Raw genomic sequence first — 57671 nt, forward strand, 5'->3', positions numbered from 1 at the left:
ACTTCGACAGTGATCCCGTCTTTTTCAGATTCCATGTGGACAACATCTTCAAAAAGCGATGTCTTTGTCCGATCAAGGTACTGTACGTAAGCTTTCAAACCACCTTCGTAGAGGAATACAGTTTCCTTTGGTTCGGCATGGCGATCATCACGTAGTGTTATACGCACACCTGAATTCAAGAATGCCAATTCACGCAGGCGATGTTCCAAGGTGCTGAAATCAAATTCAACCATGGTAAAGGTTTCAGGTGACGGCAAGAAGGTTACACGCGATCCCTTGCGACCATTCGCTGGCCCCTTTTCGACAAGACGTCCGTCAGCTTCCCCGTGGGTAAAGGAAATATAGTGTTCAATATCATTACGATAAATATGAAGCTCCAACTTAACAGACAAAGCGTTCACAACTGAAACACCTACGCCGTGAAGACCACCGGAAACCTTATAGGAATTCTGGTCAAATTTACCCCCGGCATGAAGCTGGGTCATAATAACCTCAGCAGCTGAAACACCTTCTTCGGGGTGAATATCAACGGGAATGCCACGGCCGTTATCGTGAACGGTCACAGAACCATCGCCGTTCAGAATAACGCCAACCGTGTCACAATGCCCGGCAAGTGCCTCATCAATCGCGTTATCAACAACCTCGTAAACCATATGGTGAAGACCTGAGCCATCATCAGTATCACCGATATACATACCGGGACGTTTCCGAACCGCTTCGAGGCCACGTAGAACCTTGATAGAGTCAGCGCCATAATCGCCGTTCTGGCCGCCATTTTCCTGGTCTAGCATATCGCCGTTTTCGGTCATTTTCACCACTTTCTTCCAAGTTTGACGTGCACGAGACTATTCCCCCGTGTGGGCCAGGAACACGGCCCCGTCCTTAATCGTTAAATATTGCGCATTTTCACCCATGTCTGAAAAGACATTAGCATCAGTGCCAGTCATCCAGGCCTGACAACGCAAGTGTAGTATTTCATCAAAAAGGCTCTTGCGTCGTTTTTCATCCAGATGCGCAACAACCTCGTCCAGCAACATTAAGGGCGCTGCCCCCCGTTCCAGCATCACCAATCGCGCATGAGCCAGAACAATAGATAACAAAAGCGCCTTTTGCTCGCCCGTTGAACACAAAGCAGCCGGCATATCCTTTTCCTGATGATGAACCAGCAGATCGCTTCGATGGGGTCCCCATGAAGCGCCACCAGTAATAGCATCTTTCGATCTGCTTTCACCCAAACAGGATCTCAAATCTTCCTCGACAAGCAAAGCTGGCTTTTCATCCAACCAACCTTCAACCGTCCCCTCCAAAGCCAAGCCGGCGATTGGAAAATCACCAACAGTTTGCGCACAGGCATCAATCAGCTTTTCGGTCATTTCACGCCGTGCGACAGCAATCGCAACACCATGCCTTGCCATGCGGTCTTCTAGTGTGGACAGCCAGGCTTCATCCGTGTTTCCAGCTTTGAGAAGACGAGAACGCTCTCTCAAAGCATGATCATAAGCACTTGTGTTCCCTGCATGCGCAGGATCAAAACCAAGAACCAATCGATCCAGAAACTTTCGACGCCCTGCGGCACCATCCCTGAGCAACCCGTCCATTTGCGGGGTTAACCAAATCGTCGAAAAAACCTCGGCCAAGGCTTGCTGGCTTTTGCAGGTTTCACCATCAACACGAACGATCCGACGCTCTCGAGAGGTACCGTTCATGTTTAACGGGTCACGCCCGGTTCCGACATCGCGCGGCCCGTCTTCGGTCATCACTTCAGCGGCAACCGCCCAGGCTTCCGGCTTTTCAGGTGCCGATCTTCGTGCAATTTCTGGCAGCGACGCACTTCGCAACCCACGCCCGGGGTTCATTAGCGAAATAGCCTCTAGCAAATTGGTTTTACCGACACCATTCGCCCCGGTAAGAATCACAGGACGCGCATCAACTGTGACTTCCGCACGCTCGTAATTACGAAATTGGGTTAGAACAACCCGACGCAGCCAAAGATTCTCTGACAAGGTTTCGTCAGTCACAAATGATGTTCCATTCTGGGCAGCAGCCTGCATACGACTGTTTTATCCAGATCCGGCTAAACACGCATCGGCATCAACACATAAAGTGCAGATGTATCAGCAGAATCCCGAACAATCGTTGGGGAAGCAGCATCAGCCATTAAAAATTCGGCAGAATCACCTTCGATTTGTTGGGCAATATCCAAAAGATATCTGGAATTAAAACCAATATCGAGGGATGTGCCTTCGTAGTTCACTTCCAAAACTTCAACCGCACTACCATTTTCGGCTGATGTAGCAGAAAGCGTCAAAGCAGATCCATCCAACGTGATTTTAACCGCGCGGCTTTTTTCAGTAGAAATGGTGGAAACACGATCAACAGCGGCAGAAAAGGTTTTACAATCCAGAACCAAGCTCTTGTCATTACCACTTGGGATAACACGCTGGTAATCAGGGAATGTACCATCAATCAACTTGGAACTCAGAACAGTTGAATCAAAACGGAACATGATTTTTGTTTCGGACAGAGAAACCTCAATCGGATCATTTGTTTCATCAATAAGCTTGCGAAGCTCATTCACCGTTTTACGCGGAACAATGACGCCGGGAAGGTTTTCCGCACCTTGTGGCAATGGCATTTCAAACCGGGCAAGACGGTGGCCATCAGTAGCAACAGCACGCAAGACAGGAATACCTTCGGCCTCTGTCGCATGAACGTATATGCCGTTCAGATAATATCTGGTTTCTTCTGTTGAAATCGCAAAGCGGGTTCTATCAATCAGGTTCTTAAGCTCACCAGCCTGAATACCAAAAACCTGAGGCAAATCAGCAACGCCGGCAGCGGGAAAATCTTCGCGCGGCAATGTCTGAAGTGTGAAGGTAGAACGACCAGCCTTTAGAGTCATCTGGGCTGTTTCAGCATTCGCGGTAAGTTCGACTTCGGAGCCGTCAGGAAGCTTTCTGACGATATCATAGAATGTATGTGCAGGAGCCGTCGTCACACCCGCATCAACAATTGTAGCCTCAACCTGATCAACAATAGTCAGATCCATGTCCGTTGCCGTTAGGGATAGCTTTCCGTCTTTTGCTTCCATCAGAACGTTGGAGAGAATTGGAATAGTATTCCTGCGTTCAACGACACTTTGAACATGTGCCAGGGATTTCAACAATGCAGAGCGTTCGATTGTCAACTTCATGATGCTATGACTCAGTCCGTATCTTTCATCAGTACCAGTTCAAACCCCTCCTGGGTAACACCACAGAACAAGGTCACGATTTAGCATCCCATCATTGACAGTCCTAGGACTTTCTAGGTGGGACTCGGGCGGAAAGTATAGCGGGTTAGTTCACAGAAGGAAAACAATTATAACATCTTATCGACTTATGAGGTGAATTTCCAAAATCCTGGAATCATATCAAGGAATCACATCAAAGAGATATATAGAAATTGAGGATGAATATACATCGCTCACAACACAGTCAGGCACAAAAAAATCAGAAACCCGTCAATTTTCCAACATCCGGCTAAGAAGCTCGATATCCTCTGCAAACTCCAGATCCGTGGCCTTCAATTCCTCAACCTTTTTCACCGCATGCATAACAGTTGTATGATCACGCCCCCCAAACTTGCGTCCAATTTCAGGTAACGATCGTGATGTCAGCTGCTTTGAAAGGTACATGGCAATCTGGCGTGGTCGGGCAACAGCCCTGGCACGGCGTGCAGAGTGCATATCAGAAACACGTACATTAAAATGTTCCGCAACTTTCTTTTGAATTTCCTCAATTGTCACCCGACGATCATTCGCCCGCAGAAGATCATGGAGAACTTCCTGTGTGGTTTCCAAGGTGACCGAACGCCCAACTAACGTTGCATGGGCAACAATACGGTTTAAAGCACCTTCCAGCTCACGGATGTTGGACGTTATCTTGTGGGCAAGGAATTCAATAACCTTTTGCGGGATTTCAACATCCAATTGCTCTGCTTTGGATTCCAAAATCCCCAACCTCAGTTCGTACGTCGTTGGGTGAATATCAGCAACAAGCCCCCACCCCAGACGAGATTTCATCCGTTCCTCGACACCCTCCAGATCAGAAGGACTTTTATCCGCCGAGATAATAACCTGTCGATTTTGATCAACCAGCGCATTGAAGGTATGAAAAAACTCTTCCTGTGTGGCCTCTCGGCCGCCGATGAACTGAACATCATCAATCATCAAGACATCAACTGAGCGGAACTGTTCTTTGAAAGACATCGTATCTTTTGTCCGCAAAGCACGCACAAATTGATACATGAACTTTTCAGCAGAAAGATAAATAACCTTTTTCTCAGGATGCGCCTTGCGAATTTGATGTGCGATAGCATGCATCAAATGCGTCTTACCAAGACCGACACCACCGTAAAGGAAAAGAGGATTAAAAGGCACGGCCTCAGCATCAGCGACCCGCTGAGCCGCGGCATAGGCAAGCTCGTTCGGCTTTCCGACGACAAAATTTTCAAAGGTAAATCGAGGGTCCAAAGATCCTGTGATTTGCTGAACATCACTTTCTTGCACAGCCTCGACAGGCAAATCAGTCGCCACAGGCAGCACAGGCACATCTCTTTCCTGTGCACGCAAAACTTCAGGCTCGTCCTTAACGTCAACTAGTGCAGGCTTAGGAACGGGACGAGACGGAGACAAAACAACAATCTCAACGTCTATGGGAGTTCCGATTTCTTCAAGCCAAAGAGCCTGAATACGATCCTGGTAATTGCTTGCAACCCAATCACGCATAAACCGCGTCGGCACAGCCATACGAATAAAGGATTCATCACCAGACAACAATGACAGAGGTTTTAACCAGCTACGATACGCAGCCTCACCAACCTCAGTGCGCAGCTTACCCAGCACACGATCCCATTGCTCCTGAAAAGATAAAACCACCTCACTCTGAGCCATATGCCTCCCCGCCCACACATACTAACAAATAAAAATCACACATTACCCGCCGCCATTAAGTCCAAATATGTCCAAAGCAACAAATGAACTCAAAAATCCCATGTAAAGACAAAATAAAACCAATCCCAAAATCAATAAAATTTTAGGTTTTACTTACACTCTAAATATCAAGGACGGAATAATCTCAACTCGCAGAAATATTATGCTGAGTAAACCATATTTTAATTATGAATTTCCCTTCCCGAGAGGATGTAATGTACTCGGCAATGGCATCTCATGCAACACGATCAGATCAAGAACATGACATTTTTTCGACAAAAATTCAGCCCTTGGGTATTGCCAAAAAGATGACCCACTAAATCTAGTATGAAAAAGTTTCCAAGCAATAAAATTACAATTCTGATTCCAGCAAATTCTGGAGAATCCATGCGACTCCGCATAAAAAAAGTCGCACTCAAAAGAGCACGACTTTTTACCAACCCATCCTATAAATGGGTAGGATAACTTAACCCAGAGCTTTGATGCGTCCGTTCAAACGGGACAGCTTACGAGCTACTGTGTTTTTGCGCAGGATGCCGGCACGAACGCCACGATGCATTTCAGGCTGAGCAGCTTTGAAAGCTTCCTGAGCAGCAGCTTTATCGCCTTCGCCAATCGCAGCTTCAACACTCTTAACAAAAGTGCGAATGCGGCCGAGACGTGATGCGTTCAGTTCATAACGACGTGCGTTACGACGGATCCGGGTTTTCGCAGAAAGATGATTAGCCATCGATAGGCGCCTATTCTTCAGTAATAATGAATCTCGAAAGTTGCGGCGTTATAACGGTGCCTTGTGTGTTCGTCAAGCGTGATGAGTCAGTTTTATGAACATACAAGAAAGTCCTAAACCGCTTTTACATCTTTGTTTACCTGTTGGCCGCCCAATTTTAAACGCCCCAACCAACAGGCAAACATAGCAAAGCCAGCTTTATCAGCGGTGTTTCCACTCAGGTTTACGCTTTTCAACAAAAGCTGTCATTCCTTCGCGTCTGTCTTCCAAAGCAAAGGTTGAATGGAAAACACGACGTTCAAAACGGAGTCCCTCAGAAAGGCTAACTTCATAAGCTCTATCCACGGATTCTTTGGCAATCATGGTTACAGGCAAAGAGAATCCTGCAATCTTTTTCGCAGCCGCCAGCGCTTCTTCCATTAAATCAGCAGCGGGAACAACACGGCTGACCAATCCGCTGCGCTCTGCTTCCTCTGCATCCATCATCCGGCCCGTCAGGCACATATCCATTGCCTTTGCCTTGCCAATCAAATGTGTCAGACGCTGCGTCCCACCAGCACCAGGGATGGTGCCAATGGTAATTTCAGGCTGTCCAAACTTTGCCGTATCCGCAGCAATGATAAAATCGCACATCATGGCAACTTCACAGCCGCCCCCGAGTGCGTAGCCAGCAACAGCTGCAATTACCGGCTTTCTCGTTTTGGCCAGAACTTCCCAGTCATCGGTGATAAAATCTTCCCGATAGGCCGTTTGAAAATCCTTACCCACCATTTCCTTAATATCAGCGCCAGCAGCAAAAGCTTTTTCAGATCCGGTAACGACCATACAGCCGATCGAATCATCCGCTTCAAATTCTGAAACAGCCTTACCCAATTCATCAATCAGGCCAACACACAAAGCATTCAGAGCTTCCGGGCGATCAAGTTTGATAAGACCAACACGGTCATGTTTTTCCACAGCGATATATTCATATGTCATTTTAGATCAGCTCCTGGTTTCAGACTTGCCCGACCTTCTATCAGTAAAGGGCAATATCGTATGTTCTGGATCGTATGTTCTGGATCATCAATTCTAGATCGTTTTTTCGGGCAAAGAGTGCCGTATGTTTATTGCGAGGGCGCGAGAATAATTCGCAGAATCGATCTGCTGTTTTCCACACCTTCAAGGATCTCAATCTTCAAAACCTCACCTTCGCGGACAAACAGGCCTTCGCCGATGACTTCCCACCCTAATTGCGGCAATGCTCGTCCATAGAACTCTCTCACATCTTCTTGTGACAAATGGCCCGAGGCAAAAGCCTCAACAATACGGCCTTCGGGTTTATCAAAAACAACCCCCAGCTCTTCCATTTCTTCCATTCCCGGAACAATTGGTACGCCACCGCTACCAGCGAAAAACCCACCTTCTGAAGCCAGAACAGGGGTTAATATCATTAGGGCAGCACCCACCAAGAGTGTGCTTAGGGTTTTGACTAAAGTCGGAAATATTCGTTTCATTAAATCAATCATCACTATCGCATCCCTAGCACTGACAAGCAGGACAATAAAAAGTAGAGCGCCCGTTTTGCTGGATACGTTCTATCAGAAATTGTGCAGTATCTTTACCATCGCATTTTCGACAAGACTCACCTTCGCGCCCATAAACGGACCAGGAATGCTGAAAATATCCCAACTCACCCGAGGCTTGAACATAATCGCGCAAGCTGGACCCCCCAGCCTCAATCGCTTTATTCAAGACATCACGAATGGTTACCACCAAAAGATCGGCCTCTGCCATTGTCAGGCTTTGCGCCTGTCTTTCCGGCGAAATTCCAGCTAAATGCAGTGCTTCACAGGCATAGATGTTTCCTATTCCCGCTACAACACGCTGATCCAAAATCGTGGCTTTGATATTGGTTTTCTTGTTTTTGATTCGCGTATAGAAATCTGGTCCGTTAAATGTATTCCCCAAGGGTTCCGGCCCTAAATCCTTAAAGGCTTTATGGCTTTCCAGATCATTAACATGGACAAGATCCATCATGCCAAAACGCCGGGGATCACAATATCTGATTTCATCACCGCCATCTGTTTCAAAGATAATATGATCATGAGCCCCAAGTGGTGGTCGTTTTTCATCTTGCAGAATTGTCACGCGGCCAGACATCCCGAGATGAAAAAACAAAACCATGTCATCATCAAGATGCGCAAGTACATACTTTGCCCGACGCTTTAACTGCTCAACCTTACGGCCCGTTAATCTCATTGCCATATTCTCTGGCAAGGGAAAGCGGAGATCTTTGCGCCTTTGTGTGACTTTTTTAAGAATACTCCCTTCAAGACTGGGGCGTAGGCCACGCATAACAGTCTCAACCTCGGGCAGTTCTGGCATATCCTTGTTTTCCTTTGCGTTCGACAAGCAGCAGTACTATATCATTCAAGCAGAAACACTAAAGTGCTTTACACAAGCCACAGCAATATAACTGCTCCAGAGCTTCGCAGTTGGAACTTTCTAATGGCAAATACAACAAACAAACAAACTTCGGCAGGCGTTACGACTGACACAACCCATTTCGGGTTCGAAGAAGTATCCGTTAACGACAAGAAGAATCGAGTCCGCGGTGTATTCGAGAGTGTCGCAAGTAAATACGACATTATGAACGACCTCATGAGCGGGGGCATTCACAGGCTGTGGAAAGCGTCTTTAATCGATTGGGTCAACCCTCAGCCCGGTGAAGCCCATCTGGATGTTGCTGGTGGAACAGGTGATATTGCGATGCGCATCATTGATCGCGTAGGACGGGACAAGGCCGGCCCCGTGACGGTTTGCGATCTGACACCAGACATGATGCTTGTCGGCAGAGATCGCACCATTGACCAAGGTATTCTGAAAGGACTGAGCTGGACCTGTGGCAATGCAGAGAATCTCCCCTTTCCTAGTCGGAGCATGGATTCCTATACCATTGCCTTTGGCCTCAGAAACGTGACTCATATTGACCGCGCATTGGCCGAGGCGAAACGCGTTCTAAAGCCCGGCGGGCGATTCTTCTGCCTTGAATTCAGCCAGGTTGTTCTGCCAATTCTAGACCAGATTTATGACCAGTATTCTTTTAAGATCCTGCCAAACATGGGGCAACTGGTCACAAATGATCGCGAATCATATCAATATCTAGCGGAATCCATACGCCGTTTCCCACCCCAGGATGACTTGATTTCCATGATGAACTCCGCTGGTTTCGAGCATTGCAGCTACAGAAATCACACTGGGGGAGTTGCCGCGATACATTGCGGATGGCGTATCTAATATTTCAATGAAGCACATTTGATGTTCAAAAACATAGCTACTCTTTTACGTCTATTCCAAATTGCCCGCGTCTTTGCACGCCATGATGCCTTGGCTGTTCTAGAAGAAAGACGCCTTGTACCCGGTAAACTTGCTGCCGTTGCTGTGTGGATTGCCCGTAAAGCATCAAAAAAGAATACTGAACTTCGGCCAGGACAAAAGCTAGCCGCTGCGTTAACAGAACTTGGCCCCAGCCACATCAAACTTGGCCAGTTTCTATCAACTCGCGCAGATATACTTGGCGAGCAGTTTACCGAAGATCTGGCTCACCTACAGGATCAGCTCCCTGCTTTTGATGGCAAGCGTGCGGTTGCTATTATCGAAAAAGAGCTTCAGGGAAAGATTGATGATTTTTTCCTTTCTTTCAACGAAACTCCGGTTTCCGCAGCATCCATTGCCCAAGTACATTTTGCAGAGACACTAGATGGCACCCCCGTCGCCGTTAAGGTTTTACGGCCTGGTGTCGAAGAAGATTTCAAAAAAGACCTTTCTCTTTTTTATAGCCTTGCCGGATTGTTGGAAAAAGCGCGGCCAAGCCTAAAACGTTTCAAAATCACAGAAGTCGTCGAGACATTTCACGAGACTGTACGCCTTGAAATGGACCTGCGCATGGAGGCTGCAGCAGCTTGCGAGCTCAGCGATAACTTTACGGGCGATTATACCTATGACACGCCAGAAGTAGATTGGGACAGAACAGCCCGTCGCGTTCTGACAATGAGCAGAATTGAAGGGATTCCTCTTGACGATCGTCAGGCTCTACTTGATGCGGGACACGATCTGGAAGAGGTTCTGACAACGGCGGCCGCCATATTCTTTAATCAGGTATTCCGTGATGGTTTCTTTCACGGTGACCAACATCCCGGAAATATGTTCGTTGGTGACGACGGCCGAATCGTAGCCGTTGATTTCGGCATCATGGGCAGAATAGATAAATCAACACGCCATTTTCTTGCCGACATGCTTATTGCCCTGTTGAAACAAGACTATTTAGCACTGGCAAAAGCACATGTTGCTGCCGGTATGATTCCGCCAGATCAAAAGATAGAAACCTTTGCCCAGGCCCTTCGATCGGTTTGCCAGCCAATTATGGGAAAAGACCTCAGTGATTTTTCCTTTGCTAAATTGCTCGGTCAAATGCTTCATCTGGCAGAATCCTTTGATATGACAATCCAACCTCACCTGTTACTCCTGCAAAAAAATATGGTAATGGCCGAAGGAGTTAGCCGAGGACTGGAAGAGAATCTGAACTTGTGGGCAATTTCTCAACCCCTCGTCGAAGAATGGATCATTGAAAACCGCGGTCCGGAAGCAATAATCAAAGACGGTGTCACAAATCTGTCCGACAGCCTTAAAGCCCTCCCGAAATTGATTCATAATCTAGAGGCTGCTTCGGATGCATTCTCTCAGCAGGGCCTTAGGCTTCACAACAAAACTATTCAAGACTTTCACAATGAAAGTAGTGGTACTGCCAAATGGGCTTTCATCATTGCAATAGCCAGTTTCACATTTTCCATTGGATTTGCTGTAAATTTTATATTTTTCAATAGTTAACAATTATTAACATCTCCTGTTGACAAGTGAGCGATTTAGCCAAAAAATTAAGAGGTTAATTTACGCAATTTTACAGTGAAATAGTACGTTTAATAATGATAACTGGCAAAAGCATTCTACTGGTGGTTACTGGTGGTATTGCAGCATATAAATCTCTGGAGTTGATTCGGCGCCTTAAAGAGCGTGACGTCTCTGTGCGTGCAATCCTTACAAAATCCGGATCAGAGTTTGTAACGCCACTCTCGGTTTCGGCCCTGACAGGCGAAAAGACCTTTGTTGATCTCTTTTCACTTACTGATGAAACTGAAATCGGGCATATTCAGCTTTCACGCCAATCCGATCTTGTCGTTGTCGTTCCTGCCAGTGCTGATTTCATGGCAAAGATGGCCCAGGGACGTGCAGATGATCTTGCCTCTACGGTTTTGCTTGCGACGGATAAAGATACACTTATTGCACCCGCGATGAATGTACGCATGTGGGAACACCCCGCAACACAAGCCAATCTGGAAACCTTGGTCCGTCGTGGTGTCAAGGTTATCGGCCCGGGCGAAGGCGCCATGGCATGTGGGGAGTTTGGCCCAGGACGTATGTCTGAACCCGCTGAAATCCTAAGTGCTATTGAAGATTATTTTTCCACCCCCGACGAAAAACCACTGGCTGGGGTAAAAACCCTTGTCACAGCGGGTCCAACACACGAGGCGCTTGATCCAGTCAGGTACATTGCCAATCATTCGTCCGGCAAGCAGGGCTATGCCATTGCCAAAGCCATGCAACAACTTGGTGCTGACGTCACATTGGTATCTGGCCCAACAAAACTATCGCCCCCACAGGGGGTGAATTTCATTTCCATCACAAGTGCCGAAGAAATGCTTGCTGCCTGTCAAAATGCGATGCCATCTGACATTGCCATTTGTGCCGCAGCTGTCGCGGACTGGCGTGTCGCAGAACCAAGCAAACAAAAAATCAAAAAGAAAAACAACACAGAAGCACCGACACTTAGTTTTATTCAGAACCCTGATATTCTCGCGACACTGTCTCAATCTGGTCCAAATCGCCCCGGACTTGTCATTGGCTTTGCCGCTGAGACAGAGCATGTCACGGAAAACGCTGTTTCAAAACGAGAGCGAAAGGGATGTGACTGGATTTTGGCAAATGATGTATCGCCGGCCACAGGCACTTTCGGTGGGGACGAAAACACACTGTTTTTAATCGATAAAAACGGCGTGAATCCATGGCATAAAATGACAAAAGACGCAGCAGCAAAAAAGCTGTCCAAGCGCATTGCAGACCACTTAACCCTTAATGCTTGATCACAAGCATACACGTCAGGAAGAAATTGTATGAACGTAGAGATTTCGATCGTTCAGCTCTCACACGGAGAAGGCCTCCCCCTTCCCTCTTATGCCACCCCACAGTCAGCTGGGATGGATCTTCTTGCTGCTGTTGATAAGGTAATAGAATTGGCACCAGGCGATCGCACACTGGTTCCAACGGGCCTTAAAATTGCTCTGCCTGATGGGTATGAGGCTCAAATAAGACCAAAATCAGGCTTAGCACTAAAACACGGAATAACCCTGGTAAACACGCCAGGGACCATAGATGCCGACTATCGCGGAGAAATCGGTGTTATTATGATTAACCTTGGCAAAGAAACCTTCACTATCGAAAGAGGCAAAAAAATCGCCCAGATGGTGGTGGCCCCCTATATTCAGGCTAGTTGGACCCCGGTGACTTCACTTGAAAAAACTTCACGTGGAGAAGGCGGTTTTGGGTCAACAGGCGTCTTTGCTCAGGAATAAAAGGGACTGGGACACAAAAAATGCTTCGGCTATCAAAAAAGCTACTCTTTGCAATAGAAGCGGTGGTAGATATCGCTTACCACGCGGGCTCTGCGCCTGTACGATCAACCGAAATATCGCGTCGAGAAGGCATTCCAAGACGCTATCTTGAACAAGTGCTCCAACAGCTGGTGCACAATGGCGTTTTAGCCGGGCAACGGGGTCCTCGGGGTGGGTACCGCTTGGCAAAAGAGAGACGACGTATAACCGTTGGCGAGATTATCCGTGTGGTCCGCGATCTAGAGGGTGCATCAGATCCTGCCAGTGATAACGAAGGTTCCGATATTGGCATCAATGTCGTTCGACCTATCTGGGTTGACATGCAAAGGGAAATAATGGAGCGTTTCGACAAAATAACCATTGAGCAACTTTGCGACGAAGCAAGAAAACAAAACATTCCCAGCGAGGCCACAGCCGCAATGCCTGATTTCAGTATCTAATCAGGCGGTCTCTTGGGGTCGTATAGCGAGAAACCATGAAGACCAAAAACAACACCTTATCTTCCTCTTTCCGGGGCAAAATATACGATTCTATCCTTGATACGATCGGTGCGACACCACTTGTGCGCCTGCAAAAGCTCGCCGATGCACATGGGTCCGGCGCAGAGATCCTTGGGAAGTGCGAGTTCTTTAACCCTCTAGCATCGATCAAGGATCGCATTGGCTTTGCGATGATTGAAGCGTTGGAAGAATCGGGTGAACTCGATAAAGATACTGTCATTATCGAGCCAACCAGTGGCAACACAGGTATTGCGCTTGCTTTTGTGTGCGCAGCAAAAGGCTATAGGCTAATCCTGACGATGCCTAAAACAATGTCTGCCGAACGACGTAAGATGCTGCGTTATCTAGGGGCAGAACTGGTTCTGACAGATGGCGCACTGGGCATTAGCGGCGCAGTTGCCCGTGCAGAAGCATTGGTCAAAGAATTGCCAAAAGCCGTGATGCCGCAACAGTTTATGAACAAGGCAAATCCGGCAATCCACAGAATCACAACAGCCGAAGAAATCTGGCACGACACCGCGGGTCAGGTTGATATGGTTGTTTGCGGTGTGGGCACAGGTGGTACCCTGACAGGTGTTGGGGCCGTTCTCAAAGAACTAAACCCCGAAATCAAAATGGTCGCTGTCGAACCCGAAGACAGCCCGGTCCTTTCTGGCGGGCAACCCGGCCCCCATAAAATTCAGGGTATCGGCGCAGGTTTCATCCCAAGCATTCTGGACACAGGACTGATTGATGAAATCATTCGGATCGGAAATGACACTGCTTTCAGAACGGCCCGTGAAGCAGCGGCACTCGAAGGGTTACCCATAGGGATTTCTTCCGGTGCAGCTTTGGCTGCTACGCTGGAAATTGGCGGAAGACCCGAAATGGCAGGAAAAAAGATTGTTACTATTCTGCCTTCCTTTGCCGAACGCTATCTGAGTACAGATCTTTTTGAAAACGGTTGATATTCAAAGAATAAAACCAGACAACACCGACCAAAACACACGTAGCGAAAACGGGATCAAAAAACGTGAATGAACAATTGGAAGACGAGCTAACCGATGATCAGATTGATCGTTATGCCCGACATCTTGTCCTTCCAGAAGTGGGCGAAGAAGGTCAGATAAAACTTCTTCGTTCCAAAGTTCTCGTGATTGGTGCCGGGGGGCTTGGCTCTCCTCTCTTACTATATCTTGCCGCCGCAGGTATTGGAACAATTGGGGTTGTCGATGATGATGTTGTTGATCTGTCGAACCTCCAGCGCCAAATTTTACACGATACCAATCATATTAATCACCCCAAGGTTCAATCTGCCAAGACCCGTTTGAGCGCGATCAATCCGGATATAAATATCCAAACCCATCACTTCCGTCTGGATTCAGAAAACATTGATGATCTGGTCAGCCAGTATGATTTGGTGGCGGATGGCTGTGATAATTTCAATACCCGTTATCTGGTCAATGACGCCTGCTATCGGCAAAAAGTCCCGCTGGTCTCTGCCGCGATCATGCGATTTGATGGTCAGCTAACAACCTTCCGCGCTTTTGAAGAAGGGGACAAGCCCTGCTACCGCTGCCTTTTTGGTAACGAACAGGTGGCGGAAAAAGACAGTTGTGCCGATGTTGGTGTTCTCGGTGCACTGGCTGGTACAATGGGCAGCTTGCAATCCGTCGAAGTTATCAAAGAGTTGCTGGGAATTGGCGAGAGTATGAGCAACAGCTTGTTACTTTATGATTCTCTGAGCACATCTTTCCACAAGATGAAAACCAAGCGCGATCCAGCCTGCACGCTATGTGGGTCAAAATAGGATTCGTTACAAAAGCTTTTCGATCGGGTAGCCGGAAAAATGCTTGGATGTATTGAGGACAACATGGCTGCTGATGTTCATCACACCCGGCGTATCAGTTGCGTCCAGTAGATAATCGTTTATTTCATTGTATCGTCCCATATCCGGGGCTACGATGCGTAAACAAAAATCAAAAGATCCACTGACCATATAACATTCGACCACTTCCGGGATCTTTTGCACATAGTCCTGAAAGGCCTTGAATTGATCCCGGCTATGATCCTTCAGGGTCACAGTCGCAATCACCATGACAGATCTACAAACCCGTTCCAGATCGATCATCCCGAAATAGGGGCCGATAAAGCCACGCTCTTCCAGTTTTCGGACTCTATTCAAGCAAGAGCTTGGCGATAAATTCACCCTGTCCGACAAATCCTGATTGGTTATACGCGCTTCTTGTTGAAGAATCGAAAGAATCTTTTGGTCTATCCGGTCTAACTGCTGACTAAACGACATATACAGGCCTTATTTTTACAAGATCAGATACTACAGAGTGCAATTTCCTCTTTAACAACAGAAAACCTAACTCGGCAAAAATCCTTATTTTCTCTATATATCAGAAGAAAGCATTAATCAAAAATTTAACAACAGCTGTAAATACCTGTTGCAAACAAGCAAACAAAATATAATTCGGTATAGATCACTTAAACCGCAGTATCTGCAGTTAAATAGACTGACTTCGATAAGACCTTCGGCAGATTCTGCGATAAGCTTATTTAACTGAGCGAAACAAAGGCGACAGAAAATCCGCCACCAATAAAATCGCCAAACAATGCGTAATACACAGGTAATACAAATACACAGGTAATACACTGGGACGCCTGATTAAATATCAGGCTTAGATCCACCAAAGGAGCATATAATGTCTAACGTTCTTCCTGGCCGCGAAGCCATGATGACCACCTATAACCCGCCTAACATCGCTTTTGAAAGAGGTGAAGGCACCTGGCTTTACGCAGAAGACGGCAAAAAATATCTCGACTTTTACAGCGGGATTGCTGTTTGCGCCTTTGGCCACGCGCACCCTCATCTAGTTGCTGCGTTGAAAGATCAGGCTGATAAATTCTGGCACTGCTCCAACATGTTCCGGGTCACAGAGTCAGAAAAGCTGGCAAAACGCCTGACCGATAACTCTTTTGCGTCAAAGGTTTTCTTTAGCAATTCAGGTGCAGAAGCCAATGAATGCGGTCTGAAAGTTTTACGTAAATATCAAGAAGCCAAAGGCCGTCCAGAGCGTAAACGTATTATTGGTATGACCAGCGCCTTTCACGGTCGCACACTCGGCACGATTGCCGCCGCCGGAAATCCAGCACACACTGCGGGCTTTCTGATGGAAGATGAAGGGTATGATCAGGTTCCTTTTGGTGATCTAGAAGCTCTGGAAGCAGCAATTACAAACGAAACTGCTGGCGTGATTTTTGAGCCTGTTCAGGGTGAAGGTGGTATTCGTCCGGGCACGGCTGAGTACCTTCGGGGTATTCGCGCCCTGTGCGACAAACACGATATCCTGATGATGGTTGACGAAGTCCAGTGTGGCATGGGTCGTACCGGCAAACTCTTTGCCTATGAGTGGTCAGGGATCGAGCCTGATGTCATGTCCCTTGCCAAAGGCATTGGTGGCGGTTTCCCACTTGGTGCCTGTCTGGCAAATGACAAAGCTGCAGAAGCAATGATTTTTGGTACACACGGCAGCACCTATGGCGGTAACCCACTTGCAGGTGCAGTTGGAAATGCTGTTATGGATCTGTTGATGGAAGACGGCTTCCTTGCTTCAGTTACCGAGAAATCAAACAAGGTTCGCGCCCAGCTAGAAGAGCTTATCGCAAAGCACCCCAAAGCGCTGGTTTCCGTTCACGGCCTTGGTCTGATGATCGGTCTAAAATGCGCTATTCCAAACGGCGATGTACTCGTTGAGCTTAGAAACGAAGGCATGCTGTGTGCGAAATCCGGAGATAACCAGATTCGCTTCCTGCCCCCGCTCAACGTCTCTGACGACGAGCTGGATACCGCGATCGAGATCCTTGATCGTGTTTGCACGAAACTGACAGCCTAAGGAAAACGGTCGATGACTTACGCTCCTTTGCTCGAATGGATCGATACGCAACAGGACAACATGCTTTCGGAAGTTTTGGCACTGAGTGAAATCAATTCCGGAAGTGCAAATATTCCGGGGATTGAAAAGGTCATCGACCGCCTCTCTGACTTTGCATCGTCACTCGGTGCAGAAGAAGAGCGCCTTGAGTTACCCCCCCGAACAGATGTTCTTGATAACGGCGAGGTCGTCGAGAGCGAAAGTGGTCCGCTGCTTCGTCTCACAAAATGGCCAAACGCCAATCGCCGTATTCTTCTGGTAGGTCACAGCGATACCGTCTATCCCAAAGATCATAGTTTCCAGCACTGTACCAAGCTTGATGAAAACACCATCAATGGTCCCGGTGTTGCCGATATGAAGGGTGGTATTGTTGTTATGCTCACAGCCTTGCAGGCTCTTGAGCGCAGTCCCTATGCAGGGAACATCGGCTGGCAGGTTATTATTAATCCGGATGAGGAGATTGGTTCTTTTGCGTCGGCACAGCATCTGGATCAAGCTGCCAGAGCCGCCGATGTCGGGATGATCTTTGAACCTGCCCTGGCCGATGGCACATTGGCTGGCGCGCGCAAAGGCAGTGGAAACTTTACACTCGTGGCCCACGGACGTGCTGCGCATGCCGGACGGGAACACCACCTTGGCAGAAATGCTATCGCAGCCCTCGCCCGGGTAATTTCACTTCTGGATGGCCTGAACGGCCAGATGGATGGCGTCACCATTAATGTTGCCAAGCTGACGGGTGGCGGCCCCAACAACGTGGTTCCCGACTTTGCTCTGTGCCGCTTTAACATTCGCGTCCCTAGCCCGGAAGGACAGAGTTGGGCCGAAAAGCAACTGCAACAAATCATTGATGACGTCAGTCAGGCCGATGGAATTTCACTTGAATTGCACGGTTCCTTCGGACGGCAACCAAAAGTCATGGACAAGGCCCACCAGCAACTCTTTTCCCTGCTGAAAAGCTGCGGAGATGATCTGGGCCTTTCAACAGAAGCAAAAGCAACAGGCGGATGCTGCGATGGCAATAACCTCGCCGCGGCTGGCCTTGCAAATATAGATACCCTCGGCGTTCGTGGCGGGGCAATTCACAGTACTGATGAATTCCTGCTGATCGACAGCCTGAGTGAACGCGCCAAACTCTCTGCTCTTCTGCTTTTTAAATTGGCAGCAGGCGAAGCAAGTTGGCCCGACCGTACAACCACAGCCTGATTCGGCTGACAGATCCGGGGAAAACGTCCCAATGTTAATTATCAGACCAGCTAGACAAAGTGATCTCGGCGATCTTATGGATTTGTCCCACGCTGTGGGAACCGGCATGACATCCATGCCAGCCAACGAAGGTTCCTGGCTTGAAAAGCTGACCCGTTCCGAGGCGAGTTTCAAGTCCCCCGCAATGGGACCACAAGGTGAAATTTACTTTATGGTTCTTGAGGATACCGAGACAAAAAAAGCTGTTGGTACCACGGCACTCTACGCTGGGGTCGGACTAAAATATCCTTTTTATTCCTATAAGATATCGACCTTGGTCAGTGCCTCATCCGAGCTGGAAACCACCCGTAAGATGAAGGTTATGCACTTGGTCAATGACTACACGGGTGCAACCGAAATCGGATCGCTTTATCTTTCCAAAGAATATCGCCAACCCGGTATCGGCCAGTTTCTGTCCAGATGCCGTTATCTAACTCTGGCAGATTTCCCGGACCGCTTCGGTGACATGGTGATGGCCGAAATGCGCGGATGGCAAGACAAAAACGGAGACTCCCCTTTCTGGGCCCATCTCGGCGAAAAGTTCTTTGGCATTGCTTTTGAGAATGCGGATAAAATTTCATCGGTCAAAGGAACCCAAATCATTTCAGATTTGATGCCCAAGTATCCGATCTATATCGACCTGCTGCCGGAAGAAGCACAGGAAGTTATTGGCAAGCCGCACGAATCATCCAGTCCCGCGTTACGACTACTTGAAAAAGAAGGGTTTAACTTCAACGGCTATGTCGATGTTTTTGACGGTGGCCCCTCTGTGGAGGTTCCAACCAGAAACATCAAAACGCTGCAATCAAGTCGCGTTGCCAAGCTTAACGGCACAACAGATCAAACTGCCGCAGAAGATCAATCAAACCTCTATATGATCAGTAACGCCAACATTGATGCCTACCGCATGTGTCTCCAGCCAGCAGAGCTGGACGGCGCGCAATCTATCAAACTGACACAAGAAACCATCGACGCACTCCGCCTTAAAGACGGCGATGAAATACGTTATGTGAAATTCCGGGAGAACAAGTCATGAGCCTAGCACAAAAACTTTATATCAATGGCGAATGGCGCGATGGCAAAGGCAGTGTCCTCTCGTCGACCAATCCCGCAAACAACGAAGTCATCTGGCAAGCGGCTTCTGCAACGGCAGAGGATGTAAACAATGCCATTATTGCGGCCCGATCCGCACTGCGTGGATGGGCGCTTGCCTCACTCGACAGTCGTGTTGAGATCATCACAAAATATCGCGACCTTCTGAAAGAACGTCAGGAAGATATCGCTGTTGCAATCGCAATGGAAACGGGGAAACCACTTTGGGAAACCCGAACAGAAGCAGCTGCAATGATTGGCAAGGTTGCTCTATCCCTCGACGCTTTTGAAAAACGTACGGGCGATCATGAAAACCAGATGGGTGACGGCCTGAAGGCTACTTTACGGCACAAACCCCACGGCGTTGTTGCTGTATTCGGCCCCTACAACTTCCCCGGTCACCTTCCTAACGGGCACATCGTCCCGTCTTTGATTGCGGGAAACACCATCGTTTTCAAACCCAGCGACCTGACGCCAATGGTTGCCGAAGTTATGATGCAGGCATGGCATGACGCCGGGCTTCCTGCCGGTGTTCTCAATCTGGTACAAGGTGCCAAGGAAACAGGTATCGCCCTTGCCGAACATGATGGCATAGATGGCCTCTTTTTCACCGGTAGTTCAGCAACAGGAGAACTTCTCCACCGCCAATACGCGGGCAAAACTGGTAAAATTCTGGCACTGGAAATGGGGGGCAACAACCCGCTGGTTGTTATGGAAGCAAGCGATCACAAAGCCGCGGCCTATCACACCATTCAGTCAGCCTATGTTACCTCTGGTCAGCGCTGCACCTGTTCCCGCCGATTGATTGTGCCAACAGGGGCAGAAGGCGATCAGTTTATCGAAACTCTGTCTTCGCAGATTGATGGCATCAAAGTTGGACAGGATGATCAGGAAAACCCACCCTTTATGGGATCCTTGATTTCCAATGCCGCAGCAGACGGTATTCTTGCCGCACAGGAAAGTCTGGAGAAGCTTGGCGGCAAAGTCATCAAGCGCCTGGAACGACTTTATGACGGCAAGCCATTTTTAACTCCGGGCCTGATCGATGTTACAACCATCAAGGATCTTCCTGACGAAGAGTATTTTGGCCCATTGCTGCAAATCATCCGCGTTGCTGATTTTGACGAAGCTATTGCCGTTGCCAACAATACCCGCTTTGGGCTTTCAGCGGGTATTTTAACGGATAACAAAGATCTTTGGGAAAAGTTCTGGGTTGAAAGCCGCGCCGGGATTGTGAACTGGAATCGTCCCCTAACAGGCGCCAGCGGATCAGCACCATTCGGCGGTGTTGGTGCCAGTGGAAACCATCGCCCAAGTGCGTTCTATGCTGCTGATTATGCCGCCTATCCTGTTGCTTCCCTTGAGGCTGATACCCTTAACGTACCTGCACAGCTAACACCCGGCATTACCCTAGAGGATAGAGGATAAGCCGATGACCTATTACGAGGTTAATTTTGACGGTCTTGTGGGTCCGACACACAACTTTGCAGGTCTTTCCTATGGAAACATAGCATCCGACAAATCAGCCAAAGGGACCTCAAGCCCCAAAGGGGCCGCCTTGCAAGGGCTGGAGAAAATGAAAGCCTTGGCAGATATGGGCATGAAACAAGGGGTTTTACCCCCGCAGGAGCGTCCTCACCTGCCAACCCTGCGCGGCTTGGGTTACAGCGGAAACGAGCGTGATATCATCAAGAAAGCGGCAGAGGACAACCCGGCCCTCTTTGCCGGGACCTGTTCAGCCTCTTCAATGTGGGTTGCCAATGCCGGAACGGTATCCCCGCGTCCGGACACTAGGGATGGTAAAACACATTTCACCCCGGCCAATTTGATTTCCATGTTCCATCGCTCTATCGAGCACCCGACAACTGGCCGGACCCTGCAAACCATCTTCGCCGACGACAGCCGTTTTGCCCATCATCCGGCCTTGCATGGTAGCCACCACTTTGGGGACGAAGGCGCTGCGAACCATACCCGTTTTTGCAACGACTATGGTGACCCCGGTGTCGAGTTTTTTGTCTATGGTGTCGAAGCTCTGCGTAAAGGCGCACCCGGTCCAAAGAAATTCCCCGCCCGGCAAACCCTGGAAGCCTGTCAGGCTGTGGCCCGCCTTCACGGTCTGTCCGAAGATCGGGTCGTCTATGCGCAGCAAAACCCCGATGTGATTGATCAGGGTGTTTTCCACAACGATGTAATTTCGGTCGGCAACGGACGTGTTCTGTTCCACCACGAAAAAGCCTTCCTCAATACAGATACTGTCAAGGAAGAGCTGAACCGAAAGCTGCCAAACGGCGACATGATTTTTGTCGAAGTGCCCGACAATCAAGTCTCTGTCGAAGATGCTGTGCAAAGTTATCTCTTCAACAGCCAGCTGATTTCCCCTTCGGGCAGCGGCAGTAACGCCATGACCTTGATCGCACCTTTCGAGTGTCAGGAAAACCCACGGGTAAAGAAATACCTTGATGACCTTGTCCAGCAAGGCGGGGCCATCAGCAATGTTGAATTTTTCAACCTGCGCCAATCCATGAAAAATGGTGGTGGTCCGGCATGTCTTAGACTGCGTGTTGTCCTCAGTGATGATGATTTAAAAAATCTGGGCGCACGTGTCCTGCTTGATGATGCGCTCTACGAAGACCTGAAGGCATGGGTTTCCAGACACTACCGTGATGAACTCGCCCCCGATGACATCAGGGATCCAGCACTTCTGTTCGAAGTGCGTACAGCACTTGAAGAACTGACCGACATTTTAAATCTTGGAAAACTTTACGATTTCCAGCGGGCTTAAGTCGGATTCCCGTCCTGGCTTAAGCTTCTTTTATCCCGAGTGATCACCGTATCACTCGGGATCTTTTTAACGCTTCGCGCCATGTATATTTTCAAGGTAAGGCGATTCCAAAGTAGGATGATCCTAATCATGGCCTGTTTTGTAGAGATCAGATCGCGTCGGAGGCATGCCTGAAAGCCCTTTGGTTCTTTTGGTCGCAACGGTCTGGAAAATATTCAGTGTCCCCCGTGTAAAGGCTAACGACACCCCCGTGAGGTAAAGCACCCAAAGGCGATAACGCTCTTCGCCAGCTTCTGCTATTGCCTCTTCTTTTCTCTCCATCAGGCGGCGTGCCCAGAGTTCAGTTGTTCTGGCGTAATGCTCACGCCATGCCTCGACGTCATGAACCTCAAAACCATGCGCTTCAAGATTTCTCGCGGTCATGCCTATATGATCAACTTCGGCGCCTGGGAAGATATATTTAAGCATTGAATTATATTCAGGGCGCTTTCGGTTAAACTTCGCATCGCTGGTTTTGCCTCTGCGGGTAATAGCGTGATGCAGATAAATCCCGCGCGGTTCTAACAGTCGATTAACAGTCAGATAGTATTCCCGATGATTTTCGATTCCCACATGCTCAAACATGCCAATAGACGAAATCTTGTCAAAGGTACCTTCAAGCAAGCGGAAATCCTTGAGTTCTACCGAGACCTTGTCTTCAAGGCCCCTTTCTTTAATGCGTTTTCTGGCCAAGGTTAACTGTTCTTCGGACAGTGTGACACCAACCGCTGTAACGCCATAGTGTGCCGCAGCATGACAGATCAGCGCACCCCAACCACAGCCAATGTCCAGCAAGCGATCTCCCGGTTTCAACCGCAATTTACGGCAAATCATATCCAGCTTGTCACGCTGAGCCTGTGCCAGATCATTGGACCAGTCTGTGAAATACCCGCAGGTATAAACCATTTCGGGGTCGAGAAAGAGTTCATAAAACCTGTTCGATACATCGTAGTGATAGGCAATATCGTTTTGCTTGCTTCCCCGGCCAGAGGTTTCACCCTGCCCGTCCAGTTGAACGTTCTGTTGGTCCGTCCGTGCAAAGAGAAGTGGAAAGAGGTTTCGCAGTAACAGGCTTTTATTCAAGCTTCTGATAAGCTTTTTGGTTTTGCCCTTGGGGCGTCGTTCAGCCAGATCAAAAAGCGTACCGCCGCGAATATCAAGCCCCCCCGACAGATAAAGATCAATAACCGTCTTAAGTTTTGGTCGCCTGAGCAATCTGGTCAAAACAGTTCTGTCGGTCAGTGCCAGACGCAGCTTATTCTTTTCATCATCAGAAGGCGGTATAAGGGAATCATCCCAAAGCTGAAACGAAAAATCCAAACCTAGCTTTTCATGGAGATGCGAAAGTGCCTTTCGAACACTCTCTAACGAACGGTCCTGTCCCATAACAGACATCACTAATCCTTTGATAAATCAAATAAGATTGCACCGCACTTGGTAAAAGCTTACTCAAGCAGAATAGACAAGGCAAATACTCTGTCATGGACAGATCAATTATTTCAGGACCTGTTTCAAAGATGACACGACAAGATAGCCAAGGGCCTCCATCTGCTAGTTATTTTGTTGACCCAATCCTATTTAGCTGCAAAAGAAGCATACGATTTAACAGGTAAAAAATCCCGAGGTGATAGCTTGGCTTGAATCCCTTGGAACAGCTATGTAGTCTGTTCTTGGTTCAATATTGCCAGCAACCTCCCAACCAATTGAGATGTGTTTACGATGGATATTATTCTGGGACCTTTGATTACTGTACTCGTTATTGCGCTCGATCTTTTCAAATGGGCTGTTATCATTTCGGCAATTCTAAGCTGGCTCGTTGCTTTCAACGTAATCAATACACACAACCAGTTTGTCAGCATGGTTGGGGAGTTTCTCTGGCGTTTGACCGAACCTGCCCTTCGCCCCATCAGAAGCATCATTCCCAATATTGGTGGTATGGACCTGTCCCCGATTGTTCTTTTACTAATCATCATATTCTTGCAAAATGTGCTGATTAATATCCGCATCAGCTTTGCGTAAAATCACTTTAATCCCCGTTTAACAAAGAAGGTATCGCACAATGTCATATTCTCTTGATTTGAGTAGTCGCGATGCTCTTTTAGTCATAGATCTACAAAACGATTTTTGCACAGGCGGGGCATTGGCCGTGCCGGATGGTGAAGCCATTGTCCCCGTTGTTAACCGGTTGATCGATCGCTTTCCCCACGCATTGGCAACACAGGACTGGCACCCCGAGGGGCATCTGTCTTTTGCCTCATCCCACGAAGGCCAAACACCATACGGAACAATAGAACTGAGCTATGGCACACAGGTGCTTTGGCCAGATCATTGTGTTCAGGGACATGACGGATCGACACTACATAAAGATCTCAATAAAACTGCGCTAGAACTGATCCTGCGCAAAGGTTTTCGCAAAGAAATAGATTCCTATTCCGCCTTTTTCGAAAACGATAAAACGACCTCAACCGGGCTAACAGGGTATTTGAAAGAACGCCAGATAGAACGAGTCTTCCTTTGCGGCCTTGCAACAGATTTCTGTGTGTATTATTCCGCGATAGATGCCATTAAACAGGGCTTCGAAACCTTTGTTATTGCGGATGCCTGTCGTGCCATTGATTTGGAGGGGTCATTAGCTAAAGCCATGACTCACATGCGAGAATCAGGTGTCGAAATTCTAAGCTCTGACGAGCTTTAACCGGATTATCCGATCAGGCAATTCACAATTCAAAACAGAAAGCCTGTTCTGCCTTGCGATAAGTCATTGCATCGCCAGACCTAAAGCCATAAAACCACGAAAACAGAAGTCAAGAATACCTGTGCTGTACCCTGGTTCAAGCTGAGTTTTGTTTGGCTTACGACACTGATGTCTGATGACAAAGGGATCAATCAAGGAGACCTATGATGTCCACTGCGACAATTATTGATGGCAAAAAATTTTCCGCAACCCTTCGTGGCCGTATTGCAGAAGAAGTTACCCGTCTGAAAAACGATCACAACCTGACACCCGGTCTTGCTGTTGTTCTGGTTGGTGAAGATCCTGCCAGTCAGGTTTATGTGCGCAGTAAAGGCAAACAGACCCTTGAAGCAGGTATGAATTCTTACGAGCACAAGATGCCTGCCGAGACCACACAGGAAGAGCTTCTGGCCAAAGTTGAAGAGCTGAACAACGACCCTGCTGTCCACGGTATTCTTGTGCAGTTACCTGTACCCGACCATATTGATGACCATGCAATCATCAATGCAATCGATCCAAACAAAGACGTTGATGGCTTTCACGTGATCAACTCTGGCCGTTTGGCAACTGGTGCTCGCGGCGCAAGCGCCCCAATGATCCCCTGTACTCCCCTTGGGTCTATCATGTTGTTGAAAGATCACCTTGGTGACCTTTCTGGCAAAACAGCCGTTGTTGTTGGTCGCTCCAACATCGTTGGCAAGCCAATGGCCCAGCTTCTGCTCCAGGAAAGCTGCACTGTAACCATCGCACACAGCCGTACCAAAGATCTTGCAGACGTTGTTCGTCAGGCTGACATTGTTGTTGCCGCTGTTGGACGCCCTGAGATGGTAAAAGGCGACTGGATCAAACCTGGCGCAACTGTTATCGACGTTGGGATCAACCGTATTGAAGTTGACGGCAAAAATAAACTTGTTGGTGACGTGGCAACAGCCGAAGCCATGGAACATGCTGGCGCAATTACACCCGTTCCGGGTGGCGTTGGTCCCATGACAATTGCGTGTTTGCTTGCCAATACCCTGACCGCAGCAAGTCGTCAAAACGGACTGGAAGAGCCAAATCTTCTCTAAAAATCTGTTATAGAACAGCAATCAAAAAAAGCCCGGGTCTGAATTCTCAGCCCGGGCTTTTTATTATTCGTTCGCTAGCACAATAAACCCAGCGATAGGTAGCGCGTAAATATTTCCCTTAAGCAATTACAAGCTTGAACAGCCCCTTGATCGGCGCATTCGGGTCAGCAACTTCGCCTTTGCGAATAATGTTAATCCGGCCTGTGCGTGCCAGATGTAAAGCCTGCTGACGTACTGCTGGCAAGTATTTACGCCAAGCATCCGGGCGATCTTCCTTTTTTGCACGAGGCTTGTAGTAAGCGCGCGCAAGAGCATCGGGGCTAACTGCGTTCTCAGCTCCGTAGAGTTCCCCAAGGATAAAAATCGCAATCGGGTCGTCAGTTTTTTTCTTCTCGTCGCTCATATCAATCTCTCTTCATAAGAATGGCGCCTTCACTAACGTGAATCTCGTCCCGGAGCAATGACAATCTGCACGGTTGATCGCCTAGCAGCTTTGCGATTAAGGCATGGGATTGTGATAGTTTATCAAAGTTTCTTTTGGGCAACGATAAATAATCGTGGAAACGTCAGAAGAACACGACCGTCTTTTAATGGCGTATAAGCCTGTTTAATCTTGCGAAGATATTGCTCCAGATAGGCTTCTCTTTCCCGGTCATTGAGAGGATTCAAAAAAGGTCTGAGACCTGTTGATTTCACCCAATCCACGATGGCAGTTGCATCAGCGAGCACATGTTCATAGCTGGTCCGCCAGATGTCGATAACCCCGGATTGATCTGCAAGCCAGTTATAGTAATCCGCACTGTTTCCAATAACCTCTCGTGACTTTACAGCTTCTGACAGCTTCTCTGCCCACGGCCCTTCATACGCCGCTTCCCGCATCAAAACATGACTTGGTTCGGATAGATTATCTGGCATTTGCACTGCGAGGAAACCACCCGCGTTCAGATGTTCCATTAAACGAGGAAACAGATCACGATGGCCCGTTACCCACTGTAGCGACGCGTTGGCAAAAATAACATCCACCTTTTTCTCAGGATTCCACGTTGCAATATCATCATGGGAGAACGTTACATCAGGTAATCTCTTTTTTGCTTCATCCAGCATTTTCGGGGAGGAATCTATCCCTGTAATAACAGCAGATGGAAACCTTGCTCGCAAAAGCTCTGTCGAGTTACCGGGACCACAGCCAAGATCGACGACCAGTTGGGGATCATTAATCCCTACCCTGTCCAGCAGTTCAGAGGCAGGACGTGTCCTAAGGTCTTCAAACTGAAGATATTGAACTGTGTTCCAGTCACTCATGTATCAATTTGTCTCTGTAATTTTCCGATATAAATAATAGCGTCCTTTTTGCACTCCCTCAGGCAATGGAATCTCTTCAAATTCTGGAAGTTCAAATGTTAACCCAGAAGCAACAATCCCTCCTTTTGTTGTCAGAGGTCCAATCAAAGGAGATATCCATGAACAGGTCGCAAGATCTGTCGTAGGATCACCCGATCCAATATCACAATGTACTAAGGATGCCTGCCTCTTAATCCTTGGACGGCAAAAAGCAAGTGTATCCCTGATTTCGCCCAAAATCATGTGCTCACCATCCGGAACAGATCTGGGGTTAGCATTTATGGCACGATCAAAAACAAAGATTTCTTTGCCCGGTAAGTTTTCACGCAAATGATCATAAGTCCGACCATTTCCAAGTCCCAATTCTAAAACAGGACCATCAATTTCAACGACCTCAGCAATAACAAAATTAATAATATCCCGCTGTGCTGTCATCCTGCGGATAAAACTATCAAGCCTACTAATCTGAATATCCTTCTCTATAGAAAAATTGTCCGGTTTCTTAGTTTACAACTATGTATCATTTGATCAAAAACAATAGGTACTCTCATCACAAAACCGTAATTGCAATTGGAGTAAGAATTCAAAAAAATAAGCCAGCTAAGATATCTCAGCTGGCCTATCTAAATGTTCCGAATACGCTTAAATTTACAGTAAACGATCTTATCTTTGTTTATTCAGAAGCTTCAAACGCAAGGCGTTCAACTTAATGAAACCTTCTGCGTCGCGCTGGTCATAAACACTGTCTTCTTCGAAGGTCACGTGCTCAAGACTGTAAAGTGACTTTGCTGATTCACGCCCGGTCACGATTGCATTCCCTTTGTAGAGGGACAAACGCACAGTACCTTCGACATGCTCTTGAGACTTATCGATCATTGCCTGTAACATTTCACGCTCTGGGCTAAACCAGAAACCGTTATAGATAAGCTCGGCATATTTCGGCATCAGCTCATCTTTCAGGTGCATCGCACCACGGTCCAGCGTGATGGATTCGATAGCGCGATGTGCGGTCAGCAAAATTGTGCCACCCGGTGTTTCGTAGATACCACGAGACTTCATCCCGACAAAACGGCCTTCAACAAGGTCAAGGCGACCGATACCGTTCGCCCCACCCAACTCATTCAATTTGGTAAGGATTTCAGCCGGAGACATTTTCTGACCATTGATTCCAACGGCATCACCCTTTTTGAACTCAATAGTGATCTCGGTTGCTTCATCAGGTGCCGCCATCGGCGAAACAATACGCTGATAAACATGCTCACCCGGTGCAACCCAAGGATCTTCCATTTCCTTACCTTCTGAAGAAGTATGCAGAAGGTTGGCATCAACAGAGAACGGTGCTTCGCCACGCTTGTCTTTGGCGATTGGAATTTGGTGCTTCTCGGCAAAATCGATCAGCTTTGTACGGGATGTCAGATCCCATTCGCGCCAGGGAGCAATAACCTTGATATCCGGGTTCAACGCATAGCAACTTAGCTCGAAACGAACCTGATCATTTCCTTTACCTGTTGCACCATGGGCAACAGCATCGGCGCCAGTTTCTTCGGCGATCTCAATCAAGCGTTTGGAAATTAGCGGACGTGCGATTGACGTTCCCAACAGATAAACGCCTTCGTAAACAGCGTTGGCGCGGAACATCGGGAAAACAAAATCGCTGACAAACTCTTCACGGACATCTTCGATATAGATATCTTTAACGCCACAAGCCGCCGCTTTTTTGCGTGCTGGCTCCAGCTCTTCGCCCTGACCAAGATCCGCCGTGAAAGTCACAACTTCACAATTGTAGGTTTCCTGAAGCCATTTCAGGATAACTGAAGTATCAAGTCCGCCTGAATAGGCAAGTACGACTTTTTTGATATCGCCCATAAGAGTTCACGCCTCTGCAAATAGTGGCCATGCCGCAAGAAGGCATAAGTGCCGTTTTTCGGTAAATCTGCCGGGAGTATAGGTAAATCCTGATCCAGAGCAAGTATTGTCCGCAGGAATTGCTGCAAAAATTGCAATTATTTTACCTAATTAAATTAGTTTATTTATCTAGAGATCCAACACCACTTCACCATCGTCATCAGAATTCATCGATACCTTCTTGGGCACAGCAGAACATAAAAGAACCTCATCGCCTGAAATTGCTGCTGAATACCCTTTCGGATAAGAAACCGCCCCGGACTTCAGTTTCGTGACGCAAGCACCACAATTCCCGACCCGACAAGAAAAATCAGGAAAGAGACCATTTTCTTCAGCCAACTGTAACAAACTGCCCTTTTCAGGACGCCATTCTACCGCTTGAGCTGTCGATGCAAATCGAACCATCACGTGTTCTTGGGGAAGATCATTTTGATCCGCCATTTCCAAGCTGCCACTTTCTTCTGCTGTACTTGTTTTTAGCACCATGGCAGGGCCAAAGGTTTCATAACGAATACGTTCCTCGTGCACCCCCAATGTCCTCAGAGCTTCGTAGAGAGTTTGCATAAACCCTTTTGGACCGCAGAGGTAAAAATCGTAATCATCAAGAGGCAGATATTTCCTCAGAAAATTCAAATCAATATGCCCTTTGGCTTGAAACCCCTCTCCCAAAACATCAGAAGATTCCGGCTGAGAATAAACATTCGTTACGTCAAAGCAGTCAAACCAGGAGGACAGGGCATTTGTATATTTTTTAAAAGCATGCACCGTCCCATTCCGTGTGCCATGAATGAAATGGATTTTGTGCCCAAGAGGGAACTTTTTCTCTTGTTCCAATAAAGTTTCCGCCATCGCCATCATTGGTGTCACACCAACACCCCCAGAAAGAAGCACCACGGGTCGTGTACTTTCTCTATCCAGATAAAAATCACCTCGGGGCCCTTGCGCTTCAATAATATCGCCCGGTTTCACGCAATCATGGAAATATTTGGAAACTGATCCGGCTTCTTCGCGTTTAATTGAAAGGCGATAATAACGACCGTTAAAAGCATTAGAAATTGTGTAAGTTCTTCTTACTTTTTTGCCTTCTCGTTTCGATAGATCGTCCGGCATACGCACCCGAACTGGCAAGTGTTGACCCGGTTCATAACTCGCCAGCGCCTTTTTATCTTCCGGCATCAGATAAAAGGATGAAATACTTTCGCTTTCTTTCTCTATCTTAGCGACAACGTATCGCCGCCACGAGTTCTGGTCCCTAGAAGCCGAGAGCATTTCTTCAACTTCTTCCCAAGTACCTATCTGATCAAGAAAAGGCGAATAGCTCTCAAACGTCCAGGACAACGGCAGACTCTTTTCAACAAGCAGAACTTCTTCCACCCTGATCTGAACCAGACGTTGCGCATTGGCAAAAGCCTGAACCTCTGGCCCATCCCAGATAATTTCTGCCTGTCCTGTGATATAAAGAAGATCACCAGTCTCGAAGTCAGGAACCAGCAAACCAGCTTTTGGGTAAATCTCTATATTGCCTATAGTATTAAAATGGTTATTACCCGGAAAATCGGGAAACAATAACGTTTCATCACCAACCACTTTCAGAAATCCGGGTTTACCGCCACGATGAGACACATCAACGCCAAAGCGACGATCACTGCTGTCGGGAAAATAGGCCGACGCAATAAAAAATGTATCCGCTTTGCCAATTATCTCTTTAGCCATCCTACCCAAGATTTTGGAACGCTTCTCGGTATGCGGCCCTAACACATGGGAAGGTTTCTGACTTGTTTTGTTCTGACCTCGGTCTTCATCATAAACGGGGGTCCGCGCTTGAATGAATTGCGGGCAGTTGCCAAAGCTTTGATCGACTTTAACTGAAAACCCCATGCCGGCTGTTCGTCCCTGCATCTTGCCTGCCAAACGGTTTCTTCGCCGCGAATGGAATTCAATTCCCAGAAAGCCCAGCGGAGATCCGATTTCCAGATTTTCAGACAGGGGGTCACCCGATAAAGGCGCATTATCGATAATAAGTGTTTCCCGGTCAGGGGAGCTAATAAAACCTGGCTGCCCAACGATCATTGATGCCCATGGACGTCCCTTTTGATCCAATGATCCAACGACAAGTTGCGGCAATTTCCCGTAAAATTCACGATGTTGATCCGGTAAAAAATCACGCACAAATTTAGGGGCATAGTGGTGAACATTTTCAAGAACCCCAAGACGCTGCTGAACAGCCAACTCCCCTTTGTGAAAGGGCGTGGTTTCAGGATCAAAAAAGGATGTGTCCATAACAGAGCTCCTGATCCGCTATACGTATCGCTAATTTTTAGGGGAGAGAACATAAGGGCTCTGAACGAAAATTTATTCAGAGCCCAACATTTAAACCTGTGATCAGGCTGCGTCACTCAAAGGTGTTTTTTGCATGCCAACAAAATTTGGCAGCGCTTCAATTCTGGAAACCCAGGCCTGGATATTAGGATAAGGGTCAAGAGAAACGCCGCCTTCAGGCGCGTGTGCGATGTAGGTATAAGCTGCGATATCAGCAATAGTTACCTTCGCCCCAACCAGATAACTTTGTCCATCAAGGATCTTGTTCATCGTTTCAAAAAGCGTTGCCGCACGTGCTTTGGCAACGTCATGATCAAGCTTTGCACCAAACACAGTGACTAAACGTGCCGTCGCAGGACCAGATGCAATCGGGCCGGCTGCGATAGAAAGCCAGCCTTGTATTGCTGCTTCTTCCTGTGGCGAACCCAAGCTCCAGGCCTCACCACCGTATGTACGGGCCAGATAGATAAGAATACCGTTGGAATCCCACAGAATAATACCGTTATCATCAAGAACAGGAACCTGCCCAAAGGGATGCATTTTCAAAAATTCTGCATCCTTATGCGCGCCAGCCATCAAATCGACATCAATCAACTCGTACTCAAGTTCCAGCAATGAGAGAAACAGTTCAACACGATGCGCATGACCGGAAAGTGCATGGCGATATAATTTAATCATTTTCTAACCCTTGGAATTCTAAATCAAAATATTGATCACTCATTTCAGAAACGGAGAATTCCCCGCCATCTGTTAATAAAATAATTTACTAGCCTTTTATTTACTACCCATAGATATTGGACATAATTATAAACAAAATAGATATAATAATGGATACACTTAAGAGTATGCGTGTTTTTACCGCAGTCGTTGAACACGGTAGCTTCACCGCAGCTTCAAAGAGCCTGGGCATTTCAACGATGCTCGCCAGTAAACATGTCAAAAACCTTGAAGAAAAAATTCAAGCCCGTCTTCTCAACCGAACGACACGTAAAGTTAGCGTCACCGAACTCGGGCAAGAGTTTTATGATCGATCGCTTTTAATCATTGAACAAAGTGATGAATTACTTGATCTCGTCAGTGAACAAACTGACTCTATAAAAGGGCATCTTCGCGTCACAGCCCCCAGAGTTCTCGGTGAAGAGATCGTGGTCGATTGCGCCAATGACTTTATGAAACTTCACCCCGAAGTCACACTGGATTTAAGATTGGAAGAAAGAACAGTAGATATTATTCAAGAGGGAATAGACGTCGCGATAAGATTAGGCACCCTCAACGATAGCAGTCTAATTGCCAGACACCTCGCTAAATACAAATACCTGCTTTGTGCGACACCAGGATACCTAAAAGAACGCGGAACACCAACACATCCCAATCAATTAATCGATCATGATTGTATTCTTGGATCAACCATCAGTCCGACAAATCAACTGGACTTTGTTATTGATGGAAAAAAAACAGCGTTAACCATCAAGCCTCGCGCACGCGTCAATGCGGCCCAACCTATTAAGAAAATGACTTTAGAAGGTCACGGCATTGGTATGTGCCTGATTTCCACCGTCAAAGAAGACCTCGCAGTGGGCCGCCTTGTCCGCGTTCTTGAAGAATTCGAAGCCTATGACAGAAGTGCCTATGTAATCTATCCTCACCGGCGGCATCTAGCACCGCGAGTTAAGGCTTTTGTAGATCATGTTGCCCTGTACTTCAAAAGGTCAGACAAGGTTGAACACTAATTGGCAAAGGCCCCGGATTGACTATAGTTGTTCCAGGCAAACCAATAGGAAATGTGCCCCGGCAAACGTTTCAGTTTACGGCCATCACTCAAAACCAGTGCGTCCTCTGTAATCTTCCATCTACCACTATTGCTTTCAAGATAATCACTCTTTTCTGACAGAGAAAAAACGTCACCATTTCCAGCATAGGCCCGAACTGTTCTGGTCTTTTCATCCCCTATCAAAATCACTTTCTGCCCATCTATTGTATCTTCAATAACCTGACCGTTTCGAAATTTCGAAAGCGGCCAAGCCTGCTCTCTGCCTTTTATACGCAGAACAAAAACATAAGATTTTGCGGTATTTTCACTTTGATCCACCAAGGCCGGAAACATCAGTTCTGGTGAGGCAAAATACTCGCTATAAGCAACGCCGGATCCATAGTCTCTTCGAAACCCTGTATCAATATCAAGAACCGTTGTTTTTGGGTGGTGCGCCTTCCATTGTTCCCAGTTTGTAATGGTCACAGGTCTGGTTTTAAGTTCAAGATCTGTCCCCGTTAAAGTACCGACAACCGGACGTCCCGTAAACTGGTTCCAGAGCGAGTGCGTCCTTCTGTCGAACATAAGCTTGTTTGAGCGATAGAGAAAACCCGATGACCCAAAAATCAACGGCTCTTTTCCATCACCCAAATCAGTTTCGTACAAAATGCCCGACCCGCAAAGCGTACAGTAAGCCAAGGCAACCGGAACACCCCCAATGACGTCATTGAACATTTCATGCCAATTCATAATGCGGAGCGGGTAAGCTCTGGTATCGCCATTAATGGAAACGCCAAACACCAGATCATCATCGTGCATGTAATCGGCTTTTCTCGCGGGAATCATTCCTGGACGATCCAGCGAGGGGATACCGTCTTTTTGAACGCCACCCCATGCTATTTCCTCTAACCGAATAGAATGACGAACACCCGGAAAAAGAAAGTCAGCAAAATTCGGATCAATCAATTGAGCAACACGGGCCTTGAAAATATCAAAGCCATCAAAGGGCTTAACTTCGGGGTGTTCTTCTTGCCAAAGCATCCAATCGCCCCAGCTTTGATCTGGCTGTCCTGTCAAAGAAACCAGTGTTGATCTAAGCCGGGCACTGTCGGGTTGGAAACGAAGTGCTTGAATCAAAGCAGGAACGACATCTGTCTTTCCGCGTTGTTCGAAAATCGCAAGATTTCTATCCCTGTCTTCATGACTGCCCACTACAACCTGCAGACTCTGCTCAACAAGAAGAGGGGTATGTTGAGCATTTTGAGCCTGAAGGTGCAGTGGTAACACACAGAGGAACATAGACAACAGCAGGGCAAAAGCCCTTTGTGCAGAAATAAAGACCATAATATCCTCGCGACCTTCGAACACTCTCAAGGTAAGCAGAGATCATTAAGGGGTAAAAACACGGCACGTCACAGTTCTGTGACGTTAATTTGAACTGTGACATTCGTTTGGACAGGCAGAACTAATTCCTGTTCGGCCAGAGCTCATGATGGCTATCAATCACAAAGGCATGCTTGTGTACCTGTTTGGGGTGATAATGGGGGTGGCGATGCGGTTCTGGCCCTTCCCAGCCTTCGTGTTCGTGCTGGTGGTGTTCATCATGTGTATGCAAATGCAAATGAGACACTTCCGGATGTTCATGAGTTAACACGGCACTATCCTTTGCTGGCCATACAATCATGGCAACGACCAACCCGCCAAGTACACCACCTGCACTGACCAGAAACGTTTCTGATAATCCGAGGTAAAGCCCCAACCAGCCAGCAGCCGGATAGGCAATAAGCCAGCAGGCGTGTGACAAGGCAAAATGACTGGCAAATAATGCGGGGAGGTCCTGCTTATGTGCCGAGCGCTTTAAGAGCAAACCACCCGGTGTCTGGATTAAGGAGGTCCCTGCCCCAATCAAACACCAGACAATCAAAGCAAGGCTGTAGGTCAGCTCAAACGAACCCGCGACAAGAGTGATTAACAGGACCACAGCTCCCAGAAGCATGATGGATCGTGGTTCGAACTCATCAAGTATTTTTCGTAAGCTCAAGGCAACACACATAGATCCCAAACCGGCCGCCCCAAGAAAAACAGCGACGTCACTCTCGCTGCCATCAAGTACTTCACGTACGTAAACAATGGTATTTACAATCACCATGACACCAGCTGCAGAAACAGCGAAGCTCAAGGCAAGCAAACCTCGCAATCGAGGCGTCGCGAGGTAAATTCTGGTCCCGCGAGAAACTTTTCTAAAAAAGTTTTTCTCTTCTTCCGTTGGTTCGACTTTGGGCAGAATGACGGAAATGACAAGTATAGCAGAGGCCAGGAAGCCAATAATCGTTCCCAAAAACAACCAATGAAAGCTCATGATAGATAATAATAATCCAGCAACAAGTGGGCTCAACAAGGCTTCCAGATCATAAGATAAGCGGGACAAAGACAATGCTTTTGTAAAATCACTCTCTTCTGGCAAAACATCAGGGATCGTCGCTTGAAAAGTCGGGGTGAAGGCCGCAGAAAAGGACTGAAATAAAAACACCAGTAGATAGATCTGCCAGACTTCCGTTACAAAGGGAAGAAACAGCACCATGCCTGCACGGCATAAATCCAGAGTAACCAAAAAACTTTTACGCGGCACCCGGTCAGCAAATGCCCCAACAACCGGGGCAATTCCGACGTAGGCAACCATTTTAAGAGCTAAGGCAGTTCCTAAAACAGCCCCCGCATTTGCCCCGGCCAAGTCATATGCAAGAAGGCCAAGAGCAACCGTTGTTAATCCACTGCCCATCAGGGACAAAATCTGGGCAGCAAACAAATTCCGGTAAATCCTGTTTTTTAGAATGCTAAGCATAATAAAAGTCTTACCAAAGGTTATGTTTGTTTTCATTTTGATATCCCCCCTAGGGGGATTGGTCAAGTTTTCCACTATAGAAAAATATGAATCAAAAAAGAGAAAACCCGTAAACTTCAAGAAATTAAGCAACTCTAATAATTTGTTTTTAAAAGATTTATTTAATCATTTCACAGGAAGAACAATTTTTTTAAGCATCATGACAAATTATTTACCTTTTGCACTTTAAGCTTCTGCTCAAAATTCAATAGAAGCAATAATTGTGCGGTTAAGGAGCAAGAGGTATGAACGTCCCAAATACTAATGATTCCCATAAAGAGGACGTAGGGGATGAAAACGTTGGCGACATGCCTAATACAGAAGAAACCAGCACCAGCGTTATCGATGACAATATAAATAATAATCACACGTTGGAAGATAACGAAGTAAGCCAAGCTACAAATGAAGCACCGCAAATAAAGTTTGGTATTGGTAAACGCCTTATTCTTTCTTTTGGTATAGTCGCTGCAATGACTATTCTGGTTAGTTGTATAAGCTGGTATAATCTGTCCAAACTTTCCCAAACCCAACAAGCCCTCACAGAAGAAACTGTCCCCGCTATAACCGCAGCGCTGAAACTTTCCGAGGAAATATCACGCTTGGCTGCAACCGCACCGCTTTTAGAGTCAGCATCAGATACAGCACTACGTGATCAAAGGTTTTTAGAGCTACAAAGCTCTATTTTGTCTGCCCAAGGCCACCTATCAAACCTAACCCAGCTAAATGTCAGCCAGGAAACCGTCAACAATATCCAAACAAGTTTGGGCGATATCGGACCAAAAATTGACGAACTTCGCGAATTGGGGAATGAAAAACAAACCTACGCACTCCGCAGACAAGAATTGGGGAAACAACTATCATCCTACAGAGAATTGGTTGCCAAAGAGATCGCACCCCACCTTATCAAAGTTAGGCTTGGTGTCATCGATGGAGAAGGTGAGCCCCTACAGCTGTTCCAGTTACAACAGGGCTTATTAGATTTTAAAGGATCAACCAACCTTCTAATTGGTCTTCTCGCAGAAGGTGGACAAACCAATACGCTGGAAGATATTGAGAAAATTGAACAGCTTTTCCTGACGTCTCTAGGTTCAATGGCGACACCCCTTTCGAAACTGTCGCAAACCCAGAAGGTGGAAAAACTTTCAGAACTTTTCCAAAATCTCTTAACTCTTGGTAGCAAGGGAGATCTTCAGAATAATATCTTTACCCTTCGCAAAGCCGAGCTGACAGCGCAGAATAAAAGCAACGCGATCATGGAAGAAACCAGAGCGATCGCAGAAAATCTCTCGGGGCAAATCAGTGAACTTGTAAGCAATACCGAAGCAGGTATTGCTGTCACGGCAGAAGAAAACAAAGCATCATCCAAACAAACAGAAATCATAATGATTGTCATAGCAGTCGCAGCACTGGTTGTGTCTGTATTAATTGGCTGGCTGTATGTTGTTCGTTCTCTGCTAAGCCGTCTTATGGGACTCGTTCATTCCATGGAACAAATTGCCAATGGCGATTTGACGACAAGTATTATGCGTAACGGAAATGATGAAATCAGTAAAATGGGCTTTGCCCTGGCCCAACTTCGGAACGTTTCACGCGAAGCAGAAGCACTAAAAGCAGAACAAGAACTCAATGAGGCCCGCGTAGAGGAAGAAAAGCGACAGAACGCAGAAAAAATGGCAAACGATTTTGATGCCTCTGTTGGTTCATCCATTGGTATTCTTTCCAGCAATGTCACCGTTATGCGTGATCAGGCCAAAGAAATGCAAAACCTAGCCGCTGGATCGCAAAGAGAAGCACAGGAAATCAGTGGCGCAAGTGAGGCCATGTCCAATGACATATCTACTGTTGCTGCCGCGACTGAAGAGCTTTCAGCATCTATTTCTGAAATCTCTAACCTGGTCAATAAATCAACAGATTGTTCAAACAATGCTGTTGAACGTGCGGCAACAATGAACGGTAATATTTCCCGCCTTAATGAAGGATCTCAGGAAATTGAAAATGTCATTAGTATGATCAGTGGAATTGCCGAACAAACCAATCTTCTTGCGCTAAACGCCACGATTGAAGCCGCCCGTGCCGGAGAGGCAGGAAAGGGATTTGCTGTTGTTGCCGCCGAAGTTAAAAACCTGTCAAACCAGACCACATCGGCGACAGAGGACATTCGCTCCCTTATCGGCAATATCCAAAGCGAGATCAGCAGTGCTGTTGACGCTGCAGAGCAAATTGATAATGTCATCAAGGAAATAAATGAAATCGCCAGCGGAATCTCAACAGCCGTAGAAGAACAAGGTGGTGCAACCCGCGAGATCAGCCAGACAGTCAATCAGTCTGCGAATAACTGTTCCGTTATTGCCGAACGTGTACAAGAAGTTTCCACCGCCCTAAACCAAACCAATCAATCAATGGAACAGGTCATAGGCGGAGTCCAAAAGATTGATCAAGAAAGCTCTCTGCTAACAGAAAATGTAGATCAGTTCCTTAATTCTGTTCGCGGTCAATAGTTACAAAATCAACCCAAGCCCCGGATCATTTTCTATCCGGGGCTTTTTCATGCCCTATGACACCGCTTTCATCACCAACGACAAGGCAATTGCCCACATAATAACACCAATGAAGCTATCCAGGATGCGCCATGCAATCGGCCTTTTGAATAGAGGTGCCAACCATTGTGCCCCTAAACTGAGCGAGAAAAACCATAGGAAAGATGAAACAACAGCCCCCGCCCCAAACCATATTCTGCTATCTGCGGGGTATTGGCCACCAATAGACCCCAACAGGATCACAGTATCCAGATAGATGTGCGGATTTAAAAGGCTAACAGCCAACGTGGTCAGCACAGCTTTGATAAGTGTATCTGGGCCGCGATTTTGCTCTACTGTCAAAACATCTGGGTTTAGGGCTGATTTGAATGCCTTTAAACCATAGACAAAAAGAAAAAGGGCACCACCCCACATTGTAAAATGCAAAAGCAAGGGGATTGAGGTGATCAACACCCCCATACCCGCCACGCCAACAGTTATCAGTACTGCGTCAATAAAACTGCAGAGTGAAGCAATAAGATATTGATTGTTACGACGAAGGCCCTGGGTAAGAACATAGGCATTCTGTGCCCCAATCGCGATAATTAACCCAGCGCCAATACCCATTCCCTGAAAAAAGGGTGCAGCAATCCCAAACATTATCTCGTTCCTGTTAAATCAGCTAAAGCCACTTAGTTTTGATCTCAATGGTTTCAACTTAGACAATCACAAAGAACAAGTAATGCTTATAATATTTATACTGCATTAGATTTCTTAATTATGCTTCATCTTCCTGAACAATCCAGGGTTCTGCCTTTCCGGCCTCTTCCCATTCTTGCCAGGCCGGAAGGTCTGTCATTGCAGAAGAATAGCGTTTCACAACAGGATCATCACTTAACTGATACTTGGCAATACGGTTGACGACCGGGGCAAACATCGCATCAGCATTGCAGAAGTCACCAAACAGAAAAGGACCACCGGATTTTTCCAGACAATCGCGCCAGATCTCAATAATCCGTCGCAGGTCTTTATGAACGCCTTCTGAAACACTGATCGCTTCTTCCTTGCGGCGCATGTTCATGGGGCACTCTGCTCTTAGAGACAGAAACCCACCATGCATTTCATTGGAAATACACCGGGCCATAACCCGGTCAGATTGCTCAGCGGGCCACAGCCCTGTATCAGGAAACTTCTCTGCCAGATATTCAAGTATCGCCAGCGATTCCCAAACGGTCAGATCACCATCTTTTAAAACCGGTACTTTCTTGGTTGGTGAGAACTCCGCAAAGTGCCTGTGCCCAGTTGCTTCATCAAACTGGGAAAAAACCTCTTCAAATTCGATCCCTTTTACTTTTAGCGCGATCCAAGGACGCAAAGACCATGAAGAGTAATTTTTATTGGCAATAATCAACTTTAGATTTGGCATAACAACCTCTTTGGATCAGCTTTCAGAGAAATGTATCAGGTGTGCGGGACATACTATGATCAATAAATCACCCTTGTGCTACCAGCTGCTTTCTATTTGGCAGAACTTGTCGGAACTTTGTCATTATCCAACATCCCTTTTCAGTACCGAAAAAGCGCTCTACAATAAAATTTATGAAATGAAATAGATATTAGCCATACTAATTAATGTTTGATTATAGACAGCTTGCCACCCTTAACGCCATCCTGGAAGAAGGCAGCTTTGAAAAAGCCGCCCAAAAGCTCTTCATTACTCAGTCCGCTGTCTCACAACGGTTACGGCAACTTGAAGACAGTCTGGGGCAAACACTTGTTGTTCGCGGTACTCCCTTGACGGCAACCGCATCAGGTCAACGTCTTCTTAAGCACTATAAACAGGTAAGCCTGCTGGAAAACGAGTTGGGGGAAGACCTCAAAAACCAGAATAACGAAGGTTTTACAAACCTCACCATCGGCCTGAACGCTGATTCCATTGGCACGTGGTTTTTCGGCGCGGTTAAAAAATTCACTGAAACAAATAAAGTACTTCTGGAACTCAAAGTTGATGATCAAGAACAAACCCATCATCTGTTGCGAACGGGGGAAGTTCTTGGCTGTGTCAGTGGTAGCCCCCTCGCCGTTCAAGGATGTCGTTGTATCCCCTTGGGGCAGATGATTTACCAGCCTCTGGCCTCGCCTGATTTCGTAAAACACTATGCTCCAGAGGGCCTAAACAAGGTCAATGCGGCAAGTATCCCTGTTGCGGTCTTTAACCGTAAAGATCCGCTCCAACACCGCTATCTGGAACAAAAATTCGGGATTACAACATTTCCGCACCACCTTATTCCCGCTTGTGACGGTTTTGTTGATGCCCTGCTTAAAGGCTTTGCTTACGGCCTTATCCCCAACCAACAAGGACAACCTTTTATAGATAACGGCGATTTAGTTTCCATAGATCCCGGTCATAGAATCCCGGTCCCGCTTTATTGGCATATCTGGAATCTACATACCGATCTGATGAAAGAACTGACAAAAGCACTGGTATCGGAAGCCAAACGTGTTCTGACGCCGCTTCCTGATTGCTAGGTTATTTAGTCTTGCACCCTGTCATGATGTGCCACCATTATCACGGCATCTTTTAAATTACACTCAAAAGAATAAAGAACGAAATCAATGCAAGATCGAAAATTTTATACAGAAGCCAACCGCATTTCCTGGAACGAAGCTGCGCCACGGCATGAAGAGAAAAACCAGCAAAGGCTATTACAAGACGTCACTCAATCTGATTTCAATGCTCTGGAACCTGAACTGACTGAAACCTTAAGCCGTCTTGATCTTCAGGGGAAACGGGTTGCCCAGATTTGCTGCAACAACGCAAAGGACTTGCTGTCTGTTATTAAAATGGGGGCCAGTTACGGCCTGGGTGTTGACGCCGCTTCAGCTTTTATTGATCAAGGAAATCAATTGATCAAAGCCACACACTATCAAGACCGAATGGAATTACTTGTCAGTGACGTCTATGACATTCCAAATCAGTACAAAGAACAGTTTGATATTGTTCTCACCACGGTTGGCGTCATGAGCTGGATGCCAGATCTCTCGGCATTTTTTAAAGTCATTCACAGCCTGATCAAACCCGGTGGATACTATGTTGCCGAAGAAATGCATCCCGTATTGCTGATGTACGAAACAGATGATCAAGGCGTGTCTAGACCGCTCTATTCCTATTTCAAACAAGATCCATGGAAAGATACAGATGGGCTGGATTATTTTGGGCACGTCAACTACGAATCAAGCCCAAGTTACAGCTTCCAGCACAAGATGGATGATATTCTTATGGCAGGGATCAATCTGAATATGAACCTGAAATATATCCGGGAAATTGATCGGGATATTTCAAATTTCTGCATGGATCTCGAGCACCAAGAAGCAAAACCGCCCCTTGGTTTTAATATGATCATGCAAAAATCAGAATAATTTTTGCAGAGCTATTTCATAAAAAAGGTCTGTATCGGGAAAAGTCAGACAACGGGCCTTTTTAGTTTAGTTATTCTGCCGCGCAGGGTTTCTTTGTTTTACGCTTTCTTTCTGATTCAGACTTTAACTGCCCACAAGCTGCAAGTATGTCCTCGCCTCTTGTAGTGCGGATCGGTGCTGATACACCCTTTTCAAAAAGATAGTTTGAAAAACGTCGGATTTGATTGTTCGAAGAACATTCAAAAAACGATCCTGGCCAGGGATTGAAAGGAATTAAGTTAATCTTGGCCGGGATTCCCTTAAGAAGCTGCAACAATTTCTTCGCATCTTCCATGGAATCATTCACATCCTTGAGCATGACGTACTCAAAGGTAATACGACGGGAATTACTGACACCCGGATATTCCCGACAGGCATCCAGCAATTCTTTCAGCGGATACTTGTTGTTGATCGGCATGATCTTGCTTCGGGTTTCATCGTCAACCGCATGAAGGGAAATCGCAAGGTTCACCCCCAGATCAACCCCGCAGCGCCGAATTTCAGGTACAACACCAGACGTTGACAGCGTAATACGTCGTCTGGAAATGGTCAGACCTTCGCCATCCATAACGATATTCAAAGCCGCTTTGACATTTTCATAGTTATAGAGCGGTTCACCCATGCCCATCATGACAATGTTTGTCACCCGACGTCCGGGTGCAGAACTTGGCCACTCTTCCATGGCGTCTCTGGCATGGATGATCTGGGAAACAATTTCATTAGGGGACAGGTTACGAACAAGCGGCTGCGTTCCCGTGTGACAGAACTTACAGGTCAAGGTGCAGCCAACCTGTGATGAAACACAGAGCGTGCCGCGATCTTCTTCAGGGATAAAAACAGTCTCGACTTCGTTTCCATCGGGAAAACGAAGGAGCCATTTGCGGGTACCGTCAACCGAGATCAGATCTTCGACAATTTCCGGACGCCCAACAACATACCCAGCTTCAAGCTTTTCCCGAAAGGGCTTGCCCAGGGACGTCATTTCTTCGAAGGACGCAGCACCACGGTTATAAATCCACTGCCAAAGTTGTTTGGCGCGAAACTTCGCTTCGCCGAGACCGATAACTTCTGCTTCCAACTCTTCGCGAGACAGACCCACTAGAATCTTTCGACCATCAGCTGAATGCGACGCAGGTGGCGCAAAGGCTTTCGCGTGCCCCCGAGAGCCAGCATTGCTGTTCTGCGCTTGCTTAGCTTGCACATCGGCTGCATTCTCAGCTGTGGCTTCTGTGATTTTCGGTGCTGTGGTCATAGCTCATCAATCCTTATGGCAGATATTTTATCTGCGATTGAGGCTTAAATAAAGCGAGTCACTTCCGGGTTCAAGTGGATTCGCTCTGCAATAACTGCATAACAGCCGCTTGCATTGGTTTAGAAACACTCAATAGCCCCTAAGTGACTGCTTTATCCCAATCAAAACAGTCACAGAGAGAGCATCACCCAAATATCAAAGTATTATTTTTTACCGCATGCCTGATTAATGGCACGATAAGCTGCTGAAAAACCACTTAAAGAGTAGGTGTCTTTGGTTTTTGTTCCACGCCCGGAAACACCACGGACGATCAGCTTGGACCCTTTGATCATCGCGTTGATTACCTTCTGATCATCTTCTTGATTGTAAGCCCAGGCGCTATCCCCAGCCGTAAAAAATTTATAGCTACTTTTCCCGACACTGAGGGTTACTTGAGAATCCGGACGATAGCTGTAACCAGCTTGAATAGAGATTTCATCCCAGCGCTTTTCACCAGCTCTATGAGATACAACCAGATAGATATCACCGCGCTTATTGTACTTCCCTTCAGCTTTCTTGGGAACCGAGTTCATAAAACACACTTTATGCCCATTTTCGGTATAGCTGTAAGAAGTCCAGTCCTTGTGTTGTCCAATCGCTTTAATTCCCTGGGCGGAACTTGTCGTCGCGGTCAATGCGGACAGGCCAAAGGAAACAGATAGCATAAGGGCCATAGGAATGGCGGATTTCATTGACAATAGCTTACTCATTATCTTCCCAGTTATCATAATACTCTGCGCGGTTAATTCTCTTAATTCTCACCACTAAACCATAAAATAGGTGATTCTAAGGCAGGTCTTCTGATTTCACCAGACACTTAGTCTTTTTTAGTTCGAATGATCTGCCCGCCTTGAACATGTTTGGGCAATGGAACCGCAGCAGCCCTTGAATTAACAGGCCTTCCAGGAAACCGTCCCATAGAAATCAATCTGTCATAAAGCACGATTGCACCAGCTACACCAACATTCACACAGAATTTCATTGGAATTTTTACAATAAAGTCACAACGTTCTTGCATTTCCGGTGACAGAGACCCTTTTTCAGGCCCTAAAACATAAGCAGCCTGCATAGGGTGACGAAAGCTCGGAAGCTCGATTGATTCGTCTGTAAGTTCAACCCCGACCAACTGCACACCTTTTGGCAGGACCATTTCTTCAACATTGTCGAAATTATAAAGCGGCAAGGTCTTTGCAGCATCTGATGTATCAGATTGTTTGACCTGTTTTGCATCATAATGCGGCGCAACAGTAAAAAAGAAACTGGCCCCGAAACTATGGGCGGAACGAAGCAGATTCCCCAGATTCATGGGTTTGCTGCCGCCCTCGACCCCCATGCCAAAAAATCCTCTCATGGTTCTCTCTGCCATCGTCTTAATTCAGGTCCTTCTTAAGCCTGTTAATCGTCGTTATTTTGCGCCTATAATGCCAGCACAAAACAAGTGGGTGGTTGAGCCCCTCGGTTCAGAATAGTTCTGAATTGAGCCTCGTATACTTAATATAAGAGTTTTCTAGTGTCCGATTTAACAAAAAACAACAGTTCATCCTCTGGTGAGGGTCAAAATAACCCAATTATGGTCGAAGTAACCCGGGGAAACATGGTCGAAAGTATTCATCGGGCATCTTATGCCGTTGTTGATACCGACGGAAAGGTTGTTTTATCTGGTGGTGATTACGAAAAAATCACCTATGGACGCTCGGCAATTAAATGTATGCAGGCTCTTCCATTGATTGAAAGTGGTGCCGCAGATGCGTTTGATCTAACCGATGCAGAAATATCCATTGCCTGTGCCAGTCACGACGGGCAACCCGAACACGTTGAAACTGTCCTAAAATGGTTAAAAAAAATCGACTGTACCGAAGACGATCTGGAATGTGGATCGCACCTTCCCTACCATATTCCTTCGATGGTTGATCTCTTGAAAAACGGTGGTTCTGAATCGGCCCTGCACAACAACTGTTCAGGTAAACACACAGGTTTTCTGACTGTTTGCAAGCAACTTGGATATGACCTCAAAGGCTATGTGAAATATGAACATCCGTTACAACAACGTATCCTTGGGGCGATGGAAACCATGTGTGGAATGGATCTTGGCGATGCACCACGTGGCATAGATGGCTGTGGCATACCGGTTATCGGTGTGCCCCTTGCAAACATTGCACTGGCTATGGCCCGTTTTGCAGATCCCTCCGATCAACCAGAAGCCCGCCAGGAAGCGTGCCAACGCATTAACAATGCCATTGCAGCAGAACCCTTTATGATCGCCGGATCAGATCGCTTCTGCACAAAAATTGTTGAAGCAACCAAAGGGCGTGCCTTAATCAAAACCGGGGCCGAAGGTGTTTACACAGGCATTATTCCTGAACTCGGCCTCGGCATTGCACTCAAAGCTGATGACGGTGTCACACGCTCAGCCGAGACCGTCATCGGAATGATTTTAAAACACCTGAAAGTCATTGATGACGAAACAGCCCATACGATGAAGGACGTTCTGGAACCCCCACTGTTTAACCGTGCAGGCATTCAGGTTGGCCAGGTTCGCGCAGCCCAAAACGTCCGCTTCTAAAGAAGACACAAAACCTCCTTTCTGATTATTTCCTTTATAATGAGAGAGGAGGTTTCTCCAGAAGCGTTATATACCAAAACTGCAACACTCAAATCTGCTACCCGCAAACCCTTTTAGAGGAATCGGCTTAACCACAATGACCGTTCAGCCAGAAGTACAAGATCAATACGAAGCTTATCCCTATCCGTCCAGAAATCCTGCGGATGAACAAAAACGACTGATCACAGGATCGCCAAGTAATCTCGCAGAGCTGAACCACTACCTTTTTGCTGGAAAAAGAGATTTTTCCAAACCCTTTCGGGCTTTGGTTGCCGGGGGTGGTACAGGTGACGCAACAATCATGCTGGCACAACAGCTTGCCGATGCATCAAAAGATGGAAAAGGCCAAGCAGGACAGGTTACCTACCTCGATCTTTCTTCGGCATCGCGTGCAATTGTCGAAGCCAGAGCAAAAGCCCGCGGCCTGAACAATATAACCTTCCTGAGCGGTTCCCTGCTTGATTTGCCAAGTCTGGATTTGGAACCGTTTGATTACATAGATTGCTGCGGTGTCCTCCACCATCTCACCTCTCCTGCACTGGGGCTGAAAGCGCTAACTTCTGTTCTTAAGGAAGACGGCGGTATCGGAATAATGGTTTATGGGCAATACGGGCGTGAAGGGGTCTACCCAATGCAGGACCTTCTTCGCAGTCTGGGGAAAGAGTGTTCGAGTTTAGCTGAAAAAGTAAAATTAACTCGTCGCCTTTTGGAAAAGCTTCCCCCAACCAACAGCTTTAATCGCAATCCTTTTGTTATTGATCATAAAGCCAGCGATGCGGAACTTGTCGACCTGCTTTTACATAGTTGTGACAGAGCTTACACCGTTCCACAAGTTGCCGATCTAGTCGCATCATCAGGGTTAGAGCTCACGGCTTTTGTTGAACCCATTCGCTACAAAGTCGAAACCTATGTGAAAGATGCAAAGCTTCTTCAACATGCACATGCACTCCCCCCAATAGAACAAGCTGCTGTCGCGGAAAAACTGGCCAGCAACATGAAACTTCACGTGTTCTATCTATCGCGTCGAAAAGATACAGTTGCCGATCTATCCCAGGCAGAAAAGGCAATCCCGATCTTCCGCGAAATGCAACCCGATGTCATTGCAAAAAGCCTGCAGAAAACATCGGCACTAAAAAGTAATCTGGATGGCATCCCCCTGAATCTTCCTTTGCCCCGCCTGTCTTCTGCAATCGCAAAAAGATGTGATGGCAAAAACAATCTGTCCGATATTTTTGCAGAGCTAAAAGAACTGGACGCACGATTGGAATGGGACAAATTCCTGCAACAGTTCAAAGAGTTTTACCGTGTGTTCAATAATCTGAATCACCTGCTTCTCAGGTACGACGACAATTGAAATTATTCACTTAAAACATGACAAGCTCTTTTGGCTGCAGTAGGCTTTAGGTCCTCTCTGGCCGCCAAGGCATCTAAATTTATGTCCCGTTTCAAAAATATCCCAGCTCCTTTGCAAGGTGCTCTTTTAGTTGTTCTTGCCACTTTCGGCTTTTCAGTGATGAACTTGCTCGTTCGCATTGCAGCTGAAGAATTACCCCTGTTCGAGGTCACTTTTTTCCGTAATTTCTTTGCCTTTGTTTTTATGCTGCCCTGGATGCATAAGATTGGCTTTGGAGAACTTAAGACAAAACATCTGAAATTACATTTTCTACGTTCTGTCGTGGGCATATCAGCTATGGTGGTCTGGTTCGCGTCTGTAAGTTGGCTTCCAATGGCTCAGGCTGTGGCGCTGAACTTTACTGTTCCTCTTTTCGCAACAATTGGTGCAGCCCTTATTCTTAAGGAAGATGTCAAACTTCGCCGTTGGGGCGCAACAATTATGGGGTTTGTAGGTGTACTGGTTATTGTACGACCTGGCTTCGGCGACTTCAGTCCCTTGTTATTCCTACCCGTTTTAGCCGCATTATTGATGGCCGGATCAGTTATGATCGTAAAAACCCTAACCAAAACAGACTCTTCGAGTGTTACAGTCTTTTATACAACGATTTTCATGACCCTTCTCTCATTAGTGCCCGCCATTTTTGTTTGGAAATGGCCAAGCACAGAAGTCTGGTATGCAGTTATTGGTTTGGGTGTCATCGGGGCCATTAGTAATCTGCTGATCACCAAAGCGCTTTCGATTGCCGATGCTTCGGCGGTTATGCCATTTGACTATGCCCGACTTCCCTTTATGGCGCTTATGGCTTTTTTGGCTTTTGGCGAAATTCCGGATATATGGACATGGATCGGGGGCGGGATTATCGCGTGTTCGGCAATCTATATCGCACAGCGGGAAGCAAGCATTCGCAAGAAAGCGGCCGCCCAATTATCAAACCGGGATACAGTTAAACCCGCGAGCAATGCACCCCAAGGGACGCTCTAGCTTCTAGAATGTTAAAGATTGCTCTTAACTTGGGTTTCCCACTGACTGGCGCTGCCGAAGACGATCCAATGCATCTTGCCATTTTTGCACAACTTCAAGCGGAGTACTCTTAGAAAAAGCCAAATACATGTCATATTGCCCAATAAGAGCGATCTCACTCACCACATCCACGGAAATACCTTCTTCCTTAGCCATATAGGACATGTAAGCATCCGATGTTTCCAACAGGTCATAGCGGCCCTTGAGCAATAAGAACATCGCTTTGTTAACATTCACAATTTTATTAAGATTCTGGAACCTTAACGTGGTCAATAGCTCTTCGCCTGCACCGCCTAATTGAACAGCGATATTACCGACTTTCCGTGCTTGGTCTAAATTCTCTTCATTTGTACCTTGATACAGGTGTTTATTTGCTTTTTCAGCGTAAAGACCGATACGGACGGTATAGAGCGGACCAACCCAGTGAAAAACATCTTCCCTTTTAGGGGTTCTTACGATTGAAAAAATGCCAACCTCAGGGATTTCTTGCGCATATTTATATGCGCGCGCCCAAGGCAAAACAGTTATCTTGGGTTCTTCTCCTACTTCCTTTGAAAGCTCACGAATAATATTTGGGCCGATGCCTTTTAACTCTTTACCTTCCATATAGTTATACGGAGGGAAATCTTCAGTATAAAACTCTAGGGCACTTACATTACCAAGTGTCAGGAAGCAAAAAAGCCAGCCGCAAAACAATGTTTTTATCATATTTCTATTCCTGAGCAATCTCAGCGCGCAATACTATCGTATGCAATAAAGATTAGAAAAATACTAAAATTACACAAAATATATTGCGTAAATTTTTTTCTGAGCAAAGGCTAATCGTTCACATCCAGCCAAGCTTGCGCTTTTTCTACGTGCTGTTCAGTTATATGCTTCTTCACTGAATTTATAGCCGCAATAAGAACCGAGATGTCATCGGTAAAACCAAAAGCAATAATAAAATCAGGAATTAAGTCAGCCGGTACAACAAAATAAGCCAGCGCCGCCATCAATATGGCTTTTGCTTTGAGGGGCGTTTTCCGATCGGTCGCGCAGAAATAGGCCGCTAAAAGCTTTTCAGAAAAGGTTATTTTTAAAGCAACTTTCTTAAGTTTCTTCAAAAACCCTTTTTTAACAACTTTTTCATCAGCTGCTAATAGAGCTGGTTCCGCATCTTTAGGATCTGGCTTATTAAGTTGAATAAATCTCATACAACAAAGATGTGAAGATATAGGACTTATTGCAAGCCCCATAACTCTTTCGGCTATTTAAACTTTAGAAGCAAAGAGGTTCATTTTTTTGGCGAGTTGAACATCAAGCTCTGACAGGCCGTCACAATCATGTGTCGTCAGGACAATATCCACTTTATTATAAACATTGAACCATTCCGGGTGGTGCCCCATTTTTTCAGCAACAAGGGCAACACGGTTCATAAAACCCCAAGCTTGATTAAAGGTTTTAAAGGTAAAGACCTTACGGATAGCATCTCGGTCACTTTCCAGAGTCCAACCTACCAGTTCCTGAAGAAAGTCTGCTCTCTCACTATCAGACAGCTTTGTGGGAATTTTGCGTTCCGGCATATTGAAAATCCTGTTTTACTGAAATTTGTTCTTTTTTTAACAATAGCATAGAATAACTTTATCGATGAACGGTGATTATGAAAAAAGGATCTTGAATTTTCCACAGTCCCGCACTTTGGACTTTAAGATTGACAGCGCCTTTGAATCTATGCCTATTGCCGTCCTCGGTTAACTGGATAGAGAATATGGGCCAGCTTCATAACATAGAACGTTTTACGACTCCCCCAGAGATCAGTGATATTGAATCTCTGGCGCGTGAAGCCTATGCGCATATGCCCGATGAGCTCAGAGATGTCGCCAGTCAACTAAAGATAGAGGTTCAGGACTTCCCCTCAGAATACATGATGGAAGCCATGGATTGTGAAACACCTTTCGAGATTTTAGGTCTTTACCAGGGTGTTGATCGTCGCTCTATGACCCAGCAGAGCAGAGAACTGAACGAAGAAAAGGATACGGTTTTCCTGTTCCGTCGCCCTATTCTCGATTTTTGGTGTGAAAACGGTGAAGATCTTAGCCAGGTTGTCCGCCATGTCCTAATCCATGAGATCGGACACTATTTTGGCATGTCAGAAGATGACATGGACAAGATGGAAAGCAGAACAGTAAGTCTTTCCTAAATAGTCCGATTGGAAACACTTAGGCTTGTCATAGCAATTCTTGTACACGATTCCGCAATACGGGCAGCACATCGTTTTCAAACCATGGATGCTTTTTAAGCCACATAGCTGAACGCCAACTCGGGTGAGGTGTTACGAAATAAGCCGGTTGATATTCTCTCCATGACTTGACTGTTCCCGTCAGGGTTCTTTTCTTTTTCTTACCCAAGTAAAACTTTTGGGCATATTGCCCAACCAAAAGCGTGATTCGTAAATTAGGGAGAACACCAAGCAGTCTATCATGCCACAAAGGCGCACATTCAGGCCGTGGCGGAGCATCCCCACCTTTATCTAGCCGCCCAGGGTAACAAAAACCCATCGGCATGATTGCTATTTTTTCTGGATCATAAAAAAGCTCTTTATCAATCCCCAGCCAATCCCGCAAACGATCACCCGACGGATCGTTCCAGGGGATACCCGTTTCATGAACTTTGGTACCCGGGGCCTGGCCGATGATAAGAATACGGGCACTTGGGCAAATCTGGACAACGGGACGAGGCCCCAAAGGGAGATCATTGGCACAGTGCGTACAACCTCGTACATGCGCTAGCAAATTGTCCCAATCTTCATCCATCCTCGCCATTTTCCTTTTGCAAATAGCGTACAGTATATGCCCTTATAGCCTAAAGAAAGAAAACGGGCATCATATCAGCGTGAAGTTCTGGGTATAGACAGTTAAAGTACTTCCTTATTCAATCCCTAAAGAGCTTTCAAAACAAAGCCAGTAGAGGCTTCACCCCCCTCACCCCGTCAGACAAGAAGCGTTATCTAGGTTCCAGTCTTTTGCATAAATTCTAAGCGGTTGCCAAAACAGTCATGGGCAAAAAACCTGTTATACCCTTCCAGTTTATCATCCCATTGAACGGCGATATCATGATTAGCCAACTCTTTGGCAAGATGATCGAGATCTTTTAATAGAAAGGCCGGATGTGCCTTTTTCGCGGGCTGAAAGTCTTTTTCCACACCAAAGTGAACCTGAAAAGAATCTGTGCTGAACCATACACCACCTCTACCGGTCAAACTCTCGGGTTTCGAGACTTCTTTCCATCCCAGGATCGTGCCATAAAAGGCTCGGCACAAATCTTCTGCGCCCACAGGAATAGCCAATTGAATATGATCAAGTCCGAGCCAATTCAAACGATATTCTCCACCTTCAATTACCCAAAAGAAACACTAAACTGAGATATTATATTCCAGTCCGCTCTAATACTGACAGCCAATTTTCATGAGCGATTTTATGAATCAGCTTGTCGCCAAAACCCGATTGCCTAAAGCCCTCTATTAACTTCGGTAATCCTGTTGCATCCTTTATAACGTCCAGCACCAGACACCCATCAAAATCAGATCCAAGCGCAACGCCATCTTCCCCCAGCTTATCAACAAGGTATGCCGCATGCTGAACCAAAACATCAACTGCCGTGTTCGCATCATGAGCACCATCATCACGCAAGAAAGCAACGTGGTAGTTAATGCCGACAAGTCCCTTGCTTTCCTTAATGGCATCCAATTGCTTATCAGTCAGATTTCGAGCCGACGGGCACAAAAAATGCGCATTGGAATGCGATGCAACCAACGGGCGGGTTGATAAATTCGCGATATCCCAAAAGCCTTTTTCCGTTATGTGCGACAGATCGATCATAACGCCCATACGATTACAGTTTATAACCAGTTCGCGCCCCGCATCGGTCAAGCCAGTACCAGTATCAGGCGAACTGGGGAATGCCATTGGAACCCCGTCAGCAAAAATATTTTTGCGGCTCCAGACAGGACCAATAGAGCGAAGACCGGCAGCATAAAGAACTTCAAGTGCATAAAAGTCCCTGTCGATGGCTTCTGCCCCCTCAATATGCATGATCATCGCAAGTTTACCGTCGGACATAGCTGTTCGAGCCTCGGCAACTGTTTTTGCGATTACCACCTGACCTTCACTTTCCCTTACCCAACGTTGGGCCATGGCAAACATACGATTGGTAAAATTAAGGGCACCCGGCTGATCAATAGGGGCAAAATTTTCAGGATCTTCCGGGTCAAACGCACCCCTGGATGTATCGTCATATTTCGAAGGAACAAACATCGCAAAGAGGCCCCCTTGCAGACCTCCCTTACGCGCCTTTGGCAAATCAATATGCCCACGGTCATTTTCAGCAAAAAAAGATACTTCCTTTGCTGTTCCCTCGTTCATTACATGACGAAGTAACGTGTCATTATGCCCATCAAAAACGGGAACTGGTGATGCTGACATGAATCAATCCTGCTTTATAAATAACTTTAGGCCTCTGGCTGATAGCCTTCGCTCGCTTCGAGCAACTCACGGGTGTATTCGTGTTGAGGTTTTGACTGACGCATGGTTTCAACATCCATAACCTCAACTATTTCACCGTGGCTCATAACTGCGATTTCATCACACATATGCGCAACAACCGCCAGATCATGCGTTACCAGAATATAGGTAAGTTGGCGTTTTTTGCGAATATCAGAAAGCAAATTAAGAATTTCGGCCTGAACCGACACGTCCAATGCAGAGGTTGGTTCGTCCAACAGCATAATGTCTGGTTCCAACATCAGGGCCCGGGCAATCGCCACGCGTTGTCGCTGACCACCAGATAGCTGATGGGGATATCGGAATCTAAACGAAGTCCCCAACCCCACATCGATCAAGGCCTGATTCACACGATCATCAATGTTATCAAACTTGTGAAGCCGCAGTGGCTCAGACAAAGTCCGGTCAATACTGTGTCTGGGATGCAAAGACGCATACGGGTCTTGAAAAACCATCTGAATTGTCCGGCAATAGGACATTTCACGCTTTTTACTGATTGGCTCACCATTAACAGCAACCGTACCATCCCAGTTGGTTACCAACCCACTTACAGCACGAAGAACCGTCGATTTACCCGATCCGGATTCTCCAACCAGACCAAATGATCCACCTGCTTCAACAGAAATAGAAACATCTTTGACGGCGCGAAATTTTTCATGCCCTTCGCCAAAGTAAACATTCAAATTTTGAATATCCAGGGCAATAGGCGATTTGTTTAGCGTTGCATTATCAGAGGAAGGCATCGACACTTGGGTCCTCTATCCATTTCGGGTCACGTTCAAGGACCGATAGCTGATCTTTGGGCTTGTGAATATCCGGTAAGGCGTTCAGCAAGCCACGCGTATAAGGATGTTTCGCATTTTGCAGTTCATCGGCCCGACAGGTTTCGACGATGCGGCCACCATACATAATGATGACACGATCACAAAAAGACGCGACAAGATTCAAGTCATGGCTGATGAAAATCAGCCCCATGCCCCGTTCCTGCACCAATTTATCCATGATCTGTAATACCCGGCGTTGAACCGTTACATCCAACGCAGATGTTGGCTCATCGGCGATCAACAAATCAGGCTCAGGAATAAGCATCATAGCAATCATAATGCGCTGTCCCATCCCGCCGGAAACTTCGTGCGGATAGCTATCATAAACCCGTTCAGGGTTACGAATTTGCACAGCGTTGAGCATCTCAATCGATCTTTTCTTTGCTTCTGCCTTCGATGCATTAGTATGGATACGATACGCTTCGGATATCTGATCACCAACCTTCATCACCGGGTTCAGCGAAAATTTAGGGTCCTGCATCACCAGAGAAATTTTGTGCCCTCTGACATCCCGCATTTCTTTCTCACTCAGGGCCTGCAAATCCTGTCCATCAAAGTAAATTTTTTTGGCCTCGACTTCCCCCGGGTGACGAATCAAACGCAGGATCGATCGCCCTGTCATGGATTTACCAGACCCGGATTCACCAACAATCCCAACACGCTCGCGCCCCACAGAGAAGGAAATGCCACGAACGGCCTCTACAACACGCTTCTTGGATGCAAAGCGAACCCAGAGATCTTCAACTTCCAAAAGTGGTTTACTCATGACTGTGCCTTCTTTGGATCGAGAATATCACGCAGACCATCACCAAGCAGATTAAAGCCAAGAGAAACGATAAAAATAGCCAACCCCGGCATGGTCGCGATCCACCAGTGATCGTGAATAAACTGGCGGCCGGATGAAATCATGGCCCCCCATTCTGGGCTCGGCGGTTGTGCGCCAAGACCAAGAAAGCCAAGGCCCGCAGCCGTTAGAATAATACCGGCCATATCCAGCGTCACACGCACGATGAGCGAAGACATACACATGGGCCATATGTGCCCAAGAATGATACGCAGTCGACCAGCCCCCTGAAGTTGAATAGCCGCAATATAGTCACTGTTTCGAATGGTCAGTGTTTCCGCCCGGGCAATACGGGCATACGGAGGCCAAGCAGTTAAGGATATGGCCAAGATGGCGTTTTCGATACCTGCACCCAAAGCTGATACAAACGCCAACGCCAAAACCAGGCGAGGAAAAGCAAGGAAGATATCGGTAACCCGCATTAGAACAGTATCGACCCAACCGCCCAGATAACCGGAAACAGTCCCAACCAATAGTCCGAAAACAGGGGCTGTAAAAGCAACCAATGCCACAATAAATAATGTAATTCGTGACCCGTATATTATCCGGCTCCAGATATCGCGTCCGGAATCATCCGTCCCCAGAATATGCCCTTCCGTCAATGGCGGAAGCAATGTTGCTTTCAAATCCTGAATAGCGGGATCATGGGTTGCCAGCAAAGGCGCAAAGATTGCAACCAGAACCAACAGGACAATGATCATAAAACCCAAGAACGCCAGTCGATTGGCAACAAGAGACTGCCACCCCGCATAAAGTTGCACCATTTGGGCATGGAATCGTGATTCAGGGGATTCACTGTTCAACCAGCCTTTTAACCCCTGATTATACGATGTTGTATCTGTACTCATACTAACGGGCCCTCGGATCAACAACTTTGTATAGGAAATCTGACAGAAGATTCAGGCCTACAAAAATAAGGCCAACGACAACCGTCCCACCAATCACAGCATTCATATCGGCAGAAAGCAGAGCTGTGGTCAGATATGACCCCAATCCAGGCCAGGCAAAGATAATCTCTGTCAAAACAGAGCCTTCCAGAAGGTTTGCATAGGAAAGCGCAATGACAGTTATTAATGGGATCATCACGTTACCCAAGGCATGGCGCCAGATAACGGTCCGTTCCGAAAGCCCCTTGACCCGGGCCGTCGTAATATATTCCTGCGAAAGCTGCTCAAGCATAAAGGATCTGGTCATACGACTAATGTAAGCCAGGGAATAATAGCCAAGAATAGATGCAGGCAAGATGATGTGCGAGAAGGCATTCCAAAAAATATCAAGATCACCTTCGATCAGACTGTCGACCAGAATCAATCCGGTTACCACCGGAATCACATCTTCGTAATAGACATCAAGACGTCCCGGCCCGCCGACCCAATCCAATACGCCATAGAAAATAATGAGACCGACAAGCCCGATCCAGAAAATCGGCATGGAATAACCGAAAAGCCCGACAAAACGGACAACTTGGTCCTGCCATTTTCCTTCGTGTACCGCGGCCATAACACCCATTGGCACACCAAAGAGAACACCAAAAATAGTGCCGACGGTTGCCAGCTCCAGGGTAGCAGGGAAAACGCGTAAAATATCCTCGGAGACAGGCCTAGCCGTAAGATTGGAAATACCAAAATCGCCCACAGCAATCTGTTGTAAGAAGATCCCGAACTGAACCATTAAAGGCTTGTCCAAACCAAGAGATTTATAAGCCGCGTCATAAATTTCCTGTGACGCGCGTTCACCGACGATCGCCAAAACGGGATCGACAGGCATGACACGACCAATAATAAAAGTAACAAACAAAAGGCCAACTAAGGTGAGCAGCACAGTAAAAAGCACTGTGACCAAACTCTTAAGACGCTTTAGAAGCGGCACGGAAGATCCGCGCCGCTTCGGCGTCGCTGTATCAACAGCATTACTCATCAGATACTACTTTGTAACTGTCCAATAAACGACCTGAGAAACCGCAGATCCAGTATAGAAACCCTGAACATTGGCTTGACGGCCAGTTTGCTCATTCTTCTGGAACATTTCTACGAAAGGTGAGGTCATCTGATGCTCTTTTTGTATATCAATATACATCTGAGCACGTTTTGCACCATCAGTTTCCTGAGCAGCAGCAACTGTCATTGCTGTCATTTCTGGAATATCCCAGGAATTACGCCATGCGAGCTTACCAGTTAATTTTGCTTCATCGCGGTTATCCGGGTTAGATGCAAATGTATCGGCATTTGTATGCGGATCAGGATAATCCGGGCCCCATGCACCTACATAGATTTGGAAATCACGTGCACGATATTTGCCCAAGATCTGTTTACCAGTTCCCTGCGTTAGACTGACATTAATGCCTGCCTGCTTGAAAGTATTCTGAATGGACTGTGCAATCTGGATACGCTCTTGCGCATTACGCACAATGATTTCAACATCAAAACCATCAGCATGGCCCGCTTCGGCAAGAAGTTTTTTGCCTTTGGCCATATCCAGCTTGAATGGCTTGTCTTTTAGCTCACCCATATATGTCAAAGGCAAGAAAGCCTGATGCACAACGTACTGGCCCTTCAGGAAAGAATTAACCATTCCGTCATAGTCGATCAGATAACGCAGGGCTTCGCGTACTTTCGGCTTGGATAGAATAGGATCTTTCTGGTTCATGGAAATGTACATGATACGACCACGCAGATCGTTATCTACTGCCAGATCAGAATTACTGGAAATACCTTCGACATCTGTTGGGTTTAGGTTGCGCGCAACATCAATATCACCCTTTTCCAAAAGCAAACGCTGTGTTGCTGATTCTGGAATGTGACGAACGATTACGCTTTTCATTGTTGGCTTAGCTGCCCAGTAGTCAGCGTTAACTTTCAGGCGATAAGACTCGTTAGGCTTCCAGTTAATCAAAGAATAAGCACCGGAACCTGCTGAGTTCGTTTGCAGCCATTTATTACCCCAATCACCATCAACTTCGTGAGATTGAACCAGCTTAGAATCAACAATTGATGAAACAACAGCCGCAAAACAGTTCAACACGAAAGACGGCGCATATTTTTTATCAGTCGTCACAACCAGCGTATAGTCATCAGTCGCTTTAATAGTTGTTTCAACGTTATCGGCATCAAATCCAAACTGTGTCAGAATAAACGATGGCGTCTTTTTCATTACAACAGCACGGCGCAGAGAATATTCAGCATCGTGTGCGGTAATGTCGT

At 46.8% G+C, this 57671-nt stretch carries 57 protein-coding genes (2 of these 57 cut by a window edge); 23 read left to right on the plus strand and 34 right to left on the minus strand.

Annotated elements, in window-relative coordinates; translation table 11 throughout:
* From gyrB to mutM, 8 genes are all read right to left on the minus strand, one after another.
* Positions 1 to 809, minus strand: the start of a protein-coding gene (gene gyrB, locus WH95_RS14990; RefSeq protein ID WP_082114181.1) for a DNA topoisomerase (ATP-hydrolyzing) subunit B. 1645 nt of this gene lie to the left of the window's left edge; the window shows 809 of its 2454 coding nt (coding positions 1-809); it begins with the start codon at positions 807 to 809; the stop codon falls past the left edge of the window.
* Positions 810 to 845: 36 nt separating this feature from the next.
* A complete protein-coding gene (recF, locus tag WH95_RS14995; protein WP_342667134.1) occupies positions 846 to 2018 on the minus strand; it encodes a DNA replication/repair protein RecF in 1173 nt (390 codons plus the stop codon).
* A 56-nt stretch (positions 2019 to 2074) separates the two neighbouring features.
* Positions 2075 to 3193, minus strand: coding sequence for a DNA polymerase III subunit beta (gene dnaN / locus WH95_RS15000; RefSeq protein ID WP_046508711.1), 1119 nt, complete (start codon positions 3191 to 3193; stop codon positions 2075 to 2077).
* A gap of 309 nt (positions 3194 to 3502) precedes the next feature.
* Positions 3503 to 4933, minus strand: a complete 1431-nt coding sequence (gene dnaA / locus WH95_RS15005; RefSeq protein WP_046508713.1) for a chromosomal replication initiator protein DnaA — start codon at positions 4931 to 4933, stop codon at positions 3503 to 3505.
* A gap of 505 nt (positions 4934 to 5438) precedes the next feature.
* Positions 5439 to 5702 (minus strand): 30S ribosomal protein S20, encoded by a 264-nt coding sequence (gene rpsT, locus WH95_RS15010; RefSeq protein WP_046508716.1) that lies wholly within the window; start codon positions 5700 to 5702, stop codon positions 5439 to 5441.
* A gap of 201 nt (positions 5703 to 5903) precedes the next feature.
* On the minus strand, positions 5904 to 6680 hold the full coding sequence (locus WH95_RS15015; protein ID WP_046508718.1) for an enoyl-CoA hydratase: 777 nt from the start codon (positions 6678 to 6680) through the stop codon (positions 5904 to 5906).
* A 128-nt stretch (positions 6681 to 6808) separates the two neighbouring features.
* Positions 6809 to 7135, minus strand: coding sequence for a hypothetical protein (locus WH95_RS15020; protein ID WP_157845981.1), 327 nt, complete (start codon positions 7133 to 7135; stop codon positions 6809 to 6811).
* 88 nt (positions 7136 to 7223) lie between these two features.
* Positions 7224 to 8069 (minus strand): bifunctional DNA-formamidopyrimidine glycosylase/DNA-(apurinic or apyrimidinic site) lyase, encoded by an 846-nt coding sequence (mutM, locus tag WH95_RS15025; RefSeq protein ID WP_046508720.1) that lies wholly within the window; start codon positions 8067 to 8069, stop codon positions 7224 to 7226.
* A 123-nt stretch (positions 8070 to 8192) separates the two neighbouring features.
* Here mutM and ubiE point away from each other — a divergent pair, with 123 nt between their 5' ends.
* The 7 genes from ubiE (at position 8193) to WH95_RS15060 (ending at position 14698) form a co-directional block, all read left to right on the plus strand.
* Positions 8193 to 8981, plus strand: a complete 789-nt coding sequence (ubiE, locus tag WH95_RS15030; RefSeq protein WP_046508723.1) for a bifunctional demethylmenaquinone methyltransferase/2-methoxy-6-polyprenyl-1,4-benzoquinol methylase UbiE — start codon at positions 8193 to 8195, stop codon at positions 8979 to 8981.
* A gap of 21 nt (positions 8982 to 9002) precedes the next feature.
* The gene (gene ubiB / locus WH95_RS15035) at positions 9003 to 10571 is read left to right on the plus strand and encodes a 2-polyprenylphenol 6-hydroxylase (protein ID WP_046508725.1); all 1569 of its coding nucleotides are present in this window, start codon (positions 9003 to 9005) and stop codon (positions 10569 to 10571) included.
* 95 nt (positions 10572 to 10666) lie between these two features.
* Positions 10667 to 11881 (plus strand): bifunctional phosphopantothenoylcysteine decarboxylase/phosphopantothenate--cysteine ligase CoaBC, encoded by a 1215-nt coding sequence (gene coaBC, locus WH95_RS15040; RefSeq protein WP_046508727.1) that lies wholly within the window; start codon positions 10667 to 10669, stop codon positions 11879 to 11881.
* 30 nt (positions 11882 to 11911) lie between these two features.
* A complete protein-coding gene (gene dut, locus WH95_RS15045) occupies positions 11912 to 12370 on the plus strand; it encodes a dUTP diphosphatase (RefSeq protein WP_046508729.1) in 459 nt (152 codons plus the stop codon).
* 20 nt (positions 12371 to 12390) lie between these two features.
* Positions 12391 to 12849 (plus strand): RrF2 family transcriptional regulator, encoded by a 459-nt coding sequence (locus WH95_RS15050; RefSeq protein ID WP_046508731.1) that lies wholly within the window; start codon positions 12391 to 12393, stop codon positions 12847 to 12849.
* Positions 12850 to 12884: 35 nt separating this feature from the next.
* The gene (gene cysK, locus WH95_RS15055) at positions 12885 to 13856 is read left to right on the plus strand and encodes a cysteine synthase A (protein ID WP_046508733.1); all 972 of its coding nucleotides are present in this window, start codon (positions 12885 to 12887) and stop codon (positions 13854 to 13856) included.
* A 65-nt stretch (positions 13857 to 13921) separates the two neighbouring features.
* Entirely contained in the window at positions 13922 to 14698 is a 777-nt protein-coding gene (locus WH95_RS15060; RefSeq protein WP_082114182.1) for a HesA/MoeB/ThiF family protein, read from the plus strand.
* A 6-nt stretch (positions 14699 to 14704) separates the two neighbouring features.
* Here the strand turns inward: WH95_RS15060 and WH95_RS15065 are convergent, their stop codons facing one another.
* Entirely contained in the window at positions 14705 to 15193 is a 489-nt protein-coding gene (locus WH95_RS15065) for an Lrp/AsnC family transcriptional regulator (RefSeq protein ID WP_046508735.1), read from the minus strand.
* Positions 15194 to 15599: 406 nt separating this feature from the next.
* Here WH95_RS15065 and WH95_RS15070 point away from each other — a divergent pair, with 406 nt between their 5' ends.
* Genes WH95_RS15070 through astB form a run of 5 tightly spaced genes read left to right on the plus strand, consistent with a single transcriptional unit; the run spans position 15600 to position 21945 of the window.
* Entirely contained in the window at positions 15600 to 16790 is a 1191-nt protein-coding gene (locus WH95_RS15070) for an aspartate aminotransferase family protein (protein WP_046508737.1), read from the plus strand.
* A gap of 12 nt (positions 16791 to 16802) precedes the next feature.
* Positions 16803 to 18032 carry a hydrolase gene (locus tag WH95_RS15075; RefSeq protein ID WP_046508739.1) on the plus strand — a complete coding sequence of 410 codons (1230 nt, stop codon included), beginning with the start codon at positions 16803 to 16805 and terminating at the stop codon, positions 18030 to 18032.
* Between the two features lie 31 nt (positions 18033 to 18063).
* Positions 18064 to 19107: an arginine N-succinyltransferase gene (locus WH95_RS15080; protein ID WP_046508741.1), complete on the plus strand. Its 1044-nt coding sequence runs from the start codon at positions 18064 to 18066 to the stop codon at positions 19105 to 19107.
* Positions 19104 to 20591, plus strand: coding sequence for a succinylglutamate-semialdehyde dehydrogenase (gene astD, locus WH95_RS15085; RefSeq protein ID WP_046508743.1), 1488 nt, complete (start codon positions 19104 to 19106; stop codon positions 20589 to 20591). Before WH95_RS15080 ends, astD begins: the two co-directional genes overlap by 4 nt.
* A gap of 4 nt (positions 20592 to 20595) precedes the next feature.
* Complete coding sequence (gene astB / locus WH95_RS15090) at positions 20596 to 21945, plus strand: N-succinylarginine dihydrolase (RefSeq protein ID WP_046508744.1); 1350 nt, start codon at positions 20596 to 20598, stop codon at positions 21943 to 21945.
* A gap of 123 nt (positions 21946 to 22068) precedes the next feature.
* Here astB and WH95_RS15095 read toward each other — a convergent pair whose 3' ends face one another.
* On the minus strand, positions 22069 to 23379 hold the full coding sequence (locus WH95_RS15095; protein WP_046508746.1) for an SAM-dependent methyltransferase: 1311 nt from the start codon (positions 23377 to 23379) through the stop codon (positions 22069 to 22071).
* 324 nt (positions 23380 to 23703) lie between these two features.
* Between WH95_RS15095 and WH95_RS15100 the strand changes: the two genes are divergently transcribed.
* From WH95_RS15100 to folD, 3 genes are all read left to right on the plus strand, one after another.
* On the plus strand, positions 23704 to 24003 hold the full coding sequence (locus WH95_RS15100) for a YggT family protein (RefSeq protein ID WP_046508747.1): 300 nt from the start codon (positions 23704 to 23706) through the stop codon (positions 24001 to 24003).
* A gap of 40 nt (positions 24004 to 24043) precedes the next feature.
* On the plus strand, positions 24044 to 24679 hold the full coding sequence (pncA, locus tag WH95_RS15105) for a bifunctional nicotinamidase/pyrazinamidase (RefSeq protein ID WP_046508749.1): 636 nt from the start codon (positions 24044 to 24046) through the stop codon (positions 24677 to 24679).
* Between the two features lie 206 nt (positions 24680 to 24885).
* The gene (gene folD, locus WH95_RS15110; protein WP_046508752.1) at positions 24886 to 25785 is read left to right on the plus strand and encodes a bifunctional methylenetetrahydrofolate dehydrogenase/methenyltetrahydrofolate cyclohydrolase FolD; all 900 of its coding nucleotides are present in this window, start codon (positions 24886 to 24888) and stop codon (positions 25783 to 25785) included.
* Between the two features lie 118 nt (positions 25786 to 25903).
* Here folD and WH95_RS15115 read toward each other — a convergent pair whose 3' ends face one another.
* The 6 genes from WH95_RS15115 to WH95_RS15140 all read right to left on the minus strand — a co-directional run bounded on the left by WH95_RS15115 (position 25904) and on the right by WH95_RS15140 (position 32028).
* Entirely contained in the window at positions 25904 to 26188 is a 285-nt protein-coding gene (locus WH95_RS15115) for a DUF3253 domain-containing protein (RefSeq protein WP_046508754.1), read from the minus strand.
* A 122-nt stretch (positions 26189 to 26310) separates the two neighbouring features.
* Entirely contained in the window at positions 26311 to 27087 is a 777-nt protein-coding gene (gene tam, locus WH95_RS15120) for a trans-aconitate 2-methyltransferase (RefSeq protein WP_046508756.1), read from the minus strand.
* A gap of 3 nt (positions 27088 to 27090) precedes the next feature.
* On the minus strand, positions 27091 to 27609 hold the full coding sequence (locus WH95_RS15125; protein WP_342667135.1) for a class I SAM-dependent methyltransferase: 519 nt from the start codon (positions 27607 to 27609) through the stop codon (positions 27091 to 27093).
* A gap of 180 nt (positions 27610 to 27789) precedes the next feature.
* Entirely contained in the window at positions 27790 to 28992 is a 1203-nt protein-coding gene (locus tag WH95_RS15130; RefSeq protein ID WP_046508760.1) for an argininosuccinate synthase, read from the minus strand.
* A gap of 168 nt (positions 28993 to 29160) precedes the next feature.
* On the minus strand, positions 29161 to 31311 hold the full coding sequence (locus WH95_RS15135; protein WP_046508761.1) for an FAD-binding oxidoreductase: 2151 nt from the start codon (positions 31309 to 31311) through the stop codon (positions 29161 to 29163).
* 102 nt (positions 31312 to 31413) lie between these two features.
* Positions 31414 to 32028 (minus strand): glutathione S-transferase family protein, encoded by a 615-nt coding sequence (locus WH95_RS15140; protein WP_046508763.1) that lies wholly within the window; start codon positions 32026 to 32028, stop codon positions 31414 to 31416.
* Between the two features lie 149 nt (positions 32029 to 32177).
* Here WH95_RS15140 and WH95_RS15145 point away from each other — a divergent pair, with 149 nt between their 5' ends.
* Positions 32178 to 33080, plus strand: a complete 903-nt coding sequence (locus WH95_RS15145; RefSeq protein WP_046508765.1) for a LysR family transcriptional regulator — start codon at positions 32178 to 32180, stop codon at positions 33078 to 33080.
* Here WH95_RS15145 and WH95_RS15150 read toward each other — a convergent pair.
* Both WH95_RS15150 and WH95_RS15155 read right to left on the minus strand, forming a co-directional pair.
* On the minus strand, positions 33077 to 34444 hold the full coding sequence (locus WH95_RS15150) for a DUF3179 domain-containing protein (protein WP_046508767.1): 1368 nt from the start codon (positions 34442 to 34444) through the stop codon (positions 33077 to 33079). The two genes, WH95_RS15145 and WH95_RS15150, sit on opposite strands and share 4 nt — an antisense overlap.
* Before the next feature lie 121 nt (positions 34445 to 34565).
* The gene (locus WH95_RS15155; RefSeq protein ID WP_245622983.1) at positions 34566 to 35978 is read right to left on the minus strand and encodes an MFS transporter; all 1413 of its coding nucleotides are present in this window, start codon (positions 35976 to 35978) and stop codon (positions 34566 to 34568) included.
* Between the two features lie 248 nt (positions 35979 to 36226).
* Here WH95_RS15155 and WH95_RS15160 point away from each other — a divergent pair, with 248 nt between their 5' ends.
* Positions 36227 to 38479 carry a methyl-accepting chemotaxis protein gene (locus WH95_RS15160; RefSeq protein ID WP_046508769.1) on the plus strand — a complete coding sequence of 751 codons (2253 nt, stop codon included), beginning with the start codon at positions 36227 to 36229 and terminating at the stop codon, positions 38477 to 38479.
* 54 nt (positions 38480 to 38533) lie between these two features.
* On the opposite strand, the gene WH95_RS15165 is transcribed toward WH95_RS15160, so the two are convergent.
* On the minus strand, positions 38534 to 39157 hold the full coding sequence (locus WH95_RS15165; protein ID WP_046508772.1) for a LysE/ArgO family amino acid transporter: 624 nt from the start codon (positions 39155 to 39157) through the stop codon (positions 38534 to 38536).
* Between the two features lie 118 nt (positions 39158 to 39275).
* Positions 39276 to 39923: a glutathione S-transferase family protein gene (locus WH95_RS15170; protein ID WP_046508776.1), complete on the minus strand. Its 648-nt coding sequence runs from the start codon at positions 39921 to 39923 to the stop codon at positions 39276 to 39278.
* Between the two features lie 206 nt (positions 39924 to 40129).
* Between WH95_RS15170 and WH95_RS15175 the strand changes: the two genes are divergently transcribed.
* Positions 40130 to 41026, plus strand: a complete 897-nt coding sequence (locus WH95_RS15175) for a LysR family transcriptional regulator ArgP (protein WP_046508777.1) — start codon at positions 40130 to 40132, stop codon at positions 41024 to 41026.
* Between the two features lie 87 nt (positions 41027 to 41113).
* Entirely contained in the window at positions 41114 to 41917 is an 804-nt protein-coding gene (locus tag WH95_RS15180; protein ID WP_046508779.1) for a class I SAM-dependent methyltransferase, read from the plus strand.
* 70 nt (positions 41918 to 41987) lie between these two features.
* On the opposite strand, the gene rlmN is transcribed toward WH95_RS15180, so the two are convergent.
* From rlmN to WH95_RS15195, 3 genes are all read right to left on the minus strand, one after another.
* Positions 41988 to 43208 carry a 23S rRNA (adenine(2503)-C(2))-methyltransferase RlmN gene (gene rlmN / locus WH95_RS15185; protein WP_082114183.1) on the minus strand — a complete coding sequence of 407 codons (1221 nt, stop codon included), beginning with the start codon at positions 43206 to 43208 and terminating at the stop codon, positions 41988 to 41990.
* Between the two features lie 203 nt (positions 43209 to 43411).
* The gene (locus tag WH95_RS15190; protein WP_046508781.1) at positions 43412 to 43957 is read right to left on the minus strand and encodes an invasion associated locus B family protein; all 546 of its coding nucleotides are present in this window, start codon (positions 43955 to 43957) and stop codon (positions 43412 to 43414) included.
* A gap of 107 nt (positions 43958 to 44064) precedes the next feature.
* Complete coding sequence (locus tag WH95_RS15195) at positions 44065 to 44598, minus strand: RNA methyltransferase (protein WP_046508783.1); 534 nt, start codon at positions 44596 to 44598, stop codon at positions 44065 to 44067.
* 159 nt (positions 44599 to 44757) lie between these two features.
* Between WH95_RS15195 and WH95_RS15200 the strand changes: the two genes are divergently transcribed.
* From WH95_RS15200 to WH95_RS15210, 3 genes are all read left to right on the plus strand, one after another.
* Positions 44758 to 45810, plus strand: a complete 1053-nt coding sequence (locus tag WH95_RS15200) for an asparaginase (protein ID WP_046508785.1) — start codon at positions 44758 to 44760, stop codon at positions 45808 to 45810.
* 136 nt (positions 45811 to 45946) lie between these two features.
* A complete protein-coding gene (locus WH95_RS15205; RefSeq protein WP_046508788.1) occupies positions 45947 to 47203 on the plus strand; it encodes a class I SAM-dependent methyltransferase in 1257 nt (418 codons plus the stop codon).
* Between the two features lie 81 nt (positions 47204 to 47284).
* On the plus strand, positions 47285 to 48226 hold the full coding sequence (locus WH95_RS15210; protein ID WP_046508790.1) for a DMT family transporter: 942 nt from the start codon (positions 47285 to 47287) through the stop codon (positions 48224 to 48226).
* 24 nt (positions 48227 to 48250) lie between these two features.
* Here the strand turns inward: WH95_RS15210 and WH95_RS15215 are convergent, their stop codons facing one another.
* From WH95_RS15215 to WH95_RS15225, 3 genes are all read right to left on the minus strand, one after another.
* A complete protein-coding gene (locus WH95_RS15215; protein WP_046508792.1) occupies positions 48251 to 48973 on the minus strand; it encodes a substrate-binding periplasmic protein in 723 nt (240 codons plus the stop codon).
* 110 nt (positions 48974 to 49083) lie between these two features.
* Positions 49084 to 49500 carry a YkvA family protein gene (locus tag WH95_RS15220; protein ID WP_218044509.1) on the minus strand — a complete coding sequence of 139 codons (417 nt, stop codon included), beginning with the start codon at positions 49498 to 49500 and terminating at the stop codon, positions 49084 to 49086.
* A gap of 15 nt (positions 49501 to 49515) precedes the next feature.
* The gene (locus WH95_RS15225; protein WP_046508794.1) at positions 49516 to 49827 is read right to left on the minus strand and encodes a 4a-hydroxytetrahydrobiopterin dehydratase; all 312 of its coding nucleotides are present in this window, start codon (positions 49825 to 49827) and stop codon (positions 49516 to 49518) included.
* 185 nt (positions 49828 to 50012) lie between these two features.
* Here WH95_RS15225 and WH95_RS15230 point away from each other — a divergent pair, with 185 nt between their 5' ends.
* Positions 50013 to 50444: a metallopeptidase family protein gene (locus tag WH95_RS15230; protein WP_046508799.1), complete on the plus strand. Its 432-nt coding sequence runs from the start codon at positions 50013 to 50015 to the stop codon at positions 50442 to 50444.
* Positions 50445 to 50472: 28 nt separating this feature from the next.
* Here the strand turns inward: WH95_RS15230 and WH95_RS15235 are convergent, their stop codons facing one another.
* The 8 genes from WH95_RS15235 to WH95_RS15270 form a co-directional block, all read right to left on the minus strand.
* Positions 50473 to 51057: a uracil-DNA glycosylase family protein gene (locus WH95_RS15235; RefSeq protein WP_218044510.1), complete on the minus strand. Its 585-nt coding sequence runs from the start codon at positions 51055 to 51057 to the stop codon at positions 50473 to 50475.
* Between the two features lie 194 nt (positions 51058 to 51251).
* The gene (locus WH95_RS15240; protein ID WP_046508803.1) at positions 51252 to 51620 is read right to left on the minus strand and encodes a VOC family protein; all 369 of its coding nucleotides are present in this window, start codon (positions 51618 to 51620) and stop codon (positions 51252 to 51254) included.
* 49 nt (positions 51621 to 51669) lie between these two features.
* The gene (locus WH95_RS15245) at positions 51670 to 52725 is read right to left on the minus strand and encodes a dipeptidase (RefSeq protein ID WP_046508806.1); all 1056 of its coding nucleotides are present in this window, start codon (positions 52723 to 52725) and stop codon (positions 51670 to 51672) included.
* Positions 52726 to 52751: 26 nt separating this feature from the next.
* Positions 52752 to 53546, minus strand: coding sequence for an ABC transporter ATP-binding protein (locus tag WH95_RS15250; protein ID WP_046508808.1), 795 nt, complete (start codon positions 53544 to 53546; stop codon positions 52752 to 52754).
* Positions 53533 to 54393, minus strand: a complete 861-nt coding sequence (locus WH95_RS15255; protein ID WP_046508809.1) for an ABC transporter ATP-binding protein — start codon at positions 54391 to 54393, stop codon at positions 53533 to 53535. Before WH95_RS15255 ends, WH95_RS15250 begins: the two co-directional genes overlap by 14 nt.
* Positions 54390 to 55319, minus strand: a complete 930-nt coding sequence (locus WH95_RS15260; protein ID WP_046508811.1) for an ABC transporter permease — start codon at positions 55317 to 55319, stop codon at positions 54390 to 54392. Before WH95_RS15260 ends, WH95_RS15255 begins: the two co-directional genes overlap by 4 nt.
* Before the next feature lies 1 nt (position 55320).
* Entirely contained in the window at positions 55321 to 56388 is a 1068-nt protein-coding gene (locus WH95_RS15265) for an ABC transporter permease (RefSeq protein WP_046508813.1), read from the minus strand.
* 6 nt (positions 56389 to 56394) lie between these two features.
* On the minus strand, positions 56395 to 57671 hold the 3' portion of the coding sequence (locus tag WH95_RS15270; RefSeq protein WP_046508815.1) for an ABC transporter substrate-binding protein. The gene runs 331 nt beyond the window's last position; 1277 of the gene's 1608 nt are visible here — the last part of the coding sequence; its start codon lies beyond the right edge, outside the window — the gene reads right to left on this strand; its stop codon occupies positions 56395 to 56397.

The organism is Kiloniella litopenaei (genome assembly GCF_000982415.1).
Classification (GTDB): Bacteria; Pseudomonadota; Alphaproteobacteria; order Kiloniellales; family Kiloniellaceae; genus Kiloniella; species Kiloniella litopenaei.

Bases quoted from the DNA above. Each gene is read 5' to 3' on its own strand.
- dnaN (WP_046508711.1), bottom strand. From the start codon at position 3,193: ATGAAGTTGACAATCGAACGCTCTGCATTGTTGAAATCCCTGGCACAT.
- dnaA (WP_046508713.1), bottom strand. From the start codon at position 4,933: ATGGCTCAGAGTGAGGTGGTTTTATCTTTTCAGGAGCAATGGGATCGT.
- rpsT (WP_046508716.1), bottom strand. From the start codon at position 5,702: ATGGCTAATCATCTTTCTGCGAAAACCCGGATCCGTCGTAACGCACGT.
- WH95_RS15015 (WP_046508718.1), bottom strand. From the start codon at position 6,680: ATGACATATGAATATATCGCTGTGGAAAAACATGACCGTGTTGGTCTT.
- WH95_RS15020 (WP_157845981.1), bottom strand. From the start codon at position 7,135: ATGATATTAACCCCTGTTCTGGCTTCAGAAGGTGGGTTTTTCGCTGGT.
- mutM (WP_046508720.1), bottom strand. From the start codon at position 8,069: ATGCCAGAACTGCCCGAGGTTGAGACTGTTATGCGTGGCCTACGCCCC.
- ubiE (WP_046508723.1), top strand. From the start codon at position 8,193: ATGGCAAATACAACAAACAAACAAACTTCGGCAGGCGTTACGACTGAC.
- ubiB (WP_046508725.1), top strand. From the start codon at position 9,003: ATGTTCAAAAACATAGCTACTCTTTTACGTCTATTCCAAATTGCCCGC.
- coaBC (WP_046508727.1), top strand. From the start codon at position 10,667: ATGATAACTGGCAAAAGCATTCTACTGGTGGTTACTGGTGGTATTGCA.
- dut (WP_046508729.1), top strand. From the start codon at position 11,912: ATGAACGTAGAGATTTCGATCGTTCAGCTCTCACACGGAGAAGGCCTC.
- WH95_RS15050 (WP_046508731.1), top strand. From the start codon at position 12,391: ATGCTTCGGCTATCAAAAAAGCTACTCTTTGCAATAGAAGCGGTGGTA.
- cysK (WP_046508733.1), top strand. From the start codon at position 12,885: ATGAAGACCAAAAACAACACCTTATCTTCCTCTTTCCGGGGCAAAATA.
- WH95_RS15065 (WP_046508735.1), bottom strand. From the start codon at position 15,193: ATGTCGTTTAGTCAGCAGTTAGACCGGATAGACCAAAAGATTCTTTCG.
- WH95_RS15070 (WP_046508737.1), top strand. From the start codon at position 15,600: ATGTCTAACGTTCTTCCTGGCCGCGAAGCCATGATGACCACCTATAAC.
- WH95_RS15075 (WP_046508739.1), top strand. From the start codon at position 16,803: ATGACTTACGCTCCTTTGCTCGAATGGATCGATACGCAACAGGACAAC.
- WH95_RS15080 (WP_046508741.1), top strand. From the start codon at position 18,064: ATGTTAATTATCAGACCAGCTAGACAAAGTGATCTCGGCGATCTTATG.
- astD (WP_046508743.1), top strand. From the start codon at position 19,104: ATGAGCCTAGCACAAAAACTTTATATCAATGGCGAATGGCGCGATGGC.
- astB (WP_046508744.1), top strand. From the start codon at position 20,596: ATGACCTATTACGAGGTTAATTTTGACGGTCTTGTGGGTCCGACACAC.
- WH95_RS15095 (WP_046508746.1), bottom strand. From the start codon at position 23,379: ATGTCTGTTATGGGACAGGACCGTTCGTTAGAGAGTGTTCGAAAGGCA.
- WH95_RS15100 (WP_046508747.1), top strand. From the start codon at position 23,704: ATGGATATTATTCTGGGACCTTTGATTACTGTACTCGTTATTGCGCTC.
- pncA (WP_046508749.1), top strand. From the start codon at position 24,044: ATGTCATATTCTCTTGATTTGAGTAGTCGCGATGCTCTTTTAGTCATA.
- folD (WP_046508752.1), top strand. From the start codon at position 24,886: ATGTCCACTGCGACAATTATTGATGGCAAAAAATTTTCCGCAACCCTT.
- WH95_RS15115 (WP_046508754.1), bottom strand. From the start codon at position 26,188: ATGAGCGACGAGAAGAAAAAAACTGACGACCCGATTGCGATTTTTATC.
- tam (WP_046508756.1), bottom strand. From the start codon at position 27,087: ATGAGTGACTGGAACACAGTTCAATATCTTCAGTTTGAAGACCTTAGG.
- WH95_RS15130 (WP_046508760.1), bottom strand. From the start codon at position 28,992: ATGGGCGATATCAAAAAAGTCGTACTTGCCTATTCAGGCGGACTTGAT.
- WH95_RS15135 (WP_046508761.1), bottom strand. From the start codon at position 31,311: ATGGACACATCCTTTTTTGATCCTGAAACCACGCCCTTTCACAAAGGG.
- WH95_RS15140 (WP_046508763.1), bottom strand. From the start codon at position 32,028: ATGATTAAATTATATCGCCATGCACTTTCCGGTCATGCGCATCGTGTT.
- WH95_RS15145 (WP_046508765.1), top strand. From the start codon at position 32,178: ATGGATACACTTAAGAGTATGCGTGTTTTTACCGCAGTCGTTGAACAC.
- WH95_RS15150 (WP_046508767.1), bottom strand. From the start codon at position 34,444: ATGGTCTTTATTTCTGCACAAAGGGCTTTTGCCCTGCTGTTGTCTATG.
- WH95_RS15155 (WP_245622983.1), bottom strand. From the start codon at position 35,978: ATGAAAACAAACATAACCTTTGGTAAGACTTTTATTATGCTTAGCATT.
- WH95_RS15160 (WP_046508769.1), top strand. From the start codon at position 36,227: ATGAACGTCCCAAATACTAATGATTCCCATAAAGAGGACGTAGGGGAT.
- WH95_RS15165 (WP_046508772.1), bottom strand. From the start codon at position 39,157: ATGTTTGGGATTGCTGCACCCTTTTTTCAGGGAATGGGTATTGGCGCT.
- WH95_RS15170 (WP_046508776.1), bottom strand. From the start codon at position 39,923: ATGCCAAATCTAAAGTTGATTATTGCCAATAAAAATTACTCTTCATGG.
- WH95_RS15175 (WP_046508777.1), top strand. From the start codon at position 40,130: ATGTTTGATTATAGACAGCTTGCCACCCTTAACGCCATCCTGGAAGAA.
- WH95_RS15180 (WP_046508779.1), top strand. From the start codon at position 41,114: ATGCAAGATCGAAAATTTTATACAGAAGCCAACCGCATTTCCTGGAAC.
- rlmN (WP_082114183.1), bottom strand. From the start codon at position 43,208: ATGACCACAGCACCGAAAATCACAGAAGCCACAGCTGAGAATGCAGCC.
- WH95_RS15190 (WP_046508781.1), bottom strand. From the start codon at position 43,957: ATGAGTAAGCTATTGTCAATGAAATCCGCCATTCCTATGGCCCTTATG.
- WH95_RS15195 (WP_046508783.1), bottom strand. From the start codon at position 44,598: ATGAGAGGATTTTTTGGCATGGGGGTCGAGGGCGGCAGCAAACCCATG.
- WH95_RS15205 (WP_046508788.1), top strand. From the start codon at position 45,947: ATGACCGTTCAGCCAGAAGTACAAGATCAATACGAAGCTTATCCCTAT.
- WH95_RS15210 (WP_046508790.1), top strand. From the start codon at position 47,285: ATGTCCCGTTTCAAAAATATCCCAGCTCCTTTGCAAGGTGCTCTTTTA.
- WH95_RS15215 (WP_046508792.1), bottom strand. From the start codon at position 48,973: ATGATAAAAACATTGTTTTGCGGCTGGCTTTTTTGCTTCCTGACACTT.
- WH95_RS15220 (WP_218044509.1), bottom strand. From the start codon at position 49,500: ATGGGGCTTGCAATAAGTCCTATATCTTCACATCTTTGTTGTATGAGA.
- WH95_RS15225 (WP_046508794.1), bottom strand. From the start codon at position 49,827: ATGCCGGAACGCAAAATTCCCACAAAGCTGTCTGATAGTGAGAGAGCA.
- WH95_RS15230 (WP_046508799.1), top strand. From the start codon at position 50,013: ATGGGCCAGCTTCATAACATAGAACGTTTTACGACTCCCCCAGAGATC.
- WH95_RS15235 (WP_218044510.1), bottom strand. From the start codon at position 51,057: ATGGATGAAGATTGGGACAATTTGCTAGCGCATGTACGAGGTTGTACG.
- WH95_RS15245 (WP_046508806.1), bottom strand. From the start codon at position 52,725: ATGTCAGCATCACCAGTTCCCGTTTTTGATGGGCATAATGACACGTTA.
- WH95_RS15250 (WP_046508808.1), bottom strand. From the start codon at position 53,546: ATGCCTTCCTCTGATAATGCAACGCTAAACAAATCGCCTATTGCCCTG.
- WH95_RS15255 (WP_046508809.1), bottom strand. From the start codon at position 54,393: ATGAGTAAACCACTTTTGGAAGTTGAAGATCTCTGGGTTCGCTTTGCA.
- WH95_RS15260 (WP_046508811.1), bottom strand. From the start codon at position 55,319: ATGAGTACAGATACAACATCGTATAATCAGGGGTTAAAAGGCTGGTTG.
- WH95_RS15265 (WP_046508813.1), bottom strand. From the start codon at position 56,388: ATGAGTAATGCTGTTGATACAGCGACGCCGAAGCGGCGCGGATCTTCC.